49 protein-coding genes and 5 pseudogenes (1 of these 54 only partly in view) are annotated in these 55,848 nt (G+C 73.2%); 19 read left to right on the top strand and 35 right to left on the bottom strand.

The window, feature by feature from the left end:
* Window positions 1-161: 161 nt before the first annotated feature.
* Both QK442_RS15160 and QK442_RS15165 read left to right on the top strand, forming a co-directional pair.
* Window positions 162-281: pseudogene (locus QK442_RS15160) on the top strand (transposase); the annotation flags it as partial.
* A gap of 19 nt (window positions 282-300) precedes the next feature.
* Window positions 301-936, top strand: coding sequence for a hypothetical protein (locus QK442_RS15165; protein WP_282694456.1), 636 nt, complete (start codon window positions 301-303; stop codon window positions 934-936).
* Window positions 937-1,158: 222 nt separating this feature from the next.
* Here QK442_RS15165 and QK442_RS15170 read toward each other — a convergent pair.
* From QK442_RS15170 to QK442_RS15195, 6 genes and pseudogenes are all read right to left on the bottom strand, one after another.
* Window positions 1,159-2,165, bottom strand: a pseudogene (locus QK442_RS15170) (transposase).
* Window positions 2,166-2,243: 78 nt separating this feature from the next.
* On the bottom strand, window positions 2,244-2,759 hold the full coding sequence (locus QK442_RS15175; protein ID WP_282694457.1) for a GNAT family N-acetyltransferase: 516 nt from the start codon (window positions 2,757-2,759) through the stop codon (window positions 2,244-2,246).
* Between the two features lie 869 nt (window positions 2,760-3,628).
* A complete protein-coding gene (locus QK442_RS15180) occupies window positions 3,629-4,426 on the bottom strand; it encodes a VOC family protein (RefSeq protein WP_282694458.1) in 798 nt (265 codons plus the stop codon).
* 52 nt (window positions 4,427-4,478) lie between these two features.
* Window positions 4,479-5,000: an NUDIX domain-containing protein gene (locus QK442_RS15185; protein WP_282694459.1), complete on the bottom strand. Its 522-nt coding sequence runs from the start codon at window positions 4,998-5,000 to the stop codon at window positions 4,479-4,481.
* Between the two features lie 34 nt (window positions 5,001-5,034).
* The gene (locus QK442_RS15190) at window positions 5,035-5,991 is read right to left on the bottom strand and encodes a universal stress protein (RefSeq protein WP_282694460.1); all 957 of its coding nucleotides are present in this window, start codon (window positions 5,989-5,991) and stop codon (window positions 5,035-5,037) included.
* An 80-nt stretch (window positions 5,992-6,071) separates the two neighbouring features.
* A complete protein-coding gene (locus QK442_RS15195; protein ID WP_282694461.1) occupies window positions 6,072-6,482 on the bottom strand; it encodes a DUF5997 family protein in 411 nt (136 codons plus the stop codon).
* Between the two features lie 102 nt (window positions 6,483-6,584).
* Between QK442_RS15195 and QK442_RS15200 the strand changes: the two genes are divergently transcribed.
* Both QK442_RS15200 and QK442_RS15205 read left to right on the top strand, forming a co-directional pair.
* Window positions 6,585-7,394: a LysR family transcriptional regulator substrate-binding protein gene (locus tag QK442_RS15200; protein ID WP_282694462.1), complete on the top strand. Its 810-nt coding sequence runs from the start codon at window positions 6,585-6,587 to the stop codon at window positions 7,392-7,394.
* A gap of 72 nt (window positions 7,395-7,466) precedes the next feature.
* Window positions 7,467-8,045 (top strand): Type-2Aa cytolytic delta-endotoxin, encoded by a 579-nt coding sequence (locus tag QK442_RS15205; RefSeq protein ID WP_282694463.1) that lies wholly within the window; start codon window positions 7,467-7,469, stop codon window positions 8,043-8,045.
* A 42-nt stretch (window positions 8,046-8,087) separates the two neighbouring features.
* Here QK442_RS15205 and QK442_RS15210 read toward each other — a convergent pair whose 3' ends face one another.
* The 7 genes from QK442_RS15210 to QK442_RS15240 form a co-directional block, all read right to left on the bottom strand.
* Window positions 8,088-8,648: a DUF6328 family protein gene (locus QK442_RS15210; protein ID WP_282694464.1), complete on the bottom strand. Its 561-nt coding sequence runs from the start codon at window positions 8,646-8,648 to the stop codon at window positions 8,088-8,090.
* A 93-nt stretch (window positions 8,649-8,741) separates the two neighbouring features.
* A complete protein-coding gene (locus QK442_RS15215) occupies window positions 8,742-10,400 on the bottom strand; it encodes an FAD-dependent oxidoreductase (RefSeq protein ID WP_282694465.1) in 1,659 nt (552 codons plus the stop codon).
* Between the two features lie 29 nt (window positions 10,401-10,429).
* The gene (locus QK442_RS15220; protein ID WP_282694466.1) at window positions 10,430-11,335 is read right to left on the bottom strand and encodes a diiron oxygenase; all 906 of its coding nucleotides are present in this window, start codon (window positions 11,333-11,335) and stop codon (window positions 10,430-10,432) included.
* 208 nt (window positions 11,336-11,543) lie between these two features.
* Window positions 11,544-13,319, bottom strand: a complete 1,776-nt coding sequence (locus QK442_RS15225; RefSeq protein ID WP_282694467.1) for a S8 family serine peptidase — start codon at window positions 13,317-13,319, stop codon at window positions 11,544-11,546.
* A 236-nt stretch (window positions 13,320-13,555) separates the two neighbouring features.
* Complete coding sequence (locus tag QK442_RS15230) at window positions 13,556-16,549, bottom strand: carbohydrate binding domain-containing protein (RefSeq protein ID WP_282694468.1); 2,994 nt, start codon at window positions 16,547-16,549, stop codon at window positions 13,556-13,558.
* A gap of 261 nt (window positions 16,550-16,810) precedes the next feature.
* On the bottom strand, window positions 16,811-17,629 hold the full coding sequence (locus QK442_RS15235) for a VOC family protein (protein ID WP_282694469.1): 819 nt from the start codon (window positions 17,627-17,629) through the stop codon (window positions 16,811-16,813).
* A gap of 107 nt (window positions 17,630-17,736) precedes the next feature.
* The gene (locus QK442_RS15240) at window positions 17,737-18,645 is read right to left on the bottom strand and encodes a MerR family transcriptional regulator (protein ID WP_282694470.1); all 909 of its coding nucleotides are present in this window, start codon (window positions 18,643-18,645) and stop codon (window positions 17,737-17,739) included.
* A 113-nt stretch (window positions 18,646-18,758) separates the two neighbouring features.
* On the opposite strand from QK442_RS15240, the gene QK442_RS15245 reads away from it, so the two are divergent.
* The gene (locus tag QK442_RS15245) at window positions 18,759-20,225 is read left to right on the top strand and encodes an alpha/beta fold hydrolase (protein ID WP_282694471.1); all 1,467 of its coding nucleotides are present in this window, start codon (window positions 18,759-18,761) and stop codon (window positions 20,223-20,225) included.
* Between the two features lie 13 nt (window positions 20,226-20,238).
* Here QK442_RS15245 and QK442_RS15250 read toward each other — a convergent pair whose 3' ends face one another.
* The 5 genes from QK442_RS15250 to QK442_RS15270 all read right to left on the bottom strand — a co-directional run bounded on the left by QK442_RS15250 (window position 20,239) and on the right by QK442_RS15270 (window position 25,618).
* Window positions 20,239-21,051: an ATP-binding cassette domain-containing protein gene (locus QK442_RS15250; protein WP_282694620.1), complete on the bottom strand. Its 813-nt coding sequence runs from the start codon at window positions 21,049-21,051 to the stop codon at window positions 20,239-20,241.
* Between the two features lie 5 nt (window positions 21,052-21,056).
* Complete coding sequence (locus QK442_RS15255) at window positions 21,057-22,064, bottom strand: ABC transporter ATP-binding protein (protein WP_282694621.1); 1,008 nt, start codon at window positions 22,062-22,064, stop codon at window positions 21,057-21,059.
* Between the two features lie 100 nt (window positions 22,065-22,164).
* Window positions 22,165-23,034: an ABC transporter permease gene (locus QK442_RS15260; RefSeq protein WP_282694472.1), complete on the bottom strand. Its 870-nt coding sequence runs from the start codon at window positions 23,032-23,034 to the stop codon at window positions 22,165-22,167.
* Entirely contained in the window at window positions 23,031-23,984 is a 954-nt protein-coding gene (locus tag QK442_RS15265) for an ABC transporter permease (protein WP_282694473.1), read from the bottom strand. Before QK442_RS15265 ends, QK442_RS15260 begins: the two co-directional genes overlap by 4 nt.
* The gene (locus tag QK442_RS15270; RefSeq protein ID WP_282694474.1) at window positions 23,981-25,618 is read right to left on the bottom strand and encodes an ABC transporter substrate-binding protein; all 1,638 of its coding nucleotides are present in this window, start codon (window positions 25,616-25,618) and stop codon (window positions 23,981-23,983) included. The genes QK442_RS15265 and QK442_RS15270 overlap by 4 nt, the downstream gene beginning before the upstream one ends.
* Window positions 25,619-25,759: 141 nt before the next feature.
* Between QK442_RS15270 and QK442_RS15275 the strand changes: the two genes are divergently transcribed.
* A complete protein-coding gene (locus QK442_RS15275; protein ID WP_282694475.1) occupies window positions 25,760-26,854 on the top strand; it encodes a LacI family DNA-binding transcriptional regulator in 1,095 nt (364 codons plus the stop codon).
* A 24-nt stretch (window positions 26,855-26,878) separates the two neighbouring features.
* Here the strand turns inward: QK442_RS15275 and QK442_RS15280 are convergent, their stop codons facing one another.
* Window positions 26,879-28,513 (bottom strand): amidohydrolase, encoded by a 1,635-nt coding sequence (locus tag QK442_RS15280; RefSeq protein ID WP_282694476.1) that lies wholly within the window; start codon window positions 28,511-28,513, stop codon window positions 26,879-26,881.
* A gap of 212 nt (window positions 28,514-28,725) precedes the next feature.
* Here QK442_RS15280 and QK442_RS15285 point away from each other — a divergent pair, with 212 nt between their 5' ends.
* The gene (locus tag QK442_RS15285) at window positions 28,726-29,451 is read left to right on the top strand and encodes a TetR/AcrR family transcriptional regulator (RefSeq protein WP_282694477.1); all 726 of its coding nucleotides are present in this window, start codon (window positions 28,726-28,728) and stop codon (window positions 29,449-29,451) included.
* Between the two features lie 7 nt (window positions 29,452-29,458).
* Here the strand turns inward: QK442_RS15285 and QK442_RS15290 are convergent, their stop codons facing one another.
* The 5 genes from QK442_RS15290 to QK442_RS15310 form a co-directional block, all read right to left on the bottom strand.
* The gene (locus QK442_RS15290) at window positions 29,459-31,027 is read right to left on the bottom strand and encodes an IclR family transcriptional regulator C-terminal domain-containing protein (RefSeq protein ID WP_282694478.1); all 1,569 of its coding nucleotides are present in this window, start codon (window positions 31,025-31,027) and stop codon (window positions 29,459-29,461) included.
* A 122-nt stretch (window positions 31,028-31,149) separates the two neighbouring features.
* Entirely contained in the window at window positions 31,150-31,605 is a 456-nt protein-coding gene (locus QK442_RS15295; protein WP_282694479.1) for a MaoC family dehydratase, read from the bottom strand.
* 9 nt (window positions 31,606-31,614) lie between these two features.
* Entirely contained in the window at window positions 31,615-33,147 is a 1,533-nt protein-coding gene (locus tag QK442_RS15300) for a long-chain fatty acid--CoA ligase (RefSeq protein ID WP_282694480.1), read from the bottom strand.
* A gap of 10 nt (window positions 33,148-33,157) precedes the next feature.
* On the bottom strand, window positions 33,158-34,027 hold the full coding sequence (locus tag QK442_RS15305) for an amidohydrolase family protein (RefSeq protein ID WP_282694622.1): 870 nt from the start codon (window positions 34,025-34,027) through the stop codon (window positions 33,158-33,160).
* Between the two features lie 11 nt (window positions 34,028-34,038).
* Complete coding sequence (locus QK442_RS15310; protein ID WP_282694623.1) at window positions 34,039-34,950, bottom strand: SDR family oxidoreductase; 912 nt, start codon at window positions 34,948-34,950, stop codon at window positions 34,039-34,041.
* 189 nt (window positions 34,951-35,139) lie between these two features.
* Here QK442_RS15310 and QK442_RS15315 point away from each other — a divergent pair, with 189 nt between their 5' ends.
* The 4 genes and pseudogenes from QK442_RS15315 to QK442_RS15330 all read left to right on the top strand — a co-directional run.
* Complete coding sequence (locus QK442_RS15315; RefSeq protein ID WP_282694481.1) at window positions 35,140-36,009, top strand: PaaX family transcriptional regulator C-terminal domain-containing protein; 870 nt, start codon at window positions 35,140-35,142, stop codon at window positions 36,007-36,009.
* A 141-nt stretch (window positions 36,010-36,150) separates the two neighbouring features.
* Window positions 36,151-37,545 carry an FAD-dependent oxidoreductase gene (locus QK442_RS15320; protein WP_282694482.1) on the top strand — a complete coding sequence of 465 codons (1,395 nt, stop codon included), beginning with the start codon at window positions 36,151-36,153 and terminating at the stop codon, window positions 37,543-37,545.
* A gap of 45 nt (window positions 37,546-37,590) precedes the next feature.
* A complete protein-coding gene (locus tag QK442_RS15325) occupies window positions 37,591-38,334 on the top strand; it encodes an HAD-IB family phosphatase (protein WP_282694483.1) in 744 nt (247 codons plus the stop codon).
* A gap of 232 nt (window positions 38,335-38,566) precedes the next feature.
* A pseudogene (locus QK442_RS15330) lies at window positions 38,567-38,704 on the top strand (GNAT family N-acetyltransferase); the annotation flags it as partial.
* A 26-nt stretch (window positions 38,705-38,730) separates the two neighbouring features.
* On the opposite strand, the gene QK442_RS15335 reads toward QK442_RS15330, so the two are convergent.
* Window positions 38,731-39,114, bottom strand: coding sequence for an anti-sigma factor antagonist (locus QK442_RS15335; RefSeq protein WP_282694484.1), 384 nt, complete (start codon window positions 39,112-39,114; stop codon window positions 38,731-38,733).
* Between the two features lie 290 nt (window positions 39,115-39,404).
* Between QK442_RS15335 and QK442_RS15340 the strand changes: the two genes are divergently transcribed.
* Together QK442_RS15340 and QK442_RS15345 are read left to right on the top strand one after the other, a co-directional pair.
* Window positions 39,405-40,190, top strand: a complete 786-nt coding sequence (locus QK442_RS15340) for a DUF6193 family natural product biosynthesis protein (RefSeq protein WP_282694485.1) — start codon at window positions 39,405-39,407, stop codon at window positions 40,188-40,190.
* 67 nt (window positions 40,191-40,257) lie between these two features.
* Window positions 40,258-40,668, top strand: coding sequence for a Rid family hydrolase (locus QK442_RS15345; RefSeq protein WP_282694486.1), 411 nt, complete (start codon window positions 40,258-40,260; stop codon window positions 40,666-40,668).
* A gap of 7 nt (window positions 40,669-40,675) precedes the next feature.
* On the opposite strand, the gene QK442_RS15350 is transcribed toward QK442_RS15345, so the two are convergent.
* From QK442_RS15350 to QK442_RS15360, 3 genes are read right to left on the bottom strand one after another with little or no spacing between them, the layout of a single operon-like run.
* On the bottom strand, window positions 40,676-41,287 hold the full coding sequence (locus QK442_RS15350; RefSeq protein ID WP_282694487.1) for a hypothetical protein: 612 nt from the start codon (window positions 41,285-41,287) through the stop codon (window positions 40,676-40,678).
* A 52-nt stretch (window positions 41,288-41,339) separates the two neighbouring features.
* Window positions 41,340-41,984 carry an L-threonylcarbamoyladenylate synthase gene (locus QK442_RS15355; protein ID WP_282694488.1) on the bottom strand — a complete coding sequence of 215 codons (645 nt, stop codon included), beginning with the start codon at window positions 41,982-41,984 and terminating at the stop codon, window positions 41,340-41,342.
* The gene (locus tag QK442_RS15360) at window positions 41,981-42,616 is read right to left on the bottom strand and encodes a carbonic anhydrase (protein ID WP_282694489.1); all 636 of its coding nucleotides are present in this window, start codon (window positions 42,614-42,616) and stop codon (window positions 41,981-41,983) included. Before QK442_RS15360 ends, QK442_RS15355 begins: the two co-directional genes overlap by 4 nt.
* A gap of 442 nt (window positions 42,617-43,058) precedes the next feature.
* On the opposite strand from QK442_RS15360, the gene QK442_RS15365 reads away from it, so the two are divergent.
* Window positions 43,059-44,600, top strand: coding sequence for a SulP family inorganic anion transporter (locus tag QK442_RS15365; RefSeq protein WP_282694490.1), 1,542 nt, complete (start codon window positions 43,059-43,061; stop codon window positions 44,598-44,600).
* A 7-nt stretch (window positions 44,601-44,607) separates the two neighbouring features.
* Here the strand turns inward: QK442_RS15365 and QK442_RS15370 are convergent, their stop codons facing one another.
* From QK442_RS15370 to QK442_RS15380, 3 genes are all read right to left on the bottom strand, one after another.
* Window positions 44,608-45,336: a hypothetical protein gene (locus QK442_RS15370; protein ID WP_282694491.1), complete on the bottom strand. Its 729-nt coding sequence runs from the start codon at window positions 45,334-45,336 to the stop codon at window positions 44,608-44,610.
* A gap of 371 nt (window positions 45,337-45,707) precedes the next feature.
* Window positions 45,708-46,721, bottom strand: coding sequence for an aminoglycoside phosphotransferase family protein (locus QK442_RS15375; protein ID WP_282694492.1), 1,014 nt, complete (start codon window positions 46,719-46,721; stop codon window positions 45,708-45,710).
* 176 nt (window positions 46,722-46,897) lie between these two features.
* Window positions 46,898-47,320, bottom strand: a complete 423-nt coding sequence (locus tag QK442_RS15380) for a CBS domain-containing protein (RefSeq protein ID WP_282694493.1) — start codon at window positions 47,318-47,320, stop codon at window positions 46,898-46,900.
* A 230-nt stretch (window positions 47,321-47,550) separates the two neighbouring features.
* On the opposite strand from QK442_RS15380, the gene QK442_RS15385 reads away from it, so the two are divergent.
* Entirely contained in the window at window positions 47,551-49,179 is a 1,629-nt protein-coding gene (locus QK442_RS15385; protein ID WP_282694494.1) for an adenosine deaminase, read from the top strand.
* Window positions 49,180-49,246: 67 nt separating this feature from the next.
* On the opposite strand, the gene QK442_RS15390 is transcribed toward QK442_RS15385, so the two are convergent.
* Window positions 49,247-50,785, bottom strand: coding sequence for a pectate lyase (locus tag QK442_RS15390; protein WP_282694495.1), 1,539 nt, complete (start codon window positions 50,783-50,785; stop codon window positions 49,247-49,249).
* Window positions 50,786-51,169: 384 nt separating this feature from the next.
* Between QK442_RS15390 and QK442_RS15395 the strand changes: the two genes are divergently transcribed.
* From QK442_RS15395 to QK442_RS15410, 4 genes and pseudogenes are all read left to right on the top strand, one after another.
* The gene (locus QK442_RS15395) at window positions 51,170-51,565 is read left to right on the top strand and encodes a VOC family protein (protein ID WP_282694496.1); all 396 of its coding nucleotides are present in this window, start codon (window positions 51,170-51,172) and stop codon (window positions 51,563-51,565) included.
* A gap of 59 nt (window positions 51,566-51,624) precedes the next feature.
* Window positions 51,625-51,795: pseudogene (locus tag QK442_RS15400) on the top strand (MazG-like family protein); the annotation flags it as partial.
* A 649-nt stretch (window positions 51,796-52,444) separates the two neighbouring features.
* Window positions 52,445-54,178 (top strand): group II intron reverse transcriptase/maturase, encoded by a 1,734-nt coding sequence (gene ltrA, locus QK442_RS15405; RefSeq protein WP_282694497.1) that lies wholly within the window; start codon window positions 52,445-52,447, stop codon window positions 54,176-54,178.
* A 94-nt stretch (window positions 54,179-54,272) separates the two neighbouring features.
* Window positions 54,273-54,479 (top strand): annotated as a pseudogene (locus QK442_RS15410) (hypothetical protein); the annotation flags it as partial.
* On the opposite strand, the gene QK442_RS15415 reads toward QK442_RS15410, so the two are convergent.
* The 3 genes from QK442_RS15415 to QK442_RS15425 all read right to left on the bottom strand — a co-directional run.
* The gene (locus QK442_RS15415) at window positions 54,451-54,954 is read right to left on the bottom strand and encodes a carboxymuconolactone decarboxylase family protein (protein WP_282694624.1); all 504 of its coding nucleotides are present in this window, start codon (window positions 54,952-54,954) and stop codon (window positions 54,451-54,453) included. The pseudogene QK442_RS15410 and the gene QK442_RS15415 sit on opposite strands and share 29 nt — an antisense overlap.
* Before the next feature lie 155 nt (window positions 54,955-55,109).
* A complete protein-coding gene (locus QK442_RS15420) occupies window positions 55,110-55,265 on the bottom strand; it encodes a hydrophobic protein (protein ID WP_282694498.1) in 156 nt (51 codons plus the stop codon).
* Window positions 55,266-55,313: 48 nt separating this feature from the next.
* Window positions 55,314-55,848, bottom strand: the 3' portion of a protein-coding gene (locus QK442_RS15425; RefSeq protein WP_349239654.1) for an SRPBCC family protein. It continues 53 nt past the right edge of the window; 535 of the gene's 588 nt are visible here — the last part of the coding sequence; its start codon lies beyond the right edge, outside the window; it ends in the stop codon at window positions 55,314-55,316.

Here is a 55,848-nt window from a genome sequence, read left to right on the forward strand (position 1 = left end):
CCTGCGTTACAGACCCTGGAGCACGGGCGTCCTGAGTAGATCAGATCCTCCAAGCCGGCCCACCCGAAAAGACAGACGGCCAGCGCGGCGTGTTCCGTAGGGTCCGGCAGCTCCCACTGATTGCCGTACGAGCGGAACCCGGCCTCCTCGCTCCGCTCGACAAAAAGGGCACCGCGAGCGTCAGGGTGCAACGCCAATACACTGGCGCCTTCGGGCGTATCGAGAACTGCCAGGTGGCTGCCCACCTCCTCTACTCTCCCTCGGCCGGGCACGCTGCCATCGTTGATGTAAGGAGTGCGGATGGGCGTAATGGGGGTCTGGGTGGTCGGAGCGGTAGCGGACGATCGGATTGAGGAAGCGCGTCGCCGATTCCCCGACGCTGCAGGCGTCCACGGCACGTGGCCGATGTCGTCCGCCGACATGAGCCAGTGGTGCGAGCCTCTTGCGCCCGAGGAATTGCTCGACGGGACATCCGAGCAGGCGGCGCGCATTGACGAAATCGTGCGCTTCGCCGACGCGGTCCACAGAGTCCGGAATGACGAGACCGAGGTGGACGAGTTTCAGGACTACCTGCTTCACGCGGTCCCACAGCAGGAGAGCAAGGGCATGTTCTGCTCTGCCGTACCCAGGGGCGACGGCGGGGCGGCGCTCATGTGGGGGCTTGGCCGCGACACGGCACTCCGAATCCCAGGTTGCTGCGGGGAGTTCCTGTTCGATGCCGCCCAAGTAAGTGCCGCGCTCCCCGCGGCCGAGCAAGCGCTCCTCCTTCCCCCGCCGCGTCGGGCCCGTGTGACCGCCCGCATACGGATGTGGCTGGACGAGATGGCGGACGACCCGAACTGCGACATCGACGAGTTGATCGACGGCCCCCTTCGGGTGCTGCGTTACGCGGCGCGCACGGGAGTGGGCGCAGTCGGGCTAACTCTTTGGTACTAACAGGAACTCATGGAGGCCGTGGTCCCTGCTGACAAGATCACGCTCTATAGATGGAGTACTAGCCTCGATCTTTCGTGACGGTCCGTCGGTTTGCCCGGCGGACCGCTTCGGCTGTTCGGGCTGGCGGCGGGCAGGCTGATCACCCGGCTGTCGCGTCGGGCGGGCGCCGGGTTCCACTGCTCCGGGCATGGGCGGCTTGTCGGGATGGGACGTCGCTGCTGGTCAGCCGGGGTTCGGCAGCGTCTGCAGGCGGTCGAAGGCGGCGGTGATGACGTGGGTCCAGGGCCAGTGGCGGGCGATGCGGAGCCAACGGCGGCGTGCGGTCGTGACGAGTTGGGCAGCGGCGGAGAACAGTCGCAGGCGCTTGGGCTCCCGACACCGGACCTCGCTCGTGAGCGCGAGCATCGGCATCCAGGCGAGCAGGTCGAGTGCGAGCTGGACGATCTCCAGCCAGATCCGGTTCTGGGCGGCGTCGTTCCTTGCGGACGATCAGCCGCATGCCAATCGGCCAGCCCTTCAGGACGCCGTCGGCGAGCTCGGCGATCCAGGCGCCGTCGCGCACGTCGCCGTCGGGTTCGACGGCTGGCGTCCAGGCCGAGGCCGGGACCTGCAGGGCGGCCTGGTCGACGGCGTCTGTGATGACCATCCCGACCGAGTAGGACAGCCACCGGCCGCGCCGGGTGAGCCAGTTGAGGAACTCGTGGGTGCCGCCGGTGGAGTCGGTGCGGATCAAGGGCCGCCGCCCGCGCCGGTGCTGCTTCGGGAGCTGGGCCGGCGCCTGCCGGGCGACGGCGATGCGGTCGCTCACGGTGTTGCTGCCCGCGCTCCCGGGCCGCAGCAGGCCCGCGACAGGCTCGCCGGTGCCTTCGCGGTCGTGGTCGATGAATGTGATCAGCGGATGGTGGCCGAAGGTCTTCTTTCAGGTCGCGGCGGTGTCCTGCTTCTCGGAGTGCGCCTGGACCAGCATGCTGTCGATGTCCACGATCACCTCGCCGCCCGCGGCGAGGGTGTCGACCCGCCGGGAAACCGTCAGGTCGGATGCGACCAGTCCGAACACGGCAGGCTCGGCCTGCGGCATCGCCACATCCGACAGGCAGTCGCCGCCGACAACGCGGCGTCAGGCCGATCCGGCGAGCAGCCTCCACCAGCAGCACACCGCCGGCCTGCGAGACCGCCCCCGCACCGTCGCCCCGGACGCGGACACGCGGATACAACCCACTGCAGGGCAGAGGCGCTCTCTCTGTTTCTTTGATCAAGACCCGGACAGTCCCGCGCGTGAAAACCCGAGACCGGTTCCCGCCTGGGAATCAACGACCGTTCAGTGGCGTGGGACAGGTCTGGACGTCCAGAACCATCGTGTCCGAGTTGCCGCTGCGCCCGACTCGGGTGAAGCCGAAGGCGGTGTAGAGGTGCACGGCGGGGTTGCCGTCCTCGACGCTCAGGCTGAGTCGAGCGACCGGGGTCGGTCCCTCAGCGGCGACCTGGATCAGCGCCTCCAGCAGGGCCCGGCCGTGCCCCCGGCCGCGGTGTTCGGGCAACACGCCGAGGGTGAGCTCGGGAATGTCCGGAGCGACGTAGCCGTATCCGGGCTCACTCTCGGGGAGTTGCCGCGCCCAGGCCGCACCGATCGGTTCGCCCGTGTCGGTCTCTGCGATGACCCCGAAGTCGTCCCTGCGGGGCCAGCCGACGAGGTAGCGCGCGGCCTGCGGCTCAGCGGCGAGCTGCTGGGCGGTGAACCGCTGCTCACCGTTCCAGTCGTATGCCTCCAGCAGGATGCGCCAGAGGAAGTCGGCGTCGCCGGCGACGGCGGGGCGGACGGACATCGACAGCCTTCGGGTCGGGGGCGGTGCGGGCCGACCGACGATAGGTCCCCATCTGCAGATCGGCAAGGAGTTTTGCCGCGCGACGCCTGCAGCACCGTTCGGGGCCACCGAAGAAGACCCGGAACCTCCCGGAGCCTGCTCGACCGACGATCACCCGCCACTTGTCTTCACCCCAGGAATGCCCAATCGCACCAGGCCAAAAGCGCTTCGGGACATGCCGGCCATGCTCAGGCGCGCGGGCTCATGAAAGCGCGAGGCCAGCCGACTGCGGGCCTGCCCTGCTGGGCGGGCAGGGCTGCTAGGGGTTCCTACGGGACTCGTCCGGGGCCTTTCGTGGCAGGCGGGAGCGGCTTTCCGCAGGTCACCTGGGCCCTCAGTTCGGCCCCGGTGGTCCCGGTCGGCAGGCACACGTCGGAGGCGTAGTCCTCATCGCAGAACACCAGGTCAAGAAAGGACCCCATGAGTCTTGACCTCTTCGTGGTCCGGTTCGAGAACGGTGAGCCGGCGCCGCTGGACATGAGTGCCGCGCACGAGGTCCTCGGCCCCTATGTGGTGGCGCGGGACCCCGGGATGGACTTCCTGCTGGTACGTACGGCGGAGGAAGAGGAAGCAGGGGGTGTACTTCAGCGGCCCGGCCGGCATCACCTTCAACCGTTGCGAAGGGGGCGGGATCATGGACCTCCTGGCCCTCCTGCTGCATCGGCTGGATGCCGTGCTCGTCGTCCCGGGTGGGCCGACCGTGATCCAGCGGGACGAGGACCGCAGGCTGCTGCCCGACTCCCTCAGGGGCGCGTGGCCTGTCGTCGTGGGCCGTACCGGTGTGGAGATCTGCCGGGCGATCCGGGGGCCTGAACGAACGGGTGAGGGGCTTACTCCATCGTCGGCGGCTCGCCGACGCGGGTTCGGACGTCGATGACCGCGAAGGGGGCGCCCTGGGGGTCGAGGAGGGCGGCGAAGCGGCCGAAAGGGCTGTCCTGCGGGCCGAAGACCTTGCGGCCGCCGGCGCGTTCGGCTGCCGCGACCGCCAGGTCGCAGTTGTCGACGGCGAAGTAGACCTGGATGTAGGACGGGATCTCCGGGGGGAAGTCCTCCGGGGGCATCCGCATCCGGCCCAGGACCGGATCGGCGCCGAGGTCGAAGACCTTGTAGTCCATTCCCTCGCCGACCATCTTCTTGGTGCGGTAGCCGAAGACCTCCGTGAAGAAGGCGTCGGTCTTCTCCGGTTCCCGGGTGAAGATCTCGGCCCACACGAACGAGCCGGACTCCCCTTCGAGTTCGAAGCCCTCGTGGATGCCGGCCTGCCAGAGGCCGAACACCACCCCGGCCGGGTCCCGGGCGATGCACATCGAGCCGAAGTCGCCGACCTTCATCGGCTCCGTCAGGAGCGTGCCGCCCGCCGCCCTGATCTTCTCCGCCGTGGCGGCGACGTCGTCCGAGGCGAGGTAGAGGCACCAGGCCGACTGCGGCGGGGTGTCGCCGCCGGGCATGGGCGGGACGACGGCCGCGACCGCCTTCCCGTTCCTGTACGCCTGGGTGTAGTTGCCGAACTCCGTCGACGCCTCGCCGAAGGTCCAGCCCAGCACGTCGTCGTAGAACGTCTTGGCGCCCTCGGAGTCGGTGAACATCGCGTCGGTCCAGACCGGGGTGCCCTCGGGTCGTGCGGCCATGACGTGACTCTCGCTTCCGATCGATGAGGTTTTACGTGGCTCGTGGCCCACGCTAGCCACGAGCCGCCCGTCCCGCGCGGCGGAGCGCGTACCGGTGGAACGGCGCCTCCGGTACGGCGAGCTCGGGCCGCCACGCCCTGAGGACCTGGGCGGAGGGCAGGAAGAGGGCTGTCGGCAGCTCCTCGGGGGAGGTCCACTCCCAGCGCTCGATCTTCTCCGGTTCGGCCACCGCCGGGGTCCCGGAGAACGCCCGCACCACCGTCGCCGCCGTCATCCGGGTCAGCTCGGAGGAGGTCACGGTGTCCAGGAGCAGTCCGACGACCTCGACGGACCCCGGGTCCGTGACGAGCGTCGTCTCCTCGGCCAGCTCACGCGCCGCCGCCTCCTCGATCGACTCGCCCGGCTCCACCCCGCCGCCCGGCAGCTCCCACACCCCCGACCGGTCGAGGCCGAGCAGCACCCGGCCCCGTCCGTCGAGGACCACGATCCCGGCGCCCAGCGCGGCACTCGGTACGGGCGGGCGGGTGTTGCGCGAGGCGGCGGCGGGATCGGGGGCGTACCTGTCGGTGGTCATGTGCCCTGTCTACCAGCCGCCGCCGACACCGGGGTCAGGCCGTGGCCGCCGGGGGGACCACGGCCACCGGGCAGGTCGCGTGGTGCAGGACCGCGTGGGCCACCGAGCCCACCAGGAGCTCCGCGATCCGGTGCCGGTGGTGCCGGCCCACGACCAGCAGCGCCGCCTCCTCGGAGGCGTCCACCAGCAGGCCCGCCGCGTCCCCCGGCTCCACCGTCCGTACCAGCTCCACCGACGGCCACCGCTCGGCGAAGGGCCGCAGCCGCGTCTCCTGCTCCCGCCGGGCCTCGGCGAGCAGATCCTCGGCGTCGTCCGCGAGCGGCAGCGGCGGAGGCACCTGCAGGGCGGGGGAGGGCGCCGCGGCCAGCGCCGCGGGGTTCGGCGGCAGCCGCAGCACGGTCATCGCCTCCAGGGGTACGCCGCGCTGCCCGGCCGTCTCGAAGGCGAAGTCCACCGCCTCGTCGGGGGTCTCCTCCGGGTGCAGGCCGAGCAGGACCCGCCCGGCCTTCGGGCCGCTGTCCAGGGACGCGGTCCGTGCCTCGTGGGGGACCACCACCAGCGGGCAGGGCGAGCGGGCGGCCAGCGACCGGCCGGTGGAACCGAGCAGCAGACTGGCGAAACCGCCGCGCCCGCGCGAACCCGTCACCAGCAGCCGCGCGCCCCGCGCCACGGCCGGCAACGCTTCGGTGACGGCCCCGTCCAGCGACTCGTACCGCACCGGCACGGCGGGGCCCCGGTCCTCCACCACGGTCCGCACCGCGTTCAGGACGGTGTCCGGCAGCTCCGGGTCGCCGCCCAGCGAGGCGATCCGGGCGGCGCCCAGCTGGAGGGCCTCGGAGCGGACGTGCGCCACGACGACCGGCGCGTCCATCACCTCCGCCGTGCCCAGCGCCCAGGACAGGGCGCGCAGGCTGTGCTCGGAGCCGTCGACGGCGGCGACGACGGGCCGGTCGGCCGTCTTGTGCGTGAGCTCGTGCGTGGGGTCGTTCATGAGGGAATGCCTCCCTCGTCCGGCGCCGCGCCACGCCGATGGGGCCGGGGTTTTGGCCCCTACGGGCTCTTACGGGAGGGTCAGGCGTCCTGCTCGCGGGCGGCCTGCTCGGCCGCGCGCTGGGCGTCGCGCTCCTTGAGGCGCGCGTTCTCCTTGCGGACCTCGGCCTGGATGGCGCGCTCCTTGACCAGCCACTCCGGGGCCTCGGCCTTCAGGGCCTCGATCTGCTCGGTGGTCAGCGCCTCGGTGATCCCGCCGCGGGCGAGACCGGAGATGGAGACGCCGAGCTTGGCCGCGACCACGGGGCGCGGGTGCGGGCCCTTCTGCCGCAGCTCCTTCAGCCAGGCCGGCGGGTTCGCCTGGAGTTCGTTCAGCTCGGAGCGGGAGACCACGCCCTCCCGGAACTCGGCGGGGGTGGCCTCGAGGTACACACCCAGCTTCTTGGCCGCGGTGGCCGGCTTCATCGTCTGGGTGTTCTGGTACGACGTCATGGGGTCCAGGGTATCGAGGACCCGGGCCTCCTCCGACCACGGCCGCCCTCCCACCTGCGCCGACGGGCCGACGGGCGGCCCGCCCGCGGGTAGTCTTGCGGAGTGACAGACTCCCCGCCGCCCCCCGCCCCGGACGCCCCGTCCTTCCGGCTCGCCTACGTGCCCGGCGTGACGCCCTCGAAGTGGGTGCGGATCTGGGGGCAGCGGCTGCCCGACGTCCCCCTCACCCTCGTCCAGGTCACGCCCGGCGAGTCCTTCGGCGCGCTCCGGGACGGGGCCGCGGACGCCGCGCTGCTGCGGCTGCCGGTCGACGGCGAGGACCTGAGCGCGATCCCGCTGTACGAGGAGACGACCGTGGTGGTCGTGCCCAAGGACCACCTCTTCGCCGCCGCCGAGGAGCTGACCCCGGAGGACCTGGCCGAGGAGCTGGTGCTGCACCCGCTCGACGACACCCTCGACTGGGAGGCGCCGCCCGGCCGGCCCGCCTTCCAGCGGCCGGAGACCACCGCCGACGCGATCGAGCTGGTCGCCGCCGGGGTCGGCGTGCTCGTCGTCCCGCAGTCGCTGGCCCGCCTGCACCACCGCAAGGACCTCACCTACCGCACGATCACCGGCGTCCCCCAGTCCCGGGTGGCGCTCTCCTGGCCGAAGGCGGAGGAGGCCCCCGACCTGGTGGAGGAGTTCATCGGGATCGTCCGGGGCCGGACCGTCAACAGCACCCGGGGCCGGCGGGCGGAGGCCCAGAAGGGCCGGAAGACCGCCGGGACGTCCGCGGCACCCGTGAAGAAGACCGCAGGAGCCGCGAAGAAGGCGACGAAGGCCACCGGCGCGAAGCCCGCACGGTCCGCGAAGCCCGCCCGGGGCAAGGGCGGCACCGCCGGGCGCGGCGGGAAGCCCCGCCGCCGCTCCTGAGGGACCCCCTCGGCATACTCCTCCTGTCGATCAAGAGCCCACCCCAGTGGGCTGCGAGAACAGGAGAAGTCTTTGGCCGCCAGTTTCAGGACCGTGATCGAGGTGGCGCCCGCCCACCTCGACGAGGCCCGGTCGATGGACCGGGTCTTCCAGGAGGCGATCGCCCCCGCCACCGTCAACTTCGACTTCGAGGCCATCCGCGAGGCGGCCGCCGCCGTCCCGGACAGCACCGTCGTCCGGATGGTGCGCGGCTGGGGGCTCAAGGAGCACGCGCCGCTGCTCGTCATGGTGCTCTCGCTGAAGGAGGCCGTCCGGCAGGCGCTGCCGGCCGCGTGCGCGGAGGCGGGTTTCTGGGAGACCGTGGAGCGGGAGCTGGTCGCCGCCTTCACCGGCCTCGGTGAGCAGCTCGGACAGCCCGGTCTGTCCTTCTACGAGGAGTCCGGGCAGCGCACCCGCTACTACCGGGACCTCTTCTTCGCCCTCCAGGACGAGGGTGCGGGCGACGCCCTCCACGCGCTCGCGTTCTGCGTGGACGTCACCGTCGACCTGCCGAAGGAACAGGTCCTCGGGCTCGCTCTGACGGACACGGCGCCGTTCGCCGTCGGGCTGAACGCGATCGTGCTGCGCCGCCCGCTGCCCGTCACGGCCTGATCCCGGCCCCACCCCGCCGGCCCGCCGTCCCGGGCCGGACCCTCAGCGCGGCCACGGCCCGTAGCCGTCGACCGACCCGCCGTTCCCGTTCCCGTTCCCGTTCCCGTTTCCGCCGGTGGTGCCTTTGCGCCGGGCGATGAACGGCACCACGAACCAGCAGAGCGCCAGCCACAGCGCCATCACGACGACCAGCCACACCGCGAGACTGTCGCCGAGCACCATCCGCATGATCAGCAGGAACGTCGACACCATCGTCAGGTAGAGCAGCACCACGCCCACCAGCGTCAGGCGCCCCGCCCAGGAGACCGCCTCCGGTTTCAGCCGGCGCCCGGCCACCAGGCGGTGCACGGCCACCGGTGCGACGAGCGCCCCCGTGGTGGCCGCTCCCAGACAGACCGTGACCACGTAGATGATCCGGTCCGTGGTGCCCAGCTCCGCGAAGCGCGGCTGGAAGACGACGGCGACCAGGAAGCCGAAGAGGATCTGGGTGCCGGTCTGGGCGACCCGCAGCTCCTGGAGGAGCTCGCCCCAGCGCCGGTCCGCCCGCTGCGCAGGGCTCTCCCCCCGTCCGTCGTCGTGCCGGACGTTCTCCACGGTGGTCATACGGGGCGGGTGCCCCCGCGCCCGCCCCGTATGCCCCGACCCGGACGCGTCTTCTCCGCCCGACCCCGTCCGCCTTCCGCAATCGGGCTCGCGTCAGCCCCTCGGCCCGCGCAGTCGGCCCCGGCGGGCCGCCGCGACCAGTTCGGGGACCGTCGCGAGCTTGACCCGCGGCCGGCCGGCCGCCGCGCCCCGGGCCCGTTCGGTCCGGTCGATGGCGGCGAGGCCGCGGGCGTCCACCAGTCGGCCGCTGCGGCGGCGGGCGAGCCGCTCGAAGGCCCTCGCGGAGCCGGTGGGCTTCGGCAGGCGTCCCTCGACGGCGTCGGCGAGCAGGCTGCCGACGGTCTCGGCGGCGCAGCCCCGGTTGGCGCCGATGCCGCCGGACGGGCCGCGCTTGATCCAGCCGACCACGTAGGTGCCGGGCATGCCGTCGACGCGGCCCGCGGTGTGCGGGACGGTGCCGGTGGCCTCGTCGAAGGGCAGGCCGGAGAGGGGGACGCCCCGGTAGCCGACGGCCCGGACGAGCAGGCCCGCCGGGATCTCGACGGGGCCGCCGGCGCCGCTGACGCGGACCGCGCGGACGGCATCCGGGCCGACGGCCTCCTCGGGTGCCGAGTGGAGGCGGAGCACGATCCGGCGCCGGCCGGCGGCGGGTCCGCGCGTCCAGTCCACCGTCTCGCGCGCCACGTCCTTCAGGAGGGCGGCCTTGTCGCCGGGGGCGGCGGCGTCGATCGCCTCCGCGATCCGCGGGTCGTGGGTGTCGACGACGAGGTCGACGCCGGGCAGGTGGCCGAGGGCGAGGAGTTCGGAGGCGGTGTACGCGGCGTCCTCGGGGCCTCGTCGGCCGAGCAGCACCACTTCGCGGACCCGGGCGCCGCGCAGGGCGGTGAGGGCGTGGTCGGCGATGTCGGTGCCGGCCAGGGCGGCAGGGTCGGAGACGAGGATCCGGGCCGTGTCGAGGGCGACGTTGCCGTTGCCGACCACGACGACCCGCTCGGCCGCGCCCAGGGCGACCGTCTCGGGCGCCGTCTCCGGATGGGCGTTGTACCAGGAGACGAGGGAGGTCGCGGAGAGGCTGCCGGGCAGCTCCTCGCCGGGGATGCCGAGGCGCCGGTCGGACGGGGCGCCGACCGCGTAGATCACGGCGTCGTGGTGGGCGGCCAGCTCCTCGGGGGTGACGTCCTTGCCGATCTCCACGCCGAGCCGGACGGTCGCCCGGGGGTGGGTGTGGAAGCGGGCGAGGCTGTCGCCGGCGCCCTTGGTGCCCGGATGGTCGGGGGCCACGCCGTAGCGGACGAGCCCGCCGGCCACGGGGAGCCGGTCGATGAGGGTGACCTCGGCGTTGGTGTGCAGCAGCAGGTCCTCGGCGGCGTACATGCCGGCGGGGCCGGTGCCGACGACGGCGACCCGGATGGGGGCGAAGTCGGAGGGCAGCGAGCGGGTGAAGGAGGGCTCGCCCCAGGGGTGGAAGGTGGGGGAGGCGAGGACGGGGACGGGTGCGCGGCCCTCGTAGTGGGCGGCGTTGACCGCCTCGTACCGCTTCAGGGACCCGGTGAGCCGGTCGACCGGGAAGATCGCGTCGACCGGGCAGGCGTCGGCGCAGGCCCCGCAGTCGATGCAGCTCTTCGGGTCGATGTAGAGCATCTCGGTGGTGCCGAAGTCCGGCTCGTCGGGCGTCGGGTGGATGCAGTTGACCGGGCAGACGGCGACGCAGGTGGCGTCGGAGCAGCAGGTCTGGGTGATGGCGTAGGTCATGGCGGCGACTCGGCTCGGCTCGTGCGGGGTCAGAGGAGGTGGGCGCGCTGGTAGAAGAAGACGGCGGGGCGGGTCAGCATGCCGACGTCGCCGAGGAACTCCATGAGTCCTGAGCAGCTGGCGCGCAGCCGGGCCTTGTAGTGCTCGTTGGCGGCGGCCTCGCGGCGGGCGCGCTCGGGGTCGAGGCCGGCCCGGACGTACACGTCGGGGTTCACCAGGCTGGTGATGATGTAGTACGCGGCGATGGCGACGATCAGCGCCTGGAAGTGGCGGCGGGCCCGGCTCGCGCGGGCGAGGTGGCGGCGGGTCTCGTCCCGGGCGAACTTCATGTGCCGGGACTCCTCGACGACGTGGATGTTGTTGATGGTGCGGACGAAGGGGACCACCCGCTCGTCGCGCATCCAGTCGCGCTGCATGACGTCGAGGACCTCCTCGGCGACGAGGATGCCGGCGTAGGCGGCCTCGCCGAAGCCGACGGTCTTCATGACCCTGCCGAGCTCCATGACGGCCCGCCTGGGCCGGTAGGCGGGGGCGCCGAGCTTCTGGGAGCCGCGGGCGAACATGATCGAGTGGCGGCACTCGTCGGCGATCTCGGTGAGCGCCCACTGGAAGCGGGGGTCGGTGTGGTCCGTGAGGTAGACGTCCCGGAGGACCATCTGCTGGAGGATCATCTCGAACCAGATGCCGGTGGAGGCGACGGAGGCGGACTCCTGGCGGGTCAGCTCCTTCCGCTGCTCCTCGGTCATCTCGTTCCAGTAGGCGGTGCCGTAGAGGCTGTTCCACTCGGGGCTCTGGCCGTGGAAGTCCTTGTCGAGCGGGGTGTCCCAGTCGACCTCGACGGCGGGGTCGTAGCTCAGCTTGGCGGCCGACCGGAGAAGCCGCTCGGCGACGTCGTCCTGGTCGTGGTCGTCCGGGCGCACGGTGCTGCTGGCCATCGTTGCGGCTCCTCGGGTCACGCGGTCGGCTCGTGGTCGTCCCCGCTTGTTAGACGGTGCGTCTAGCAAGCTTGTTAGACGGAACGTATAGCAAGGGTGTCGTGTGGGCTACCCCTCGGTACGGACTTTTTCGGCGGGGCCGCGTCCGGGCACGCGAAAGGGGCCGGAGCGTGGTCCGCTCCGGCCCCTTCGGGGTGCTGTCCGACCGTCAGAAGGTCAGGTTCCAGGCGTCGATCTTCCCGGTGTCCGCCCTGGCGTTGTCGTTGACGCGGAGCTTCCAGGTCCCGTTGGCGACCTCGGAGGAGGCGTCGACGGTGTACGTCTGGAGGATGTCGTCGGCGCTGCCGCCGGACCGGTTGTGCAGGGTGTAGACCGAGCCGTCGGGGGCGATCAGGTCGACCTTCAGGTCACCGATGTAGGTGTGCTTGATGTCCACGCCCACCTTGAGGGCGGCCGGGGCGTTGCCGGTGACACCGCTGACGGTGATCGCGCTCTCGACCGTGGTGTTGTCGGAGATCGCCACGTCGGTCAGGTTCTCGAAGTACTTCCCGGGCGGCGGCGGGGTCGAGTCGCCGACGGCCTTCAGCGCGTCCACGCGGCCCTCGCCGAAGAAGCTGTTCTTCGCCGTGGTGCCGGTGCACCGGGCGTCGGACGGGCAGGCCAGGTCGGTGGCCTGCTCGCCGAGCTTGGCCCGGATGTCCGCCGGGGTGTACGCCGGGTTGGCGCTGGCCATCAGCGCGGCGACGCCCGCCACGTGCGGGGAGGCCATCGAAGTGCCGCTCAGCGAGGAGTACTTGCCGCCGGGGACGGTGCTGTAGACGGACTCGCCGGGCGCCGAGACCTCGATGACGTCACGGCCGTAGTTGGAGAACGACGCCTTCGACGTGCCGCTGGTGCCGTTGGCCGCGACCGTGACCACACCCGGCAGCTCGGCCGGGATGTCGAGGCAGTCGTTGGTGATCGTCCGGTTCACCGGCGTCGAGTCGTTGGGGCTCGACGAGTCGGTGGTCTTGTTGGCCAGGTCGTAGTTGGCGTTGCCGGCCGCCGCGACCTGGAGGGAGCCCTTGCTCTCGGCGTACGCCTGGGCGCGGCCCACGCCCTCCAGGATGGCCGCCTGGTCGAGGTTGTTCGGGCAGTTGAACTGCCACGGGTCCGTGTAATAGCTGTTGTTGGTGACCTTGAAGCCGTGGTCACCGGACCACACGAGGCCGCAGATGGTGTTCTCGGCGAAGAACAGGGTGCTGCCGGGCTCGGCGATGCGCACCGAGGAGATCTTCACGCCCGGGGCGACGCCGATGGCGCCCTTGCCGTTCTTGGCGGCGGCGACCGTGCCGGCCACGTGGGTGCCGTGCTTGTCGACGTCGCGCCAGGCGCCGACGCGGGTGTCCGGCTTGCCGTAGGCGCAGGAGACCGAGTCGGCGGCGTTGAAGTTCGGCGCCAGGTCCTGGTGCTGGTCGTCCACGCCGGTGTCCAGGATGCCGACCGTGACCGTGGCGGAGCCCTGGTTGACGGCCCAGGCCTGGTCGGCCTTGATCTGGGTCATGTCCGAGCGGACCGGCTCCGTCGTCGGGGCCGCCGACTGCGCCGGGTTGGCCGGGAGCGCCGGGTTGTACGCGTCGGCCGGGACGTCCGAGGTGCGCGTCGCGCCGACCTTCTGGACGCCGGGGACGCCGCGCATGGTGGAGGCGAAGGAGGCGGAGGTCGAGTGGGCGACGATCACGCCGATGGCGTCGAAGGAGGAGAAGACCGAACCGCCGTTGGCGGCCACCGCGTTGCGGACCGCCGTGGTGTCACCGGGGGTGGTGATCACCAGGTAGGCGCGGGTGCCGGCGGCCCAGGCGGTGGACGCCGCCGGAGCGGCGGCGCGGGCCTCGGACAGGGCGCGGGCCGCGAGCGGCTCGTTGTCCAGCGGAGCGGCCTGGGCGAAGGAGACCGGGCCCGCGAGCGCCAGGCTCGTGCCGAGAAGGGTCGCCGCGATTCTCATCCGGCCGGATATGTGGGAAAACAATGCGTCCTCCGATGGCCCGGTGGCGCGGGTGGCGCCGGCCGGGCCCTGTGATGTGTGGGGTGGACGCAAGATCCCAGACGGGCGGGGCGGAGGGAAGCGTTCTGTCCGAGAAGCCCGTTCATGTAACAGAATCTTGACTTGAGCATGGCGAAAAGGGGGCGATCTTCCTGTGACCGCCCCCTCTTCGCCCGCTGTCGTCCGCAGGTGCACTCCTACTTCAGGTAGGGGCCCGCCGTGCCGATCTTCCCGGGACCGTTCAGGACGTACACCCGCAGATTGCCCTTGCCGGGCGCGCCGACCGAGAGGGTGCCGCCGGTGACGGTCCTCACGTCACCGGTGACGGCGTCGGTGTAGGTGCCGTCGGGGATGCCGGAGTAGGTGGCGCCGCCGGAGACCGTGACGAGCGCGAAGCTGTCCGTGGAGCCGCTGGTGTAGCGGCGCTTGAACGCCATTCCGCCCGAGACGCCCTCGGTGGAGTACTGGCCCGTCTGGAGCGCGGGGATCGCCCGCCGGATCTCGTTGAGTCGCTGGACGTGCCTGACCAGGGGCTGCTGGAGGGTGGTCGCGACCTGGCCGCTCGCCTCGGAGACCCGGGAGAAGCCGGAGGCGGTGACGGTGCCGGCGAGGTGGTCGCCGTAGTAGGCGCGGCCGGTGGTCGCCAGCGGGCAGGAGGGCCCGCAGTCGATCTTCTGCCCCTTCCGGAACTCGATCTCGGAGCCGTAGTAGAGCGTCGGGATGCCTCGGAAGGTCCACATCAGGGACATGTTCTCGGCCCAGGCGTCGGTGCCGCCGGCGTACCGCTCGCTCGACTTGTTCGGCCCGTAGTCGTGGCTGTCGACGTAGACGACGTTGTAGGTGGCGTCGTTGTAACTGTCGTCCGAGTCCTTGCCGTTGGAGAAGGCGTTGTACGCGTCGCCGAAGTTCATGTGCATCCGCATGTCGATGACGTGCATGCCGGAGAAGCGGCTGTGGTCGGGCGCGTGGTAGCTGTTGCCGTCCAGGAAGGCGTTGGTGGAGGTGGGCTGGTTGCCGGTGCCCTGCTGCTGCTCGTAGTCGTACATCTCCAGGGCCGCCCTGGCGTCGTCGGCGTCGTACTCCTTGCGCTCCTTCCAGGTGTAGAACTGCGCGGAGTGGTTGACCGAGCCGCGGTTCCACTTGTCGTTGACGAAGGCCGCGACCTCGCCGAAGACGAAGAAGTTCTTCGCGGCCTCGGCGCCGTGCCGCTGGGCGACCCGGTCGTATATGGCGGGCAGGAAGCGGCGGTTCCAGGTGGTGCGCGGGATGTGCACGGCGGTGTCGACGCGGAAGCCGTCGACGCCCATGTCGATGTACTTGTCGTAGGCGCCGATCAGGTAGTTCTGGACGGTCGCGTTCTCGGTGTTCAGGTCCGCCAGGTCCTCGTGCAGCCAGCAGGAGCGGGAGTCCTCGCCCTCCCAGTTGCCGATCCAGCACCGGTGGTACAGCGACTTCGGGAACATGCCCGAAGTGGGGCTCGGCCACTGGCAGTTGTAGAGGGTGTAGCCCTCCGGACTCTTCCCGCCGGTCGGCTTGCCCCAGTCGACGCAGGTGTTGCCGGTGGGCTCGGCCGTCGACCACAGGTCGCCGTTGTAGTACGACTTGCCGGACTTGGGGTCGACGGTCAGGCCGTCGTACTCGAAGCCGGGCTGCCTCTCGTCGTAGTACCAGCTCCACTGGGAGTCCCGGACGCCGTACACGGTCGGCGTGAACAGGCCCTTGGCGCCCCACCGGGAGGAGTGGTTGTAGACGACGTCCTGGTAGATCTTCATGCCCTTGGCGTGGGCGGCGTCGATCAGGTCCTGGTAGGAGGCGCCGGCCGACTCCAGGCGCGGGTCCACCTTGTAGAAGTCGTAGCCGTGGTAGCCGTGGTAGTCGTAGTCCGAGCGGTTGAGCACGACCGGGGTGACCCAGACGGCGGAGAAGCCGAGGCCCTTGATGTAGTCGAGCTTCTGGATCAGGCCCTTGAAGTCGCCCCGGAACATGGGGTCGTCGTCGGCCGCGTTGCCCGACTTCACGTGCTGGCTGCCGCCCCGGTTGTTCGACGGGTCGCCGTCGTGGAAACGGGCGGTGAGGACGAAGTAGATCGGGTCCTTGCGCGGGTCGGTGCCGAGCGGCTTGCCGTTCGCGGGGGCGGGCGGCCTGTCGCCGGTGGTGGCGGTGGCGGGCGCGGAGGCGGCCGAGACGTTCCCGGCGGCGTCCACCGCCTTCACCGTGTAGGTGTACGTGGTGCGTTCGGCGAGGCCGGTGTCCGAGAAGACCGTCGAGCCGACGTCCGTGACCACCGTGCCGCCGGTGCCGCCGACCCTGGTGACCTGGTACTTCGTCACGCCCCTGTCATCGGTGGCGGGGTCCCAGGAAAGCAGGACGGAGACGCCGTCGGCGGTCGCGGTGACCCGGGCCGGGGCGGTCGGCGCCTGGGTGTCGGGCGGGGTGGCGGCGCAGGGGTCGGTCGCGTTCGCGGTCACCACCCGGTCCCGGACGGTGGAGGTGCCGGTGCCGATCGTGTAGTCGGAGCCACCGTTGTTGTCCCACACGCCGTTGCCGTTGTTGAAGGCGGCCTTGAGGGAGGCCGCGGCGCCGAGGTCGAGCTCCCGCTTCCACCAGCCGGCGCAGACCGCCGTCATGCCGAGGCCGGGCGCGGTTGTCCACGCGCCGCCGGCCGGCTGGTAGTGGACGTTCACCGTCGACCAGCCGAGCGAGGCCGAGGAGTAGTACACGGTCGCCTTGTTCGAGGCGGGCGGCGGGGCGTCGGCGCACGGGTCGGAGTGGGCGACCACCCCGTCCTTCACGGTGATGTTCCCGGTGCCGAGGGCGTAGTTCCGGCCGCCGTTGTTGTCCCAGGTGCCCGTGCCGTTGTTGAAGGTGGCCTGGAGGCCCGTGGCCGAGCCGAGGCTGACGGTCTTCTTCACCCAGTCCGTGCAGGCGGGTTCCATCGCCACGCCGGGGACGGTGGTCCACGCGCCGCCGTCGGGCGCGTAATGCAGGTGGTGGGCCGACCAGTTCTTCGTCTTCGTCCAGTAGTGGACCGTCGCCGTGTTCTCGGCGACGGCCGCCGCCGGGACGGCGGTGACGGCGGTGACGGGGGAGGCGGCGGTGCCGGGCGGCGCGGCCACCAGGCCGGCGAGCCCGGCGGCGGCGCCGAGCAGCGCGAGGGCGCGCCCGCGCGGCCGTATACGGGTGGGGGTCATCCGAATGCTCCAGACGGGGGATGCGCGAACGGGGCGCCGGTGGAGGAACGGGGATCGGCACCCTTGGAAGCGCATGCGGAAAGTTGCGGAAAGTTCTTGCGTCGCGGGGAAGTTACCCCCGTGGGACGCGCGTGTGAAGAGTCCGCGTCGGAGCGTTTCGAATCGCCGGGTGCGCTTCTTCCGGCGGCCGCCACCCGGGAAGCGGTACGGGTACGAAGCCGGCCGGCCTCGTACCCGTACTCGTGCTGATCCCCGTACCGCTCAGTGCGTCCCGTCCGCCTCCAGCGTGAACAGCGCCCCGTCCGGGTCCCGCACCACCACCCGGCGCCCGCCCTCCGTCCCCGGCTCCCGCGCCCCGCCCCACTCGCCGCCCGGCACCACCGAACCGCCGTGCTCCGTCACCGCCGCCGCCGAGGCCGCCAGATCCGGCACCCGGAACCGCACCAGCCAGCGCGGCCGCAGCTGCGGCCGGGGCGACGCGGTCTCCACCGGGCCGCTGTCGAGCCGCGCCACCGGCACCCCGTCCCGGCGCAGCACCACCCGGTCCTCCTCGTACGAGGTCTCGCAGCAGCCCGGCACGTCCTCCGCCCAGCGCAGCACCCCGCCGTAGAACACGGCCGCGTCGAAGGCGTCCCGGGTGTGCAGCTCCACCCAGGCGGGGGCACCCTGCTCGCCCACCTGCCAGCGGGACATCAGCCGCCCCTCCCACACCCCGAACGCGGCCCCGTCCCGGTCCGTCGCCAGCGCCGCCCGCCCCTGCGGCGGGTACGACACCGGCCCCACGCCCACCGTGCCGCCCCGCTCGCGGATCCTGGACACCGCCTCGTCCGCGTCCTCCACCGCGAAGAACACCGTCCACGCCACCGGCAGCGCCAGCTCCGCCGCCAGCTCGGCGATCCCCGCCACCGGCACCCCGTCCCGCTCACCCACCGCGTATGCCGAACCCGCCTCCAGCTCGCCCGGCCGGAACGTCCAGCCCAGCACCGCGCCGTAGAACCGCTCCGCCGCGGCCAGATCCCGCGTCGCCAGACTCAGCCAGCACGGCGCGCCCAGCGCCTGTGCCGTCGTCGGCCCCGTCACCGGACCACCTCCTTGCCGGCGCGCCCGCCGACCGGGCACGCTCCCCGCGCGCCTTCCCGCGCCCGCACCCCGGCACACCCCCCTTCACCCGGCCGGCCCCCAGGACGTCAGGCGGCCCGGGCGGCGGTCAGCGCCTCCGTGAGGTGGTGGTGCAGCAGGCCGAGAGGGGGCCGGTCCGGCGGGAGGAGCGGCGCCGCCAGCTTCCAGTACCGGACCATCACCTCGGTGTCCTCCCGGGCGAGCAGCTCCACGAGCCGGCCGCGGAAGGCGGGGGAGTCAGGCTCCCCAAGGGCCAGCGCGTACGCCCCGGCGAAGCAGTCCAGGACGCCCCGGCCCCCGGGCGGCCGCCCCGCCCGCACCTCCGCGCCCGCCAGGTCGTACGCCTCGGCCAGCCCCTCGTACAGGACTGCGGGCCGGTATCGCTCGCCCCGCAGCGGCGGGCTCGGTACCCGCCCCGGCCGGGGGTCGCGGACCAGCGCGTGGAGCCGGGCGAAGGCCCGCACCTGCCCCGGCGACGGCTCGTTCGGTACCCCCGGCACCACCGCGTCGAGCACTCGCGCCACCAGCGGCCCCGGCAGCCGGACCGGCAGCGCCCGGCGCCAGAAGCGGACCACCGCGTCCGGGTCCGGCGGCAGTGCCGACGCGCCCAACAGGGGCAGCAGCTCGGCCCGTTCCGCGCCCCCGCACTCGGACAGGAGTCGCAGCGACGCCTCCCGCCAGGCCAACGCCGCCCGCTCGCGCGCGACACCCCGCAGCTCCGCCGCGAGCACCGCCTCAAGCGGGTCGTCCCCGTCGAGCGCCCGCGCCACCTCCGGCACCCCGAGGCCCAGGGCGCGCAGCGAACGGATCTCCCGCAGCCGGACCAGCGCCCCGGGCCCGTACCGCCGGTGCCCGCCGCCGCTGCGCCCGGCCTCCGGCAGCAGCCCCCGGTCCGAGTAGTACCGCACGGTCTTCACGGTCACCTCGGCCCGCCCGGCCAGCTCCCCGATGCTCCACGTCCCGTCCGCCCCCGTCACGCGCACCTCCCGCCACCGACCCTAACCCCCGCCGCGCATGGTGGAACCTCCCCCAGGGGGAGTTCCTAACCTGCCGGGGACCGTTGGCGGGACACGAGCACGAGGAGGCGGGAATGACTGCGTTCGTCCTGGTCGGAGGGGCTTTCACCGGAGCGTGGCTGTGGGACGGGGTGGCCGCGCGGCTGCGGGCGGCCGGGGCCGGGGCGCACCCGGTGACGCCGGACACCGACCCCGGCGCCGGACTCGGCACCCACGTGGAGGCGCTGCTCCGGCTCCTCGACCGGATCGAGGACCCCGAGGTGGTGCTCGTCGGGCACGACTACGGCATCCACCCGGTGCTCGCCGCCGCCGACCGGTGGCCGGACCGGGTCGCCCGGGTCGTGTACGTGGCCACGGGGCTGCCCGGCGACGGCGACCCCGCGCTGCTTCTCGGCCGCGACGAGGAGGTACGCGCCCGGCTCGCGCACGACACCGCGCCGGTCCCACCGCCCCGGGGCGCGGAATGGGCCCGCTGGGGCAGCCCCGACGGCCTCGGCGCGGACGCGCTCGCCCGCCTGGACCAGCGCGCGACGCCCCAGCCCGCCCGCACCCTCACCGAACCGCTGCGGCTCGGCGGCGCGGTCCACCGGCTGCCCGCCACCGGCGTGCTGTGCACGGCCGACGGGCCCGGCATCGACACGGTCGAGCTGCTCGTCCGCTCGGGCCCCGCCCACTTCCGCGAGCGGATCGGGCCGGACTTCGGCCTCTTCGAACTCCCCACCGGACACTGGCCGATGCTCTCGGACCCGGACGGACTCGCCGACATCCTGCTGCGGGCCGCCGCCGGCGAGGGGCACCGGATCGAGCCGTCCGAGGACGAACCGCCCTACGAGACGGCCCCGTTCCTCCTCGACCCGCCCGAGGCACCCCGCGAGCGCCACGGCCGCGTCGACCTCCACCTGCCGGACTCCGAGGCCCCCCGGCCCGCCGTCGTCCTCGTCCACGGCGGACCCGTCCAGGCCGGCCGCCGCCCCACCCCGCGCGACACCCCCTTCTACCGCGGCTACGCGCGCCTCGCCGCGAGCCGGGGCGCCGTCGGCGTCACCCTCGACCACCGGCTGCACGCCCTCACGGACTACCCGCGCGCCGCCGGCGACCTCACCGAGGCCCTGGACCTGGTCCGCGCCCATCCCCGGGTCGACCCCAACCGGATCGCGCTCTGGTTCTTCTCCGGCGGGGGGCTCCTCGCCACGGACTGGCTCGCGGTGCCCCCGCCGTGGCTGCGCTGCCTGGCCCTCACCTACCCGGTGCTCGGCACGCCGCCCGGCTGGGAGACGGTCGGCTCCCGCTTCCGGCCCGCCGACGCCCTGGCCGGCACCGGCCGGCTGCCCCTGGTCCTCACCCGCGCGGGCCGCGAACACCCCGGCTTCGCCGCGACGGTACGGGACTTCCTGGCCGCCGCCGGACGGCACGGGACGGACCTCGAACTCGTCGACGTACCGGACGGGCGGCACGGCTTCGAGACCCTCGACCCCACGGACGCCTCCCGCGCCGCCGTGGTCCGGGCGATGGACACCGTCCTCCGCCACCTGACCGCCTGACCGGCCGGGCCCCTCAGGTCCCGGGGGCCCACCCCCGGCGGGGGACGGAGTCCAACAGAAGGCGGGTGTAGGGGTGTTCCGGGGCGCCGAGGACCCGGTCCACCGGGCCCTGCTCCACCACCGCGCCCGACTTGAGGACCAGGACGTCGTCCGCGACGTGCCGGACCACCGCCAGGTCGTGGGTGACGAAGAGGTAGCCGATGCCGGCCTCGCGGCGGATCTCCCGGAGCAGGTCCAGGATCTGCGCCTGGATCGACACGTCGAGCGCGGCGACCGCCTCGTCGAGGACGAGCACCTGGGGTTCGACGGCCAGCGCGCGGGCGATGGCGACGCGCTGGCGCTGGCCGCCGGAGAGCCCGCGCGGCCTCGCGGCGGCCTCGCGGGAGCCGAGCCCCACCCGGTCGAGGAGGTCGGCGACCCGGGCCTCGCGGGCGGCCGCGTCCAGGGAGGTGTGCAGGCGCAGCACCTCGTCCAGGCAGCCGCTGACCGTGATCCGCGGATCCAGCGACAGGTACGGGTCCTGGAAGACCATCTGGATCTCCCGGGCCCGAGCCAGGCGCTCGGCCCGGCCCCGGGCGCGGGCCGAGCGGTCCCGGCCGTCGAGCCGGACCGTGCCGCCGTCGGCGCGCTCCAGGCCCACCAGCATCCGGACCGTGGTCGTCTTGCCGCTTCCGGACTCGCCGACGATCGCCAGCGAACCGCCTGCCGGGAGGGCGAACGACACGCCGTCGACCGCCAGGTGGTCCCCGTACCGCTTCCGCAGTCCCTCGACGACGAGGCCCCTCTCCACGACGAGGTCCCTCTCCACGGCGGGACCCTTCTCCATGGCGGTCACAGCAGGATCCCTTCGTCGGCGCGGAGGCACGCGGCGAAGCCCTCGCCGTGCCGTGCCAGTTCGGGCGTCTCCTCCGTGCAGCGGTCCACCGCGTGCGCGCAGCGCGCGGCGAAGGCGCAGCCGGGCGGAGCCTCGGCGAGTGACACCGGCCGGCCCGGGATCGGCAGCGGCGCGGGCGAGCCGGCCTCGATCCGCGGGGTGCAGGCGAGCAGCCCGGCGGTGTACGGGTGGCGGGGCCGGTCGAAGAGCTCGTCGGTGGACCGGGTCTCCACGATCCGGCCCGCGTACATCACGTACACCCGGTCGCAGATCGCCGAGGCCAGCTCCAGGTCGTGGGTGACGAAGAGCATGCCGGTGCCGCGTTCGGCCCGCAGCCGGGCCAGGATCGCGATGACCTCGGCCTGGGTGGTGACGTCGAGTGCGGTGGTCGGCTCGTCGGCGACGAGGAGCGCCGGTTCGGCGGCGAGCGCGGCGGCGATGACGACCCGCTGGAGCATGCCGCCGGAGAACTGGTGCGGGTGGCGGCGCAGCGCGCCGCGCGGGTCGCGGATGCCGACCGCGTCGAGGAGTTCCTCGGCCCGGGCGGTGGCCCGGGCGGCGGGGGTTCCGGCGGCCCGCAGCCCCTCGGTGAGGAAGTCGCCGACGCGGCGCAGGGGGTTGACGGAGGCGCGCGGGTCCTGGAAGACCATGGCGACCTCGCGGGCTCGCAGCGCGGCCAGCCGCGTCCGGTCCATGGTGAGGACGTCGTCGCCGTTCACCAGGACCCGGCCGCCGGTGCGGGCGCCGCGCGGCAGCAGGCCGAGGACGCTGCGGCAGGCGACGGACTTGCCGGAGCCGGACTCGCCGACGAGGCCGACGGTCTCCCCGGCGCGCACGGTCAGGCTGACGCCGTCGAGGATCGGCCGGGCGGCCCGGCCGTCGGGGAGCCGCAGCTCCAGCCGGTCGATCTCCAGGACCGGAGGTGGTGCCGTGGGGGTCATGGAGTTCGTCTCTCCCCCTGTCATGGAGTTGGTTCCCCGCACCGTCATGAGCCCGTTCCTCCCGCCGTCATGGCGCTCACTTCTCCCGCCGTCATGGAGCCCGTTCCTCCCGCTGTCATGGCGTTCACCTCTCCCGCCGTGCGATGCGGTCGGCGAGGCCCTCGCCGACGATGCCGAAGGCGACCACCGCGAGCACGATGCACGCGGACGGCGCGAGGGCCGGCAGCATCGCGCCCTGGAGGACGGCCCCCTGGCCCTCGTTGATCATGGCGCCCCAGTCGGCGGTCGGCGGCTGGACGCCGAAGCCGAGGAAGGAGAGCGCCGCCAGGTCCATCAGCGCGTAGCCGAAGTTCATCGCGGACTGCGCGAAGACCGTCGGGGCGATGTTGGGCAGCAGGTGGCGGACGCAGACCGTCCAGCCGGACCAGCCCTGCACCACGTACGCCTCGATGTACGGCCGCGCCTTCTCCTGCCGGGCGATGCCGCGCACCAGGCGGCCCACGTACGGGGTGTACGCGACGGCCATGGCGATCACCGGGGCCGTCATACCGGGCCCGGTGACCGCGACCAGCAGGATCGCCAGCATCAGCCCGGGGACGGAGAAGACCAGGTCCATCGCGCGGGACAGGAGCGCGTCGGCCCAGCCGCCGCGCCAGGCCGCCACCACGCCCACCAGGGTGCCGAGCACGGTGGAGACGGCGACGACGAGCAGCGGGCCGAGGAGGCCGGTGCGGGCGCCGTGGAGCAGCCGGGACAGGATGTCGCGCCCGGACTGGTCGGTGCCGAGGAGGTGGTCGCCGGAGGTGCCGACCAGGCTCGCGCCCAGGTCGAGCGCCTCGGGGTCGTACGGGGCGATCAGCGGCGCGAACACGGCGACGAGGACGAGCGCGACGAGGAGCGCGGCCGAGACCGTGAAGAGCGGACCCTGCCCGAGGAGGCGCAGCCTCCGCAGGCCCGGCCTGCGGTACGGCACCGTGGTGAGGGTGGTGGTCATGAGGAGCCTTCCCCGGGGGAGAGACGGGGGTCGATGAGCGGGGCGAGGAGGTCGACCGCGAGGTTGACGAGGACGAAGGCCGCCACGCTGAGCAGGGTGACCGCCTGGACGACCGCGAAGTCCTGGGAGGTGACCGACTGCACGAGCAGCGAGCCGAGGCCGGGGACGTCGAAGGCGGTCTCCACGATCGCGGTGCTGATGAGCAGGCCGGCGAGCATGGTGCCGCCGACGGTGACGACCGGGCCGAGCGCGTTGCGCAGCACGTGCCGGCGGACCACGGCCCGGCCGGCGACGCCCCGGGCGCGGGCCACCTCGACGTGCTCGCGGCCCAGTTCGTCGAGCATCGCGGATCGGGTGACCCGGGCGAGCAGGCCCGCGAAGGTGAGGGCGAGCGCGAGCGCCGGCAGGGTCAGCTGGTGGAGCCGGGCCCCGAGGCCCTCGGCGACCCCGCCGCCCGGCCCCGGGAACCAGCCGAGCTGCACCGAGAAGAGCGAGACGAGCGCGATCGCGGTGACGAAGGACGGGGTGGCGGTGGCCACGCCCGTGCCGATGAGCACGGTCCGGTCGAGGAGGCCGGGGCGGAGCGCGGCGAGGACGCCGGCGCCGACGCCGAGGACGGCGACGAGCAGCGCCGCGTACCCGACGAGCAGGGCGGTGCCGGGGAGCCGGGAGCCGAGGAGCGCGGTGACGTCCTGGTGGTACTGGGCGGAGCGCCCCAGGTCGCCGCCGAGGACGCCCCCGAGCCACTTGCCGTACTGGACCACGAGCGGGTCGTCGAGGTGGTGCTCGGCCCGCAGGGCCGCCACCGTCTCGGGGGTCGCGGGGCGGCCGTGCAGCAGGAAGGTGACCGGGTCGCCGGGGGCGAGGTGGATGGTGCCGAAGACGACGACCGAGGTCACGAACAGCACCGCCACCAGGCCAAGGAGCCGGCCGGCGAGGAAGCGGGTCATGACGCGGCGGCCCCGATCGTCGCGGCCCACGGGTAGTAGAGCTGGGCGATGCCGGTCGGCGCGCCGGTGATCCGCTTGCCGAGGAAGACCGAGTAGGGCGCCTCGTAGACCGGGATGACGGGCAGCTCGCGCAGTGCGATCTCCTGGACCTTCGCGGTGAGTTCGGTGCGCTTGGCGGGGTCGTACTCGGTGTTGGCGCGGTCGAAGGCGAGGTCGTACTCGGCGTCGGACCAGTTGCCGTAGTTGCCGAAGTCCCCGGTGCGCAGGTACTGGTAGAACTCCAGCGGGTCCGGCGTGTTGTCGTAGCCGTTGGTGATGACCAGGTCGAGGCCCTCGCGGGCGGCCGGGTCGACGAAGATGCCGCTGTACGCGTCCGGGGAGACCGGCCGCAGCGTGACGTCCAGGCCGATCTGGCGGCCCGCCGCCTGCACCGCGTTGGCGAGGACGCTGATCTCGGGGGCCATCGAGCTGGTCGCGATGGTGATCTTCCTGCCGGTGGCGCGGGCCTCCTCGACCAGCTTCTTCGCGCCGGCGACGTCGTACACCGGCTCGGGCAGGGTGTCGTAGAGCGAGGCGGTCTTCTCGGGGGCGAGCGCCCAGGCGCCGCGCGCGGCGGGGGCCTTGGCCGGTACGCCGACGCCTCCGGCGGCCGCCTTCACGATGTTCTTCCGGTCGAGGGCCATCGACAGCGCCCTGCGGACCCGGACGTCGCCGAGCGTGCCCTTGAAGTCGAGGACGGCGAGGTTGGCGGCGGCGGTGTTGGGGCCGAAGAGGAGCGAGCCCTTTCCGCTGCCGCGCAGCTGGGAGAAGGAGGCGGAGGGCACCAGGTAGCCGCCGTCGGCGGTCCCGGAGAGGAAGGCGTTGGCGCGGGCGGCGGCGTCCTCGACGAAGGTGAACTTCACGGACTCCGACTTCGGGGTGAGCTTCTCGTCCCAGTAGCCGGCGTGCTTCTTCAGGGTGATGCTGTCGCCCTGCGCCCACTTCTCCAGGGCGTAGGGGCCGGTGCAGTTCAGCTTGCCCTTGGGGGTGCCGTAGTCCTTGCCCTCCTGCTTGAGGGAGGCGGCGGCGACGACGGTGCCGGGGGAGGCGGCGAGGAGCTCGTGGAAGAGGGCGTCGGCCCTGCCGAGCCGGATCGTCACCTCCAGCGGGCCGGTCTTCTCGATCGACTCGACGGTCTTGAAGGCGGAGCCCCACGGGGAGCCGGTGGCCGGGTCCATCTGCCGCTTCAGGGAGGCGACGGCGTCGTCGGCGGTCATGACGGTGCCGTCGTGGAACTTCACGCCGGGACGCAGGGTGTAGACGAGGGTGCGGGGATCGGGCCGGTCCCACTTCACCGCGAGGCCGGGCTCGATCCTCAGGTCCGGGGTGACCCGCAGCAGCTGTTCGCAGACGTTGGCGAGCACGGTGTTCGGCGGGTAGTCGTACGCGAGGGCGTAGTCGAGCGTGTACGGCTCGGCGTACAGCGACCAGGTGAAGGAGGAGAGCGGGCCCTTGGCGGCGGGCGAGGTCGGCGAGACCGTGAAACCGGCCCCGCCGGTGGTGCCGGGCTGCGGCTGGGGGGCGCCGGAGCAGGCGGTGAGGGAGGCCGCGAGGGCGGCGGTACAGGCGAATGCGGCAATTCTGGGCGTGCGCATGCAGACCCACCCCTTTACGGGTGTAGTGACGGGCGCTGGGGGATGGAGCGAGTATTGATGCGGGAACGTTCCCGCACAAGGGTTCCCGCGATGTTTGCGGGAACGGTTTTGCAGAGGTCAGGGGGGTGGCAGGATCGGCGCATGACCGAAGCTTCCGAGCATGGCGGAGCAGCCCCGCGGCGGGGCGCTTCCCCCGCCGCCGGGCGGGGCGGGCCGGTGCTGCCGCCCGCCCCGCGTGTCCGCCTCGTCGACGTGGCCCGCGAGGCGGGCCTGTCCAAGACCACCGTGTCGGCGGCCCTGAACGGCACCGGCCGGCTCTCCCCCGAGGTCCGGGAGAGGGCCCGCGAGACCGCGCGCCGCATGGGCTACCGGCCCAACGCCACCGCGCGCCAGCTGCGCGCCGGACGGGCCCGGCTGATCGGCTACGTCGTCGGCGAGCTGGCCGACACCCCGTGGACCTTCCTGGAGTCGCCGTACTTCGCCCGGCTCACCGGGGCCACCGCCGCCACCGCGCTCGCGCGCGGCTACGCGTTGGTGCTGCTGCCCGCCGGCTCGCTGCAGAGCGAGTGGGCGGCGCTGCCCCTCGACGCCGTGGTCGTCGCCGACCCCGTCGCCGACGACCGGATCGTCGAGGACCTGCTGGCCGCCCGCATCCCGGTCTTCAGCGACCGGTCCGTGGAGGGTCGGCCCGGCGCCCACTGGGTGGACGTCGACGCGGCCGCCGCCGTCGGACAGGCCCTGGACCACCTCCACGCCCAGGGCGCCCGGCGGCCGGTCCTCGTCGTCCCCGACAGCACCACCCGCTTCCACCACGAGGTGACGGCGGCACACCGCGCCTGGTGCGCGGCGCACGGACTGCCGGAGCGGACGGTACGGGTCGCCGAGCCCGGCAACGGGCCGGTGATCCAGGCCGTGGAGACCGCCCTGGGGGCCGCTCCCGACCGCCCCGACGCCCTCCTGGTGGTCGCCGAGGCCAGCCCGCCGCTCGTCCTGGACGCGGCCCGCCGCCACGGCTACGAGGTCCCCGGCGACCTCCTCCTCGTCTGTGTCAGCGAGGACGAGACCGCCGAGTACACCGAACCGCCGGTGACCACCCTGAGCCTGCGCCCCGACGCGGTCGCCGAGGCCGGGATCGCCCACCTCGTCGCCGTACTGGAAGAAGGGCGGCAGGAGACGAGCGGGTCGCTCGTGCCGGTCAGGCTGGACGTGCGGGCGTCCTCGGTGCGGGCGGGGTAGACGACCCGTACGGGAGGCGGCCGGTCAGCACTCGTACACCAGCCGGCCGCCGACGTACGTGCGCTCCACCCTGGCCTCGGCGATCTCCTCGGGCGGCGCGGCCAGGACGTCCCGGTCGAGCACCACGAGGTCGGCCAGGTTCCCCGGGACCAGGCTGCCCGCGTCGTCGTGGCCGTTCACATGGGCCGTGCCGGCCGTGTACGCGGTGAGCGCGGAGACCAGGTCGATGCGCTCCTCGGGGTAGAACACCCGCTCGTCCGTGGAGCCTGGCTCGCGCCGGTTCACCGCGACGTGGACGCCTTCGAGCGGGTTGGGGCTGGAGACCGGCCAGTCGCTGCCCGCCGCCAGGGTCGCCCCGGCCCGCAGCAGCGAACCGAACGGGTACTGCCAGGCCGCCCGCTCCGGACCGAGGAACGGGATCGTCAGCTCGTCCATCTGCGGCTCGTGCGCGGCCCACAGCGGCTGGATGTTGGCGATGGCGCCGAGCGCGGCGAAGCGGCGCACGTCGTCGGGGTGGACGACCTGGAGGTGGGCGAGGTGGTGGCGGTTGCCGCGCCGCCCGTTGGCCGCGATCGCCGCCTCGACCGCGTCCAGCGCCTCCCGCACGGCACGGTCGCCGAGCGCGTGGAAGTGCACCTGGAAGTCGAGGGCGTCGAGCTCGGTCACATGGCCGCGCAGCGCCTCCGGGTCGACGAAGCTGAGCCCGGTGTTGCCGGTCGCGCAGCCGCAGCCGTCGAGGTACGGGGCGGTCAGCGCGGCCGTGAAGTTCTCCGCGATGCCGTCCTGCATGATCTTGACCGACGTCGCCCGGAACCGGCCCGACGTCAACCGTTCGCGACGGTCGACCAGTTCGGGGATCTGCTCGGCGCCGCGCTCCCGGTCCCACCACAGCGCGCCGGTCACCCGGGCGGTCAGCGAACCGTCCTTCGCCGCCGTCAGATAGGCGTCCGACGGGTCGGACATCCCGTTGAAGGCGCCGAGCAGGGCGTCCTGCCAGCCGGTGACGCCCAGCGAGTGCAGCAGCCGCTGCGCCCGCAGCAGACCCGCCAGCCGGTCCTCCGCGGTGCTCGCCGGCACGTGCCGGGAGACAAGCCCGGTCGCGCCCTCCTGGAGCGTGCCGCACGGGGTGCCGTCGGCCTCCCGCTCGATCCGGCCGTCCGCCGGGTCCGGGGTGTCGGCGGTGAGCCCGGCCAGCTCCAGGGCCCGGGTGTTCGCCCAGGCCCCGTGGTGGTCGCGGTTCGACAGCAGGACCGGACGGTCCGGGACGACCGAGTCGAGGAGCTGACGGGTCGGCACACCACCCTCGAAGCTCTCCATCGACCAGCCGCCGCCGGTGATCCACTCCCGGTCCGGGTGCGCCTCGGCGTACGCGCGGATCCGCGCCAGGTACTCCGGGACGTCGACGCTGCCGGTGAGGTCGCACTCGGCGAGCTCGCTGCCGCCGCCCACCGCGTGGATGTGGGCGTCCTGGAAACCGGGCAGCAGCAGCTTCCCGGTCAGGTCCACCACCTCGGTGCCCGGCCCGATCAGCTCGCGCACCTCGTCGTGGCCGACGGCCGTGATCCGCTCGCCGGTCACGGCGAGCGAGGTGGCCCGGCTCCGCGCCGGATCCAGGGTGAGGACGGGGCCTCGGGTGAAGACCAGATCGGCCTGGGGCATACGGCGGCTCCCTTAGCGTGCGGACGCGCCGGACGGGCGCGGGGCGGACGACGGCGGCCGGCGTGCGAGGGGCGCACTGCACGGCAGGCGTCGGACGGAGTCGTACCGGCCACGGCGGCCGGATCGCACCGGCGGCCGCCACACGGACGACGGGCGCCATCGAAGCCCGTGAGCCGTTTACACGTCAATGGCGTTGACGTAAGGTCCCGGTCATGTCCGCACGTGTCGTACCCGAAGGCAGCCGGCAGCGCCGCCGGCCGACCAAGCAGGGCGCCGTCCTCTCCGAACGGCTCATCGTCGACACCGCGCTGCGCCTGGTGGCCCAGCACGGCGCCGACGCCCTGTCCGTACGGAGGCTGGGCGCGGCCCTCGGCGCCGACCCCAGCGCCCTCTACCGCTACTTCCGCAACACCGACGCCCTGCTCCTCGCGCTCGCCGACGAGATCATCGGCCGCGCCCAGGAGGGCTGGGAGGCGACAGGGGAGTGGCGCGAGGACCTCCGCGCGATGGGCCTGCGCATCCACGCCTCGTACCTCGCCCAGCCGCAGGCCGCGATCCTCGCCGCGCACCGCACCACCGGCCGCCCGCACGAGACGCGGGCGGTCGAGACGATCCTCGGCATCCTGCGGGACGGCGGCTTCCCCGACCCGCTGGCGGTCCGCGTCTACCACGCCTTCGTCGACCAGGCCCTCGCCTTCGCCGCCCAGGACGCGGCCGCCGCCGCGCTGCCGCCCGCCGCGGCCGAGGCGGACACCGAGGTCTGGCACGAGGTCTACGGCAGGCTCCCCGCCGCCAGCCACCCGAACATCGCCGCCACCTACCCCCTGCTCGCCGCCGACATGCGCGACAGTGGCTACCCGTTCGCCCTGGAGCTGATGCTGACGGCGGTGGCGGCTCTGCACCCGGACGCGGAAAGGGCCGCGCGAGAAGCGACCTGACGTGGCGTCAGGCGCTCGGCACCGGTGTGTGGCGGCCCACCGCGGCCAGGTCGGCCGAGATCCGGCACGCCGTCTCCCGCAGTTGCGGCAGGAGGGCCGACAGGCTCTCCTCGGGGGTCGAACGGCCCGCGTGCAGGGCGACGTTGAGCGCCGCGACCACCCGGCCGGAACCGTCGCGGAGCGGCACCGCGATCGACCGCAGCCCCTCCTCCAGTTCCTCCTCCACCCAGCCGAACCCCCGCTCGGCGGTCACCGCCACCGCCTCGCGCAGCTCCCCGCCCCCGGTCAGCGTCCGGGGCGTCAGGGCCTCGGGGACGATCCGGCCGAGCCGTTCGTCCCGCTCGGCCTCCGGCAGCGCCCCGAGCAGCACCCGGCCCATCGAGGTCGCGTACGCGGGCAGGCGGGTGCCCACCACGATGTCGATGTGCAGGAGCCGGCTGCCCGCCACCCGCGCCACGTACCGGATGTCGTCCCCGTCGAGCACCGCGACCGACGCCGACTCGCGCACGGTCCGCACCAGCCGGACCAGGTGCGGGGTGGCGATCTCGGGGAGGGTGAGCGCGGAGAGCCGGGCGTGCCCGAGTTCGAGGACCCGGGGGAGGAGGACGAAACCCCCGGCGTCCTCGCGCACGTACCCCAGGTGGCACAGGGTGAGGAGCGAGCGGCGGGCGGTCGCCCGGGGCAGCCCGGCGATCCGGGCGAGGTCGGTGAGCCGGGCCGGTCCGCGTACGGCTCCGAAGGCGCGCAGCACGTCGAGCCCCCGGGCCAGCGACTGGAGGAACCCGGAGCCCAGGTCCTCCTTGAGCGCGACCCCGACGGCCCGGCCGACGGCCTCCGGGGCCTCCGGCGGCGCCGCCCCGTCGGCGAGCGCCGCCTCCATCGCGGCGACCGTGCGCCTGAGCGGCGGCAGGGCCAGCGCCTCCAGGGCCGCGGCGTCGTGCCGACTGGTGTGGCTGACGACGCTCACCGCGCACACGACCGCCCCCGACGGGTCCCGCACCGGCAGCGCGACCGCCACCAGGCCCGGCTCGATCAGCTGGTCGTCGACCGCCACCCCGCGCTCACGGGCGTCCCGCACCCGCGCGAGGAACCCGGCGTCGTCCGCGTACTGCTTTTTGCTGTGGTCGGCGGCGAACAGGGCGCCGGGCGCGCAGCGTTCGAGCGGCAGCAGGTCCCCCGGCCGGAAGGAGATGGCCATGGCCCGGCGCCGGGTCGCCTGCGTCAGGAAACGGACCCCGTCCCCGTCCGGCACGGCCAGCGAGACGGGCGCGTCGAGCAGTTCGGCGAGCGCGGCGGCGTGCGGGCCGAGGAGCTCCGGCAGCCCGCAGAAGTCCAGGTACGCGTTGCCGAGCTCGGCCGCGCCGGGTGCGAGCAGCAGGTCGCGGCCCTCGGCCCGCAGCACCCCGAGCGCGGTGAGCGTGGTGGCGACCCGGTCGACCGTGGCCCGCGCAAGCCCTGTCGTACGGGCGATCTCGCCGAGCCCCCGCCGTCCGCCGTCCCCGGCGACCACGGCCCGCAGCACGGAGAGCCCCCGGTCGAGCGGCCCGACCACCTCACCGGGCTTCGTCGTCGTCATGGTCTCTCCCCTTCGCGGGCACGGGCACGGGCGCGGGCGCGGGAGAACCGTACCCGGCGCCGGGCGCGCCGAGGGGGCGGGCGCCGGCGTGGGCGCCCGCCTCTTCAGGGGTGTGCGGTGGATCAGGCGTAGAAGCGGTAGACCGCCTGGGCCACGCAGGCGGGCTTGTCGGAGCCGTCGATCTCGACGGTGAGGTCGACGACGACCTCGACGCCGCCGCGGACGTCCTCGACCGTGGCGATGCGGCCGTGCGTGCGGATCTTCGACCCGACGCGGACGGGGGAGGGGAAGCGGACCTTGTTCAGGCCGTAGTTGACGGCCATCGAGACGCCCTCGACCTGGAGGAGCTCGCTCCACATGGGGATGAGCAGGGAGAGGGTGAGGTAGCCGTGGGCGATGGTGCCGCCGAAGGGGCCTGTGGCGGCCCGCTCCTCGTCGACGTGGATCCACTGGTGGTCGTCGGTGGCGTCGGCGAAGGTGTTCACCCGGGACTGGGCGATCTCCACCCAGGAGCTGTGGCCGAGGTCGGCGCCGGCCTGGGCGCGGATCTCGTCGATGCCGTGGACGGTGAGAGCCATGGGAGTTCCTTAAGCAGGTCGGTCGGTGCTGCCGTAGCGGGCCCGGATCGGGGCCTTCAGCAGCTTTCCGGTGGCGTTGCGGGGGAGTTCGGGAGCGAGGACGACGCTCCGGGGGATCTTGTAGCGGGCCAGCAGGCCCCCGAGGTGGGCGAGGAGCTCCTCTGCGGTGGGCGAGGTCCCGGCGCGCGGCACGACGACCGCCCGCCCGACCTCGCCCCAGCGCTCGTCGGGGACGCCGATGACGGCCGCTTCGGCGACGTCCGGGTGGAGGAGCAGGGCGTCCTCGACCTCGGCGGGGTAGATGTTCTCCCCACCCGAGATGATCATGTCCTTGAGGCGGTCGACGAGCGTGACGTAGCCGTCGGCGTCGACGGTGGCGACGTCGCCCGACCGGAAGCGCCCCCCGTCGCGGAAGGCCGCGGCGGTCGCCTCCGGCAGGTTCCAGTAGCCGGGGGTCACGTTCGGCCCCGCGACCACGACCTCGCCCTTCTCGCCGGGCGCCGCCTCCGTGCCGTCCTCGCGCTCCACCCGTACGTCGGTGAAGAAGTGCGGCACGCCCGCCGAACCGGCACGGCTCGCCGAGTCGGCCCGGTCCAGGATCAGTGCGCCCGGCGCGGCCTCGGTCATCCCGTACCCCTGGACGAAGGCGAGCCCCCGGTCCAGGTACGCCCGGGCGGTACGGCTCGGCACGGGCGCCCCGCCGCACAACAGCAAGCGCAGACCGGTCAGATCCGCGTCCTGCCAGCCGGGGGCGGCCGCCATCGCGTCGTACATCGTCGGCACGCCGAACAGCGCGGTGACGCCGTGGAGTTCGATCAGGCGCAGGGCCCGCTCCGGGTCGAAGGCCGACTCCAGGACCACCGTGCCGCCCTTGAGGAGGGTCGGCAGACAGCTCATGCCCAGCGCTCCGGCGTGGAAGAGCGGGGCGCTCACGAGGGCGACCTCGTCGGCGGCGATGTCGGTGTCGACGAGGACGTTGAGGCTGTTCCAGACGATGTTGCCGTGGGTGAGGACGGCGCCCTTGGCCCGGCCCGTGGTGCCCGAGGTGTACATGATGAGGCAGGCGTCGTCGTGGCCCACCTTCTCGTCGAGCGGCTCCGCCGGCGCGGCGGCGAGCAGCTCCTCGTACCCCGGGCCCGGACCCTCGCCCTCCACGGGGAGAAGGGTCAAGGACCCGCCGGCCGAGGCCAGTTCGGCGACCTTGCCGTCCGGCTGCCGGGCGTGCACGAGGACCCGGCTGCCGGAGTCGGCCAGCTGGTACGCCAGCTCCGCCGTGGCGAGGCGGGTGTTGAGCGGCACGAAGACCGCCCCGAGGAGCCCGGCCGCGAACAGCGTCTCCAGGTACGCCGGATGGTTCGGGCCAAGGAAGGCCACCCGGTCCCCGCGCGCCACGCCCGCGCCCCGCAGGACGTGGGCGAGGCGGGTGGAGCGCTCGTGGAGCGTCGCGTAGTCGTACGAGCGTCCCTCGTGGACGAGGGCGGTGCGACGGGGACTCTTGCGGTTCCGGCGGACCGGCCAGGACCCGATGCCCTGGTTGCGCATGGGGTCTCCCTCAGGTGGTGGTGAGGCCGAGCAGCCGGGCCGCGTTCTCCTTGAGGATCTTCGGCCGGACCTCGTCCTTGATCGGCAGCCCGGCGAAGTCCGCGAGCCAGCGGTCCGGGGTCAGCAGCGGGTAGTCCGAGCCGAAGAGGACCTTGTCCCTGAGCAGGCTGTTGGCGTAGCGGACGAGCTGCGGCGGGAAGTACTTCGGGGACCAGCCGGACAGGTCGATGTACACGTTCGGCTTGTGCGTGGCCACCGCGAGCGCCTCGTCCTGCCAGGGGAAGGACGGGTGGGCGAGGACGATCCGCATGCCGGGGAAGTCGGCGGCGACGTCGTCCACGTCCATCGGGTTGGAGTACTTGAGCCGGATCCCGCCGCCGCCCGGGGCACCCGCCCCGATGCCGGTCTGCCCGGTGTGGAAGACCGCGATCGCGCCCGCGTCCTCGATGGCCTCGTACAGCGGATAGGCCATCCGGTCGTTCGGGTGGAACGCCTGGATGTTCGGGTGGAACTTGAAGCCCTTGACCCCGAACTCCTCGACGAGCCGCCGGATCTGACGGACCGCCGCCTTCCCCTTGTACGGGTCGACCCCCGCGAACGGGATGATCACGTCCGGGTTCTCGGCGGCCGCCTCGGCGATCTCCTCGTTGGGCACCGGCGGGGTGCCGGTGGCGGACTCCGCGTCCACGGTGAAGACCACGCAGGCCATCGACCGCTCGCGGTAGTACGCGGCGATCTCCGGGAGCGTCGGGTGCCGGTGCTCCGCCTTGAAGTACGCGCCGGCGGCGGCGTCCAGCTCGGCCGAGAGCGAGGCCCCGCCCTTCGCCGACACCTCGGCGTGGGCGTGCATGTCGATGGCGACGAGCGCGTCGAGGTCCAGCACGGCGCCGCTCACAGGACCGGGGCGGGGATGCCGTAGGTCTCCGGGGCGCGGCCGACCGAGACCGGCCAGGCGGCGGCGATCGCGTCCGCGCTCCAGCCGCCGTCCGCGTACGCCACCGCGATCTCCCGCGGGTGCGACCAGAGGGCGAGCTTGTCGCCGCCGATGCCGATGCACTGGCCGGTGACCCCGGCGGAGGCGTCCGAGGCGAGGAAGGTCACCAGGCCCGCCACGTCCTCGGGGGTGCCGAAGCCCTCGCCCTTGCGCAGGCTGTCGGGGAACGGCGTGCCGTCCTGTTCGAGGGCCTCGATGTGCGGGGCGAAGACCGGGACGGTCTTGGTCATGGCGGTGGCGGCGACCGGGATGACGGCGTTGGCGGTGATGCCCGCCCGGCCCAGCTCCATCGCCCAGGTGCGGACCATGGCCGCGATGCCGGCCTTGGCGGCCGCGTAGTTGGTCTGGCCGAAGTTGCCGCGCTGCCCGGCGGGGGAGCCCGCGACCACGATCCGGCCGCCGTCGCCCTGCTCGCGCATGCGCTCCACGGCGGCGCGGACACAGGTGAAGGTGCCGCGCAGGTGCACCTGGACGACGGTGTCGAAGTCGTCATCGGTCATCTTCCACAGCACCCGGTCGCGGAGCACGCCCGCGTTGGTGACCATCGTGTCGATCCGGCCGAAGGCGTCGACGGCCCGGGCGACGAGCGCCTCCGCGGCCTCGGTCGAACCGACCGGCACCACCTCGGCGACGGCCCGGCCGCCCGCCTCGGTGATCTCCTTCACGGCCGCGGCGGCGGCCTCGGCGTCCACGTCGTTGATCACGACGGAGGCGCCGGCGGCGGCGAGCGAGCGGGCGTAGGCGAGGCCGAGGCCGCGGCCGCTGCCGGTGACGACGGCCACCTTGCCGGTGAGATCCACCGGGTTCACCTGGGGAGAAGTCATGGACGGGGTCCTTCCCGTGAGTCGAGGAACGCCGGGGGCGGGGCGCGGGATCCCCGCCTCGCACACGCACCGGCGGCGCCAAAGCTAGGCAATATCTCGCCTGCGGTCAACAAAGTGCCGAATATTCGTCCCGGGGTCCCCGCCCGGGGGATCCGCCCGCCTACGCTGTCCCCCGTGACCCCATCCGCCCCGCAGCGCACCCCGGAAACCGGGCCCGACACCGGCGAACGCGGCTCCGCGCCCCGCCCCCAGTCCCTGATGCTGAGCTTCTTCGGCATCCACGTGCTCGGCACCGGCGCCGCGCTCTCCTCGGCGAGCGTCATCGACGCCCTCGCCCGCGCCGACGTCGGCGAGGACGCCGTCCGCTCCACCCTGACCCGCATGGTCGGCCGGGGACTCCTGGACCGGCACCGGCGCGGCCGCCGCATGTACTTCTCGCTCACCGACCGCGCCGCCGCCGTCCTCGCCGACGGCGAGGAACGCGTCCGGCGCACCGGCGCCGTCAACCACGCCTGGGACGGCACCTGGACCCTGGTCGGCTTCTCGCTCCCCGAGTCCTGGCGCCGGGAGCGCCACGACCTGCGCTCCCGCCTCGTCTGGGCCGGCTTCGGCCCGCTCCAGAGCGGCCTGTGGGCGGCCCCCGGCCGCGTGGACGTCGCCCCCATCGCGGCGGAGCTCGGGCTCGGCGACCGTATCAGGGCCTTCCACGGCCAGGCCGCCGCGCCGACCGAGGCCGGCCCCCTGCTGCGTACCGCCTTCGACCTCGACGCCATCGCCGCCGACTACCGCGCCTTCCTCGCCCGCTGGGCCGACGGAGGACCCGCCTCCGCCGACGCCCGCGACGACCTCGGCCGCCAACTGCTGCTCCACACCGACTGGCTGGAACTGGTCCGCCGCGACCCGTACCTGCCCGCCGAGCACCTCCCCGCCCAGTGGCCGGCCGAGGCCGCCGAACGGCTCTTCCGCACCCTCTCGGAGCGGTACGACCCCGGAGCCCGCCGCATCGCCGAAAGCATCCTCGACCGCTGGGACCCGCAGAGCTGAGCGGCCTCCGACCTGGTCAGGGGCGGTGCGACGGTCCTTACGTCAACACCATTGACCTTGTCGGGCGCGGCCGGGTCTCATGGGCGGCACCTCGGAAGGAGCCCCGCGACCGGGCTCCTCCGCGATCCGGAGGACACCCCCATGGACCACCTGCTCTCGCTGCGGGACGCCGAACCGACCCCGTTCTGGCTCGACGACCCGCGCCGCCCCCGAGCCACCCCCGCCCTCGTCGGCGGCACCACCTGCGACCTCCTGGTCGTCGGCGGCGGCTACGCCGGCCTGTGGACCGCCCTCCTCGCCAAGGAACGCGACCCCTCCACCGACGTCGTCCTCATCGAGGGCGAGGAGATCGGCCACGCCGCCTCGGGACGCAACGGCGGCTTCTGCGAAGCGAGCCTCACCCACGGCCTCGGCAACGGCCTCGACCGCTGGCCCGAGGAGATCGACACTCTCGAACGCCTCGGCCGGGAGAACCTCCAGGCCATGGAGGACGCCGTCGCGCGGTACTCCCTCGACTGCGACTGGGAACGCACCGGGTCCCTCACCATCGCCACCGAACCCCACCAGCTCGCCTGGCTCGCCGAGGAGGCCGAGACCGCCGCCCGCCACGGCGCCACCACCGCCCTCCTCGACGCCGACGCCGTCCGCGCCGAGATCGACTCGCCGACCTTCCTCGGCGGCGTGTGGAACAAGAGCGACACCGCCATGGTCAACCCGGCCCGCCTCGCCTGGGGCCTCAAGCGGGCCTGCCTCGACCTCGGCGTCCGCGTCCACGAACACACCCCCGGCCTCTCCCTCGACGAGCACGGCGCCGTCGTCGCCGTCCGCACCCCCTACGGCCGGATCGCCGCCCGCCGCGTCGCCCTCGCCACCAACGCCTACCCGTCGCTGCTGCGCCGCCACCGCCTCTACACGGTCCCCGTCTACGACTACGCGCTGATGACGGAACCGCTGAACGAGGAGCAGCTCGCCGCCGTCGGCTGGCGGGGCCGCCAGGGCTGGTCCGACCCCGCCAACCACTTCCACTACGTACGGATCTCCGCCGACAACCGGATCCTGTGGGGCGGTTACGACGTCGTCTACCGCTACGCCGGCCGCGTCCGCGCCGAGAACGAACGCCGCCCCGAGACCTTCGCCACCCTGGCCCGCCACTTCTTCCGGACCTTCCCGCAGCTGGAGGGCGTCCGCTTCAGCCACGCCTGGGGCGGCGCCATCGACACCAGCACCCGCTTCTGCGTCTTCTTCGACACCAGCCACCGGGGCAAGGTCGCGTACGCCGCGGGCTTCACCGGCCTCGGCGTAGGCGCCACCCGCTTCGGTGCCGAGGTGATGCTCGACCTGCTGGCCGGCGCCCGCACCGAGCGCACCTCCCTCGACCTCGTACGCCGCAAGCCGCTGCCCTTCCCGCCCGAGCCCGTCCGCTCGATCGGCATCGGCCTCACCCAGCGCTCGCTCACCCGCGCCGACCGCGACGAAGGCCGCCGCGACCTGTGGCTGCGCACCCTCGACCGCCTCGGCCTCGGCTTCGGCAGCTGACCGCCGCCGACGTACGCTGGCCCCCGGAACGACAGGGGGGTGGCGATGGACGGACGGCTGCTGCACGTCTTCGACATGGACGGCACGCTGCTGCGGGACACCTCGGCCAGTCTGGAGATCGCAGCCAGGCTCGGCTGCCTCGACGAACTGCGCGCCCTGGAAGCCGAGTTCGCCGCCGGGGGCATCGACACCCGGGGCTTCGCCGCCGCGCTGTACGGGCTGTGGCGGGAGCTGACCCCCGCCGTCGTCGCCGAGGCGTTCGACGGAGCGCCCTGGATCGGCGGCCTCGCCGACGTCCTCGCGGACATCCGGAGCCGGGGCGACCGGGTCGTCGTCGTCACCATGTCGCCGGACTTCTTCGCCGGCCGGCTGCGCGGCCTCGGCGTCGACGACGTGGTGGCCTCCGGCTTCCCGCCGCCGCCCTTCCGGTCGGCGCCCGACCCCGCCAGGATCCTCGTCCCCGAGGACAAGGTGACCGCCGTCGACCGGCTCCGCACCGCCCTCGGCCTCGACCGGCACTCCTGCGTCGCCTACGGCGACTCGGGCTCCGACGTGCCCCTCTTCTCCGTCCTCCGCCACACCGTCGCCGTCAACGCCTCCCCGACCCTGCGCGCCCTGGCCGGCGCCGGCTACGACGGCGACGACCTGCGGGCCGCGTACGCCCTGGGCAGGGAGCTGCGCGCCCGCGCCGGAGACGGCACGGGCGCGGTCCGGACCAGAACTGGTTCGTGGCGTCGACGCGGGCGACACGTGGAGGACGGGGCCGGGGCGGGGAGTCGGCGGTGGTGAGCTCGACGTGGTCGACGTCGGGCAGCCCGGCGGCGCGACGAGGGTGCCGGCGACGAGACCCGGACCGACGGTGAGGGGGCGCATCGGTGCCTCCTGTGGTGGGGGAGGGCGGCCCGGACGCGGGGAAAGTGCTTTCCGGCGCTGGCGGAGACGCTGAGGCGGGCGCCGGAGGCGCGGCAACATGCTCATGGACGTGAACGCTCCTGGGGCCAGCGGTCATTGGTTTGACCAGTCGGTCTACCTCGGCGGCACCGCCCCCAGCACGCTCGTGTGCGCCGGACACATCCGCGCCCACCACGAGGCCGCGGCCCCTCTCGCCGACGCCCTCTTCCGGACCGAGCGCCCGCCGCACTGCCTCCACTGGTTCTGAGCGAGCCCGGGCGCGGCGCGCGGGCCTCAGGCCTCCCCGGGCCAGGCGTCGCTGCGCCAGGCGCGTTCCTCGACGCCCCGGTCCCGGTGGGCGGCGAGCGCGGAGGCGAGGTCCCCGTGGACCGCGACGGCCACGCGCCCGTCCCCGAGCGGCCCGCCCTCGGGGGCGGCGGCGAGTTCGAGCCCCCGCCCCTCGGCGGCGAGCCGCACCGCCGCCTCCGACACGGCGAGCCTGCCCCCGTCGGACCACCCGCGCAGCCCGGTCAGATCCAGCACCACGGGCCCGGTGCCCCGCGCGAGCGCCCACCCGACGGCCCCCTGGAACCGGCCCACGGCCTCCTGCCCCAGGAACCCGGCCAGCGAGAGCACGCCGAGGCCGGGGTGGATCGTGTAACGCCACTCGATGGTCATCGTCGTCTCTCCTCGCTCCCGGCCACGCCCCGGCCGTCCGCAGCATCCTCACCCGAGAGGCGTCCCCCGTGCACGACGGTCCACGGATCGGTCACCCGTCCTGAGATACGGACACCTCGGGGCGGTACCCGCAAGGGGACACGTCCGTCAGGCCGCCCGGTCCGCGGTGGGTGCTCCGCTCGTGCGGCCGACAGCGCCACCCCCGTACGTGGGGGGCGTCGATCCGGACGGCGGTCCACCGGCTGAACAGGGGGAGCCGGCAGCCTGGGGTCCGGGGCAGAATCGTCGCCATGCCGACGCCTCCCGAACCCGCTGCCCTGTACCCGGATATCGCGGAGGCCGGCAGCCTCGCCGCCGCGCTCCGCACCGTGGCGGCCGGTGCCCTCGACGACGTACCCCTGACCTCCCCGGCGGCCGATCCGCTTTCCGGCGCGCACGTCGAGAGCGTGCTGCCGCACCGGCGGGCGATGAGCATCACGGCGTGGGCCCGCGAGCGGAGGTGGTCGGTCGCGGCCGGCGAACCCCTCCTGGGCCTGGCCCTCGTCGAGGGCGCGACGGACGACCTGGCGCAGGTCGCACGGGCCGCGCGGGCGTGGCACGACGGAGAGCCCGCGGAAGGCGTCCAAGCCGCTGCTCCCTTCGCGCGCCCGACCGGCCGTTCCGAGCTGACCGACCCCGACCCCGCACGCCTGGTGGATTCCGAGTGGCGGTACCTGCGTACGGAAGCGGCCCGGCTGGCGTACCCCTGGCGGGAGCCGTACCGGGCCCTGGTCGAAGCGGCGTACGCGGAACCGGCACTGAGGGCCCTCTACCCGTTCACGAGCCACTGGGCACTGCGCTTCTCCGCCGCGACCCGTCCGCATCTGGACGTCGTGGGGCCGAACCTGGGCCTGGACAGCGACGGTGGGTACGCGGTGGCGCTCCTGATGACGGAGAGGGGGCGCACCTTCGGTACGGCCTGCGAGGCGGTCGCGGAGGCGGTGCGGCTGCTGCCGGACGGGACCGGGGCCGTACGGTACGGGGCTTCGCCACCGGGGACCGCGGGAAAACCGGTCGATACGGTGGAGGAAGGCTGAGAGGGTGCCCTGGTCCAGGGACCGGGGCCGGTGAGGGCCCGGGCCGTCGTCGCCGAGAGGAATCCCCGTGCCCCGTGCCGTCCGTCTCATCCGCTCCGCCACCCTGTCCGACGTCGCCGAGTACGCGTACGCGGCGACCGCGCCCGCCGGCGCCCGGCTGATCTTTCTGGCCGGTTCCTGTCCGCTCGACGCCGACGGCGGGACCGTCGCGGTAGGGGATGTCGCCGGTCAGGCGGCGGCCTGTGTCCAGAACCTGCGGACGGCGCTGAAGGACGCCGGGGCCGGGATCGAGGACGTCATCAGCACCCGCGTGCTCGTCGCGACGACCCGTCGGGACGAGCTGGTGGCCGCCTGGAAGGTCGTCCGGGACGCCTTCGGCGACCATGACGTGCCGAGCACCCTGATGGGCGTCACGGTGCTCGGCTACGACGACCAGCTCGTCGAGATCGAGGCCGTCGCCGCCGTCCTCGACGCCTGACCGCGCCTCAGGCGGGGCGGGACCACAGCGTCAGGTCGCTGGAGGTGGCCACCGCGAGCGTCCGCCCGGAGGGGGAGAAGCCGGCGGCGCGCAGCGTCGACCAGGTGGAGTGGAGGACGTGCCACCAGCCCTCGGTGTGCGGCGGCCGGTGCCAGTTCCCGCCGTTGTCCGAGAGCAGGACCCGGTGGTTCGGCCAGTCGGGGGCCTCGACGTCCACCGTCCAGCCGTCGCCGCTCGTGCGGTGCGGCCCGCCGCCGGACAGCCCCGCGACGCGCACCCGCCGCCCGGCGAGCGGGCCGATCCTGGGGCACGAGAGGTCGGGCGTGCCGTCCGGCCCGTCGTCCTCCGGATCCCGGTCCCGTGCGAGCCGTTCGCCCGTCACCGCGTCGAAGACGCCGTACCCGGCGGAGGACACGGCCATCACCAGGTCGTGGCCGGTGGCGGGGTCCACCCCGAAGCCGATGCCGGTGAGCCCGCCGACGGCGGCGTGGCCGCCGAAGACGTTCCGCCACGGCTCCGGCGCCGGGACGACCGGAGCATCGAGGAGGCGGCGGCGCAGCGCCTCCTGGTACGGGGACAGGGCGGGGGCACCGGTGCCCGGCGCGGTCTTCCTGCGCATGCCCCGATCATGACGGACCGCCCTCCACCCCAGGGGGCGGAGGGCGGAGACCTCAGCGGACGGCCAGGTCCGGTACGACCCTCCGGAGTTCGGCCGCCGGCAGGACGCCGTCGCGGACGAGGACCGGGGTGGCGCCGCTCAGGTCCACGATCGACGAGGAGACCGCGCCGGCGGTGCGACCGCCGTCGAGGTACACCGCCACGGAATCACCCAGCATCGCCTGGGCGGCGTCGCAGTCCTGCGGGGACGGGTGGTCCGTGAGGTTGGCGCTGGAGACGGCCAGCGGGCCCGTCGCCGCGAGGAGGTCGAGCGCGAGCGGATGGTCGGGCATGCGGACGGCCACCGTGCCGCCCGTCTCGCCGAGGTCCCAGTCCAGGGACGAGCGGTGGCGGACCACCAGGGTCAGCCCGCCCGGCCAGAAGGCGTCGACCAACGCCCTCGCCGCGTCGGGGAGTTCGTCCGTCAGCTCGCCGAGGGCGGCGGCCGAGTCGACCAGGACGGGGGAGGGCTTGTGGCGGCCGCGGCCCTTCGCCGCGAGCAGCGCGGCGACCGCCTTCGGGTCGAAGGCGTCCGCCCCGACCCCGTACACGGTGTCGGTCGGCAGGACCACCAGTTCACCGCGCCGCACCGCGGCAGCGGCCTCGCCGAGGCCCGCCGCGCGGGCCGCGGGATCGGAACAGTCGAAGCGGGACGTCACGCCGGAGCGCCCTCCTCCTGTGCCACGACCCCGTGCGTGGTGACCAGGCGGGCCTTGCCCCCGGCCAGCTCGTAGCCGAGCCCGACGACGGCGATCTCCCCTGCCGCCACCTGCTCGGACAGCAGCCGGGAGCGGTCCAGGAGCAGGTCCGCGGTGTGCCGGATGTGCTCGTCGATGATGTCGCTGTCCGCCGTCAGACCGGCGTTCCTGGCCGCCAGGATGCTCGGCGTCACCCGCTCCACCACGTCCCGCACGAAGCCGCCCGCCGCGAAACCGTCCTCCACGGCCGCGCGGGCCGCGGCGACCGCGCCGCAGGAGTCGTGCCCGAGCACGACCACGAGGCGCGCGCCGAGGACGCTCGTCGCGTACTCCACGCTGCCCAGGACCTCGGGACCGAGGACGTGACCGGCGGTGCGGACGACGAACAGGTCACCAAGGCCCCGGTCGAAGATGATCTCGGCCGCGAGCCGGGAGTCGGAACAGCCGAGGATGACGGCGAACGGGTCCTGGCCGGGCGCGAGCTCCGCACGACGGGCGGCGTCCTGGTTCGGGTGCTCGGGCGTGCCGGAGACGAAACGACGGTTGCCTTCGAGGAGGGCGTCAAGGGCAAGAGCCGGAGAAGTTCTGGGCATGACGCCACCCTATGCGCGCCACCCGCCCCCCGCGCCACCCGGTTCAGCCCCGTCCCGCCCCGCTGTGACGGAATCCACCCCTCCCAGGGAGCACCGTGCGACGGCTGCGCCCGCTCCCGCTCCGATGCGCCCCTCCCGTGTCCGCGTGAGCGGCGCCCGCGTCCGACGCGCCCTGCGTGTCGGAGCGCCCCCGCGCCGCTCCGACGGCGGTTCACGTCACGTACCGCTCGCTTCCGGCCGGAAACCGGCCGCAGCCACCGACGGCGCCGCTCCCTCTCCCCCGCCACCACTATCCTGCGGCCAACGCCCCGCTGCCCGCCGCCCGATCCCGGGCCCTCCCCGCGGCTCCGGCGCCCGGCCCCGCCACCACGCCCGGACGCCCCGCACACCGGCTCCAGCGCACCCCGCCCGATCACCTCCCACCCGTGAGGGGTCATCCCGCATGCCGCTTTTCCCTTCCGCCTCCTCCTTCCCCCACCTCCGGCAGGACCTCGCCGCCTCCCTCGTCGTCTTCCTCGTCGCCCTGCCGCTCTGCGTCGGCGTCGCCGTCGCCTCCGGCGTCCCCGCCGAACTCGGCCTGATCACCGGCATCGTCGGCGGACTGGTCACCGGCCTGATGCGCGGCAGCAGCCTCCAGGTCTCCGGCCCCGCCGCCGGCCTCACCGTCCTCGTCCTGGAGGCCGTGCGGAGCTTCGGTCTCGCCGCCCTCGGCGTGATCGTCCTCCTCGCGGGGCTGCTCCAGATCGGCCTGGGCCTGCTGCGCTGGGGACGCTGGTTCCGGGCCATCTCGCTCTCGGTCGTCGAGGGCATGCTCGCCGGGATCGGGCTCGTGATCGTCGCGGGGCAGCTGTACGCGGCCGCCGGCGTCACCGCCCCGGACGGCGGCTTCGCCCGGCTGGCCGGGCTGCCCGGGGCCCTCGTCGGCGCGCTCTCCGAGCCGGGGGCCGTCGCCTCCGTGGCCGTCGCCGCCGGGACGGTCCTGGTGATCGTCGTCTGGCCGCGGGTGCCGGGGCGGGCCGGCCGGCTCCCGGGGGCGCTCGTCGCCGTCCTCCTCGCGGGGCTCCTGACCGCCTTGTGCGGGCTGCCCGTCGAGACGGTCCGGGTCGACGGCGTCCTGGCCGCGATCAGCCCGCCCGACGCCGGCGCCTTCGCCATGCTCGCCGAGCCCGCCCTCCTCGGCACCGTCCTGGCCTTCGCGCTCATCGCCTCCGCCGAGTCGCTGTTCAGCGCGGCGGCCGTCGACCGCCTGCACGACGGGCCGCCCACCGCGTACGACCGCGAACTGGTCGCCCAGGGCGTCGGCAACACGGTGTGCGGTCTCCTCGGCGCCCTGCCGCTGACCGCCGTGATCGTCCGCAGCGCGGCCAACGTCCGGGCCGGCGCCCGGACCCGCGCCTCCCGGGTGCTGCACGGTGCCTGGCTGCTGGTCTTCGCGGCGCTGCTGCCGGGGGCGCTCGCGTACGTGCCGCTGCCCGCGCTCGCCGGGATCCTCGTGCACGCCGGCTGGAGGCTCATACCCTTCCGGGGGCTCGTCGCCCTCTGGCGCGGTCACCGGGGCGAGGCGGCGATCCTCGCCGTGACGGCGGCGGCGATCGTCGCGGTCGGCATGCTCGAAGGGGTGCTCGTCGGGCTCGGTCTCGCTGTCGCCATGGCCGCCTGGGAGGCGTCCCACCTCCGCGTGGACCACCACACCGACGAACCCTCCGCCGCGGGCGTGCTCCGCGTGCGGCTCAGCGGCGGCGCCACCTTCCTCCGGCTGCCGAAGCTCCTCGACACCCTCGAAGCGCTGCCGCGCGACCGGCCCGTCGAGGTGGACCTGTCCGGCCTGCACCACCTCGACCACGCCTGCCGCGCCGCGGTGACCGCCTGGGCCGAACGGCACACGGCCGCCGGAGCCCACCCCGTACGCCTCCACCCCTTCCCCGGCCGGCGACCGGGCACGGGACCGGACCCGGAACCGGCCCCCACGCACGCCGGACCGTGAGACGGCGTCAGACCGTCGCCTCCCACGCCCGCGTCAGCCCGTCCAGCCAGGCGGGTGGCAGCTCGGCCGCGTCCCACTCCTCCCGCAGTTCCTCCGGGGACGCGGCGAGCCGCTCCAGGACGGCGAGGCTCGTGGGGGAGTGGACCAGGGTGTAGCGGCCGTGGATGGCGATGGCGCTGCCCGGCCCGTACGTGGCGTACAGCCGCTCCAGATGGGCCCGGTGGTCGGCGGCGAACCGCGTGAGCCTGCCCGGATAGGCGGCCCGCTGCCGGGCCCCCATCGTCGCGAGCAGGGCCGCGAGCACCTGCTCGGTGACCTCGGGGTCGAGGTCGGACTCCGCCGAGAAGGAGAGGTGGAGCGGTACGACCGCGACCTTGGCCCGCTCGACCTCCATCCGGCCGACCGGCGGCCGGGCGTCCTGCTCCTCGCCGGCGTCCGCCGCGACGGCCGCGCTCAGCGCCCGGTCGGCGAGACCGGCGAGCCCTTCGGTGACGGCCCGTGAGCCGTCGCGCCAGCCCGCGGCGTACGGCTCGCCGCTCCCCGGCGGCGCCTCCCGGCCCGTGCCGGTCAGCTCCTCGTGCGCGACGGCGAGCGCGCCCGCCTCGACGAGGCCGATCAGTTCCTCGGCGTCACCGGAGAACACCCCTGCCCGCGCGAGAAGCTGAAGCAGCGTCGTCCTCGCGTTGTCGACGCTCGCGGCGTCGAGCGGCAGCCGTTCTTCCCGGGCGGCGGTCATCGGTGGTCCTCCTCCTCGCGGTACCGGCGCGTACGGGTGCGGCGGACGCGCCTTCGGGGACGCGACGATCACGGGCCCGCGCCACGCTCCCCTCGCGGCGGCGCACGTACGGGACCGGTGATCGGGTCCTCGAACGCCGAGGTTTCCAGCTCGCCGGGCCCTCCGTCCAGCCGACGTCCCGGCCTCCCTCCCAGCAGGCACGCGGTGCCACCCGGCACTCCGACAGTGACGGAACGCGACGGCCCCGAACCCTCAGGGGTCCCGATACCCCTGCCAGGTATAGAGGTAAGAGAGGCCGGGGCGATCATCCGCCGGCGCGGAGACACGAAGTGCCAGGCAGGAGGCCGGGGCCTCCGCGGCCGGGGGCGGTGTCACCACGCGTCGTCGGCGGCGAACAGCTCCCGGATCCAGGAGGCGCTCGCCTCCTCGCTGTCGCCCGTCGGGGTGCCGGGGAAGAGCCGGAACCAGGAGCCGGCGCGGCCCAGCGCCGCCAGCCGCACCGCCAGGCCCGCGGCCCGCCGCAGCTCCGCCGCCGACGGGCCGAGGCCGCCCCACTGCTCCAGGTACGCGTCCACCATCGGGGCCACGTGCTCGGGGCCGTACCGCTCCCGCACCGCGCGGACCGGGACCAGGAGGCTGCCGAAGGGGTGTGCGACACAGGCGTCGCCCCAGTCGAAGAAGGTGAAGCGGCCGGGGGCCGGGGCGAGGATCTGGCCGTCGTGCAGGTCGCAGTGGTCGAGCGAGTCGGGCAGGCCGTACGCGTCGAGCTCCGCGCACCAGTCGACGAGCCGCGGCCGCTGCCGCAGCAGCGCGGCCCGCTCTCCGGCGTCGAAGAGGGGGTTGCCGGCGACGAGCGCGTCGAAGACGCCCGGCAGCTCCCGCGTCCGGGCACCCGGCACGCCCAGGGCGGTGATCCGGTCCGCGTACGGGACGAGCCGCCGCTGCATCCCCGCGTACCGGCCCAGCGCCGTCACCCATGCCTCCGGGCCTGCCGCACCCGCGTCGAGGACCCCGCGGAAGAGCGGCCCGCCGTCGGGCAGCAGCGCACAGCCCCGTCCGGCGTCCACCGCCAGCGGGGTCATCACGTCCTCCGGCACCCACGCGGCGAGCGCCTCCGCGAGCCCGGCCTCGAAGGCGTTGGCCGGGGCGCCCGCCTTCAGCCACACCGCGTCCCGCCCGCCGTCGCCGGTACGGAACCGCACCAGGACCGACCAGGGGCGCACCCGCACCTCCCGGGCGCCCGTCTCCGAGAGCCCGTGCCCGGCCAGGACCCGCCCGGCCCAGCCGAGCACCTCCCGCCGCCACTCCTCGTCGTCCCAGGGGGTCACCGCGTCCGGGAACCGCCCCCGGTCCACCACCGTCGTCCGCTCGTCACTCGTGCGCATCCGGCGATTCCACCACCGCCCCGCCCCTGGGCGCACCGGAATAAGGCCGGGCCCCACCGCACCTGACGCCGGGCCACGGCACCCTCGCCCAGGATCGGCACCGTGGCCGCCGGCGGTCACCGGCCCTCGCCGGCCCGCCCGTGGAGGGAGCCCCTCCGCGGCCTCTGCCGCCGGGGTCAGGCCGCCGGCTGGGAGACGTCCGTGACCAGGTCGCCGACGGTGCTGTCAGGCAGGCGGCGGGCCACGTCCGCCTGGGAGATGATCCCCACCAGAACGTGCCCGTCGATCACGGGCACCCGGCGGATCTTCCGGTCGGCCATCAGCTCCAGGACCCGGTCGAGCGAGTCGTCGGCGCCGACCGTCACGATCTCGCCCTGGGCCAGCTCACCGGCCGTGCACGCGGACGGGTCCCGGCCCTCGGCGACCACCCGCACCACGATGTCGCGGTCGGTGAGCATCCCCTTCAGGCGTTCGTCGGGCCCGCAGATCGGCAGCGCGCCGACATCGAGCTCGACCATCTTCCGCGCGGCCTCGACCACGCTCTCCTCGCTCCGGACACAGGTCACGTCCGGAGTCATGATGTCGCGTGCCTTGGACATGGCGACCCCCTGCCGCTGTTCGTGGCGTCGTGGACTCTCCTACGGCGGCGGCTGCCCCGTCCGCGCGGAGGCATTCGCCTGCGACGGCACGACCCGCACCCCTGAGGTACTCGAACGTGATCGCCAAGATCACTCGTTCGAGGAAGGTCCGGTCCCTCGGTCGGGTGATCGGCCCCGTCGGCGCGTTTCGCCGGGCCCGAGCGCCGCCCGGACCTCACGATCATGCTCGGGTGACTACGCCCCACCGATCCGCCACGCGCCGCCGGCTCCTCCCGGCCGCCGTGGCCGCGCTCGGCCTGCTGCCGCTGAGCGCCGCCCTGCCCGCCTCCGCCCACCCCGCGACCGCCGCCCCGGCCCTCCCCGCCGCCGGGCCCGCCGCCACGCCCCGGGTGCCGACCCCCGGCGAGGCCCGTACCGACGCCTACCTGGCGGCCGTACGCGAACGGCCCGCCCGGCTCGGCGAGTTCTTCCGGTCGCTGCCCAAGGGCGGGGAGCTCCACAACCACCTCTCCGGAGCCGTCTCCACCGAGTACCTGATCACCCTCGCCGCCGAGGACGGCCTCTGCGTCGACACCGCCACCATGACCGCGGTCGTCCCGCCGTGCGGCCCCGGCACCCGCCCCGCCGCCGACGCCCGGACCGACCGCGCCTTCCACGACGCGCTCGTCCGCGCCTGGTCCATGCAGGACTTCCCGCCGGACGGCAACGGCCACGACCACTTCTTCGACACCTTCGGCAAGTTCGGCGAGGTGACCTGGCGCCACCGCGGCAAGCTCCTCGCCTCCTTCGCCGACGAGGTCGTCGCGCAGAACCAGTCGTACCTGGAGACCATGGTCAGCCCGGCCTCCGTGGGCGCCAAGAAGCTCGCCGACGACGTCGGCTGGGACCCCGACCTCGCCGCCCTCCACCAGAAGCTCACCGCCGGCGGCCGGCTCGACGCCCTCGTCGAGGAGGCGATCGAGGAGACCGACGACGGCGACGCCGAGTTCCGGGAGGCGGCCGGCTGCGGGACCGGGCGCGAGCGGCCCGCCTGCGGGCTCACCGTCCGCTGGATCGCCCAGGTCTCGCGCGGCGGTTCGCCCGAGCGGGTCTACACCCAGATGGCGCTCGGCATGCGGCTGGCGGAGCGGGACGACCGTTTCGTCGCCGTCAACCTGGTCCAGCCGGAGGACTGGGACAGCTCGTTGAAGAACTACCGCCTCCAGATGCGGATGCTCGCCCACCTGCGGGGCGTCTACCCGAAGGCGCACGTGACCCTGCACGCCGGCGAGCTGTGGCCCGGCCTGGTCAAGCCCGAGGACCTCGCCTTCCACATCGCCGAGGCCGTCGGCGTGGCCCGCACCGAGCGCGTCGGGCACGGCGTGGACCTCCGCCACGAGGACGACTGGCAGGCCACGGCCCGCACCATGGCCGCCCGCGAGGTCGCCGTCGAGGTGCCCTTCACCAGCAACGCCCAGATCCTCGGCGTCCGCGGCGCCGACCACCCCTTCGAGACGTACCGTGCGTACGGCGTGCCGGTGGTGCTCGCCACCGACGACCCCGGCGTGTCCCGGATCGACATCAGCCACGAGTACCAGTACGCGGCCCGCACCTACGGCCTGTCGTACCCGGAGCTGAAGGACCTCGCCCGCGCCTCCCTGGAGTACGCCTTCCTGCCGGGCGAGAGCCTGTGGCGCGGCAACCCGACCGCCGAGGGCTACCGGACCGTCCCCGCCTGCCGCGGTGAGCACCCGGGCACCCCGATCCGCTCCACGGCCTGCCGCCGTCTCGTCGAGGGCAGTCCGAAGGCCTCCCTCGAATGGCGCCAGGAGGCCGCCTTCGCGGCCTTCGAGGCCGCCCACGCGGCCCCGGTCCGCTGATCCGGGTGGAAACCCTGAGGAGCCCGGCCCCGCACACGGGGGCCGGGCTCCTCTCGTACGCCTGCGATCAGGCGTACGTCTCGAACTCGGCGACCCTCGGGGTGCCGGTCGCGGCCGTGATCTCGAAGGTGACCTTGCTCAGCGTGGTCGCGGGGAAGGTGATCGTGCCGGCCGTGCCGCCGGTGGCGAGTACGGCCCCGGTGTCGGCGTTCAGGAGCCGCCAGCCGGTGACGGTGCCCGCCCCGGCGGCCTCGCGGATGCGCACCGACGAGATCCTCGTCGGGGAGCCCCACTTGACCGAGACCGAGCCGGTGGTGCCGACGGGGGACCAGTAGGTGCCGAGATCGCCGTCCCGGACGTTGCCGTAGCTCGTTCCCTCGGCCTTGCCGGAGCCGTCCGAGCCCGCGCCGATGCTGAGGTTGGTGCCGGACGGCGGGGCGGTGGTCGCCGTGGCCGTCGGGGTCGGGGTGGGTGTCGGGCTCGGGGACTGCGGGGCGCAGGAGCCGTCCGAGACCAGCAGGCCCTTGTTCGCGCCGGCCGTGCGCGCCACCACGCCCGGGACGCAGGAAGCGTCGTCCAGGGTGTACGCGTACGGGATCGACACGGTCGTGTTGGAGGTCGGGTTCGGGCCCGCCGGGCGGTAGTCGCCGGAGGCCGGGGACCAGGTCACGTTGTCGAAGACGTTCCCGGCGACCTGCCAGTAGCCGACGGTGGTCGTGTAGAAGGTGCCGAGGACGTCCTTGGAGTTCTGGAAGTAGTTGTTCTCCACCTTCGCGTGGGCACCGGCACGGGAGTTGATGCCCGAGGAGTTCAGCTGCCGGTAGTGGTTGTCGTACATGTGGGCGGTGCCGCCGCGCAGCAGCGGGGCGCGCGAGTCGATGTTCTCGTACAGGTTGTGGTGGTAGGTGATGAAGCTGTTGCTCAGCTCGGTCTCGCTGGAGCCCACGAGGCCGCCGCGGCCGGAGTTGCGCAGCACGCTGTAGGAGAGCGTCACGTACTGCGTGTTGTCCTTCATGTCGAAGAGCCCGTCGTAGCCCTCGGACTCGCCTCCGGAGGCCTCCAGGGTGACGTGGTCGACCCAGACGTTGCGGACGTCGCGCTCCATGCCGATGGCGTCGCCGCCGTTGGAGGTGGGGGAACCGGACTTCTTGACGTTCCTGACCGTCACGTTCTGGATGATGATGTTGCTCGACTCGCGGATGTGGATGCCGAGTTGGTCGAAGACGGCACCGGAGCCGACACCGACGAGCGTCACGTTGCTGATCTGCTTGAGCTCGATGACGCCGTCGGCGGTGTCGCAGCTGCTGCCGGAGACCTTGGCGGTGTTGGCGTGGTTGATGGTGCCCTCGACCTGGATGGTGATCGGGGTGCTGCTGGAGGCGCGGCCGCAGAGGGCCGCGTGGATCTGCGTACCGGTGGTGGCCCGTACGGTCTGTCCTCCGGCGCCGCCGGTGGTGCCGCCGTTCCGGCTCGCGTAGCCGGTGGCGCCGGCGGCCGCGGCGGAGGCCGGGGTCTCCGGGACGGTCAGGATCACGCCGGTGGCGGCCGCGACCGCCGAGGCGGCCAGGGCCGCCTGGAGTCGCGTGGACGCGGTTCGTCGTCCCATTCTCGCCTGCCCTTTCGTCGTCGTCCGCGCCGGTTCCCGCCGTCGCGGAACGTTGTCGTCGTGAGTCCCGTCCCTGGGTCGAAAGCAGCTAGAAAGCGCTTTCTGGCGGGTGACGATAGGGGTGGTGCCGAGCACCTGACAAGACGTCGGACACGGCGGGAATCGGAGGGCCCCGGAACCGGGCCTTCGCTTCGGAGACGTTTCCGGCGGAGGAACCCCGGTGGGGAGGAGGGGAGTTGTCGCCGGGCCGGGCCGGACGGCTCCGCCCTCCCTGTGATAGGCACTATCCGCACGGGGGAGGTGCGGAGCGGGCGCGGTCGCGCGCCGCGACGGCGATCGCCCCCGTCCGGACAGCACCACCGAACGGAAAACGGGAGACACCGCATGCGCGTGAAAGCCTTCGACCACCTCGTCCTCAACGTCACCGACGTCGAGCGGTCCCTCGCCTTCTACACCGGCCCCCTCGGCCTCGCGCCGGAGCGGGTCGAGGAATGGCGGGCCGGCAAGGTGCCGTTCCCGTCGGTCCGGATCGACGAGGGCACCGTCATCGACCTGTTCTCCCGCCCGCGGGGCGAGTCCAACGTCGACCACATCTGCCTCGTCGTCGACCCGCTCGACTGGCAGGAGGTCATCGGTTCCGGCACCTTCGACGTCGTCGAAGGCCCCGTCCCGCGCTGGGGCGCCCGCGGTTCGGCCCAGTCCGTCTACGTGAAGGACCCGGACGGCAACACCGTCGAGCTCCGCTGGTACCCGCAGGACCTCCCGGCCGAGGAGGAGTGACGGCGGCCTCGGGTGCCGCGCGCCCGCGGCCGTACCGGGAGACCTGACAGGCTGCGGGCATGACCGACGACACCTGGACCACCGTCACCCGCCTCCACGACTGGCTCACGGCCCATCAAAACCTCCCGCCCGGACAGGAGATCCTGCTGCGCGTCCTCAAGCTGTCCGAGGAGGTCGGGGAGGCGGCGCAGGCGGTGATCGGGGCCACCGGCCAGAACCCCCGCAAGGGGTGCGACACGAAGTCGCTGTCGAACAGTTGTTCAATCAGGAGAGAGGAGCGGTTGAACTCCAGCTAGTGATCAATGGCTGGTCCCCAGCCTCGGGTGCGTCGATGGCAACGTCGGGGTGCTGAGCCGAGGTGGTCAAGCCCAAGGGAATCCCAGGCCGTTGGGAACCACAGGCGAAGGGGAAGACCGGACGGATGAGCAAACGCGAACCCTTGTAAAGCGTCGTTAGAGGGAACCCGCAACGGTAAGTAGTCGGCGGGTATAAACCCCCCGGGCTGAAAGGCCCGGCACGCAAAGGCCCTATCCTTTGGGGTCCTTGAGATCACCGTGGGGGTCGGCGCACGAGAGGGCATCCTCGCCGGTCGCATCTGTCGACAGCGGAACGTGGAAACCCTGTACAGGTCCGGGAAACCGGTAGGCCGGAGGCAACGAAGGCGGAAACCCTGTGCAGGAAAGGATGTTCGAGAAGCGAATGCTGCTAGAGCGAAAGCTCAGGGGAAAACTGGGATGGTGAGACTCTCTCTCCCTGGCATAACCCGGCAGATACCGGCTGTGCCGGACACGAAAGTGGGCTGACGCGAACAGGTAGGCCATGTAGTACCAATGCTCAAGCACCTGCACCGCGGTACAAGTTAGACGGAAGGAGGGCGGAATGCCCGACAGCAAGACCGCTCATCGACCGAACGGACCCACGGGGGGTGCCGCCCTCTGGCACAGCATCGACTGGAAGCTGGAGGAGGCATCAGTAAGGCGTCTGCGGCAGCGGATCTACAGGGCCACAAGAGCAGGTGACATGAAGCAGGTGCGTAACCTGCAAAAGCTGATGCTGCGCTCTCGGGCCAATACACTGGTCAGCGTCAAGAGGGTTACACAGCGAAGCGCTGGAAGAAAAACCGCTGGCGTAGACGGGAAGACTGCATTGACTCCCGCCGCGAGGGGTGGCCTGACCAAGGAAGTTCTTGAACGGCCAGCAATCCCCCCGAAGCCGGTAAAGCGTGTATTCATCCCTAAATCCAACGGAAAGCGAAGGCCGCTCGGAATCCCGGTGATCCGGGACCGCGTTAACCAGGCACGGGTCAAGAATGCTCTTGAACCAGAATGGGAAGCCCGATTCGAGCCGAGAAGCTACGGCTTCCGACCCGGTCGCAGTACGCATGACGCGATCGGGAGGATCTTCGTCACCGTGGGGAAGAAGAACGCGAAGAGGCTGTGGGTATTGGACGCAGACCTCTCGGCTGCATTCGACAGGATCAGCCATGAGCATCTGATGAATCAACTCGGCCTGTTCCCAGGTCGAGAGCAGATCAGAGGGTGGCTCACGGCCGGAGTCCTGGAGGACGGCCGGTTCAGCTATACGCCGGAAGGGACTCCTCAAGGAGGGGTCATCAGCCCGCTACTGCTGAACGTCGCGCTTCATGGGATGGGGGAGGTTGTCAAGAGGCCAGGGAAACGGCCCAGGGATCGCGACGACCCCTCCCCAATCCTCGTTCGGTACGCCGACGACTTTGTCGTGATGTGCGAGACGAAGGAAGAGGCAGAGGAGTGTAAGAACCGGCTCGCTGAATGGCTGGCGCCAAGGGGGCTGTCCTTCAACGAGGAAAAGACGCGAGTCTGTCACCTCGAAGATGGGTACGACTTCCTTGGCTTCAACGTGCGGCGATACGGGATAAAGCTTCTCATCAAGCCGAGCAAGGCTGCGGTGCAGCGTGCCAAGGACAGAATCAGAGAAATAGTCAGGTCATGCCGGGGTCAACCTGCCAGCGTCCTGATTAACCAACTGAATCCGTTCATCCGAGGGTGGTCCACTTACTACCGGCACGTTGTCTCCAAGGACATCTTCGACAAGCTCGATGACAGGACCTACATTGCACTTCGTAGGTGGGCCCTTCGTAGTCATGGAAACAAGACTCACGGATGGGTGATGCGAAGGTACTGGGGGCGGCGCAATCCAGAACGCGCGGATAACTGGGTGTTCGGTGCAGATGGTCGATATCTCAGGAAATTCCGGTGGACGGCGATTGTGCGGCACGTAATGGTCAAGGGGGGATCATCCCCCGACGACCCAGAGCTGGAGAAGTACTGGAGATCCAGGACTCAGAAGAGGCTGCCGGAGACTGAATCTAAACAGATTTTGCGACTGGCTTACCGTCAGAAGGGTCTATGCACCAAATGCGGTACAGACCTTATCGAAGGTGCCGGGTTCGACCCGGATGACGTCAACGATTGGGCGAGATGGTTCACAGCCTCAATGAGGGCAATCCATGTGCATCATCTCGTGTATCGCAGTAAAGGCGGATCGGACCGCCTGAGCAACCTGGAGGTAATTCACGCGGAATGTCACCGGCAGCACCACGCCGGGGACCGATCCAGAAATGCAACTGCTTGAGAGGCCAGAGGCCCGCCCGAGCCGGATGCGATGAGAGTCGCACGTCCGGTTCCACGGGGGGAGGGATGCAGCAATGCATCCCTCCTACCCAACAACCAGCCACAGCTGGCGGGACGTCGAGGCGGAGCTGTGCGACGTCGTCATCACCGCCATGGTCGCCCTGCGCACCCTGACCCCGGACGCCGCCGAGGTCTTCGCGGGCCACCTGCGGCGGGTGGCGGAACGCTCCCTGCCTCCCGCGCGGGGTGGCCTGGACGAGGGCGGCGCGGCGGTCAGTCCTGCCGAACCGGGTGCTTGCTGAGGACCGACACCCGGTTGAAGGCGTTGATGGTGATGGCCGCCCAGGCGACGGCCGAGAGCTCGGCGTCGTCCAGGACCTCGCGGGCCTCGGCGTAGGCCCGTTCCTCGGCGTCCGCGTCGGCCGGGTGGGTGGTGGCCTCGGCGAGGGCGAGGGCCGCCCGCTCGCGCGGGGTGAAGAGCTCGGTGTCCCGCCAGGCGGCGAGCACGCCGAGCCGGCGGGGGGTCTCGCCGGCGCGGAGGGCGGCGCGGGTGTGCACGTCGAGGCAGTAGGCGCAGCCGTTGAGCTGGGACACGCGCAGGTTGACCAGCTCGACGAGGATCCGGTCGAGCCCGGCGGCCTCGCCCGCGGCCCGGACCGCCTTGGCCGCCTGGACGAAGGCCCTGTAGGCGTCGGGGGTCTGCTTGTCCAGGTGGATCCGCTGCCCGGCCGCGGCCTTGACCGATGCCCCGGTCTCCGCTCCGGTCGGTGCCGCCACGGCGTCGCTCACTGTCCGCTCCCTCGGGGTCGCCCGCGCGTGCCGCGGGCCGTGGGCCCATCATCCCCCGAGATGTAGTTGAAAGTAAAACAAAACATGGGGGAGCCCCTCACCCCCGGGGGTGAGGGGCTCCCGGGCCGCGGTGGTGCGGCGGCTCACCAGCGGTACCACCGCGCACCGCTGCCGTGGAGCAGGAAACCGAGCACCCACAGGACGAGCACCGCCAGCGCGATGTACCAGAGCGCCTCGACGGCGAAGCCCGTGCCGAAGAGCACCAGGATCAGGAGGAGGACGAGAAGGAGGGGGACCATGACGAAACCTTTCGGATGTCTCGGGTCGGACAGGGGGATGAGGACGGCTCAGCGGGGCGGCATGGGCTGCTGCCCGGGAGGCGCGTCCAGTGACGGCGGGGCCGTGCCGGCGGACGGTACGGGACCGGCCCCCGGCTCCTGTGCCGCCGCCGTCGCGTCGGCCGGGCCCGTCGCGTCGCCCGGCCGGAGCCGGCCGCGCCAGGCTCCGGTCGCCGCGTGACGGTCCTCGACGAAGTGCTTGAAGCGCTGGAGGTCGCCGGAGACCCGGGCGGACACGACGCCCAGCGCCGCGGCCGCCTTCTCCGCCAGCCCCTCGGGCTCCACGTCCATCGCCAGCCGCACGCGCGTGTGCGTGGCGTCGATCGGCTGGAAGGTGACGACGCCCCGCTGATGGGGCTCGCCGCCCACGGTCCGCCAGGCGATCCGCTCGTCCGGCAGCTGGTCGACGATCTCGGTGTCGAACTCCCGCCGGATCCCGGCGATGTTCGTCCGCCAGTGCAGATGCCGCTCGTCGGTCCGTTCCACCGCCACCACGCCGTGCATGAAGCGGGGGAACTCCTCGAACTGCGTCCACTGGTCGTAC

The sequence above is a fragment of the Streptomyces sp. CC208A genome (assembly GCF_030010625.1).
GTDB lineage: Bacteria > Actinomycetota > Actinomycetes > Streptomycetales > Streptomycetaceae > Streptomyces.

Excerpts from the sequence above, each read along its gene's own strand:
- QK442_RS15165 (WP_282694456.1), top strand. The coding sequence starts at position 301 with ATGGGCGTAATGGGGGTCTGGGTGGTCGGAGCGGTAGCGGACGATCGG.
- QK442_RS15175 (WP_282694457.1), bottom strand. The coding sequence starts at position 2,759 with ATGTCCGTCCGCCCCGCCGTCGCCGGCGACGCCGACTTCCTCTGGCGC.
- QK442_RS15180 (WP_282694458.1), bottom strand. The coding sequence starts at position 4,426 with ATGGCCGCACGACCCGAGGGCACCCCGGTCTGGACCGACGCGATGTTC.
- QK442_RS15185 (WP_282694459.1), bottom strand. The coding sequence starts at position 5,000 with ATGACCACCGACAGGTACGCCCCCGATCCCGCCGCCGCCTCGCGCAAC.
- QK442_RS15190 (WP_282694460.1), bottom strand. The coding sequence starts at position 5,991 with ATGAACGACCCCACGCACGAGCTCACGCACAAGACGGCCGACCGGCCC.
- QK442_RS15195 (WP_282694461.1), bottom strand. The coding sequence starts at position 6,482 with ATGACGTCGTACCAGAACACCCAGACGATGAAGCCGGCCACCGCGGCC.
- QK442_RS15210 (WP_282694464.1), bottom strand. The coding sequence starts at position 8,648 with ATGACCACCGTGGAGAACGTCCGGCACGACGACGGACGGGGGGAGAGC.
- QK442_RS15215 (WP_282694465.1), bottom strand. The coding sequence starts at position 10,400 with ATGACCTACGCCATCACCCAGACCTGCTGCTCCGACGCCACCTGCGTC.
- QK442_RS15220 (WP_282694466.1), bottom strand. The coding sequence starts at position 11,335 with ATGGCCAGCAGCACCGTGCGCCCGGACGACCACGACCAGGACGACGTC.
- QK442_RS15225 (WP_282694467.1), bottom strand. The coding sequence starts at position 13,319 with ATGAGAATCGCGGCGACCCTTCTCGGCACGAGCCTGGCGCTCGCGGGC.
- QK442_RS15230 (WP_282694468.1), bottom strand. The coding sequence starts at position 16,549 with ATGACCCCCACCCGTATACGGCCGCGCGGGCGCGCCCTCGCGCTGCTC.
- QK442_RS15245 (WP_282694471.1), top strand. The coding sequence starts at position 18,759 with ATGACTGCGTTCGTCCTGGTCGGAGGGGCTTTCACCGGAGCGTGGCTG.
- QK442_RS15250 (WP_282694620.1), bottom strand. The coding sequence starts at position 21,051 with ATGGAGAAGGGTCCCGCCGTGGAGAGGGACCTCGTCGTGGAGAGGGGC.
- QK442_RS15255 (WP_282694621.1), bottom strand. The coding sequence starts at position 22,064 with ATGACAGGGGGAGAGACGAACTCCATGACCCCCACGGCACCACCTCCG.
- QK442_RS15260 (WP_282694472.1), bottom strand. The coding sequence starts at position 23,034 with ATGACCACCACCCTCACCACGGTGCCGTACCGCAGGCCGGGCCTGCGG.
- QK442_RS15265 (WP_282694473.1), bottom strand. The coding sequence starts at position 23,984 with ATGACCCGCTTCCTCGCCGGCCGGCTCCTTGGCCTGGTGGCGGTGCTG.
- QK442_RS15270 (WP_282694474.1), bottom strand. The coding sequence starts at position 25,618 with ATGCGCACGCCCAGAATTGCCGCATTCGCCTGTACCGCCGCCCTCGCG.
- QK442_RS15275 (WP_282694475.1), top strand. The coding sequence starts at position 25,760 with ATGACCGAAGCTTCCGAGCATGGCGGAGCAGCCCCGCGGCGGGGCGCT.
- QK442_RS15280 (WP_282694476.1), bottom strand. The coding sequence starts at position 28,513 with ATGCCCCAGGCCGATCTGGTCTTCACCCGAGGCCCCGTCCTCACCCTG.
- QK442_RS15285 (WP_282694477.1), top strand. The coding sequence starts at position 28,726 with ATGTCCGCACGTGTCGTACCCGAAGGCAGCCGGCAGCGCCGCCGGCCG.
- QK442_RS15290 (WP_282694478.1), bottom strand. The coding sequence starts at position 31,027 with ATGACGACGACGAAGCCCGGTGAGGTGGTCGGGCCGCTCGACCGGGGG.
- QK442_RS15295 (WP_282694479.1), bottom strand. The coding sequence starts at position 31,605 with ATGGCTCTCACCGTCCACGGCATCGACGAGATCCGCGCCCAGGCCGGC.
- QK442_RS15300 (WP_282694480.1), bottom strand. The coding sequence starts at position 33,147 with ATGCGCAACCAGGGCATCGGGTCCTGGCCGGTCCGCCGGAACCGCAAG.
- QK442_RS15320 (WP_282694482.1), top strand. The coding sequence starts at position 36,151 with ATGGACCACCTGCTCTCGCTGCGGGACGCCGAACCGACCCCGTTCTGG.
- QK442_RS15325 (WP_282694483.1), top strand. The coding sequence starts at position 37,591 with ATGGACGGACGGCTGCTGCACGTCTTCGACATGGACGGCACGCTGCTG.
- QK442_RS15335 (WP_282694484.1), bottom strand. The coding sequence starts at position 39,114 with ATGACCATCGAGTGGCGTTACACGATCCACCCCGGCCTCGGCGTGCTC.
- QK442_RS15340 (WP_282694485.1), top strand. The coding sequence starts at position 39,405 with ATGCCGACGCCTCCCGAACCCGCTGCCCTGTACCCGGATATCGCGGAG.
- QK442_RS15350 (WP_282694487.1), bottom strand. The coding sequence starts at position 41,287 with ATGCGCAGGAAGACCGCGCCGGGCACCGGTGCCCCCGCCCTGTCCCCG.
- QK442_RS15360 (WP_282694489.1), bottom strand. The coding sequence starts at position 42,616 with ATGCCCAGAACTTCTCCGGCTCTTGCCCTTGACGCCCTCCTCGAAGGC.
- QK442_RS15365 (WP_282694490.1), top strand. The coding sequence starts at position 43,059 with ATGCCGCTTTTCCCTTCCGCCTCCTCCTTCCCCCACCTCCGGCAGGAC.
- QK442_RS15370 (WP_282694491.1), bottom strand. The coding sequence starts at position 45,336 with ATGACCGCCGCCCGGGAAGAACGGCTGCCGCTCGACGCCGCGAGCGTC.
- QK442_RS15375 (WP_282694492.1), bottom strand. The coding sequence starts at position 46,721 with ATGCGCACGAGTGACGAGCGGACGACGGTGGTGGACCGGGGGCGGTTC.
- QK442_RS15380 (WP_282694493.1), bottom strand. The coding sequence starts at position 47,320 with ATGTCCAAGGCACGCGACATCATGACTCCGGACGTGACCTGTGTCCGG.
- QK442_RS15390 (WP_282694495.1), bottom strand. The coding sequence starts at position 50,785 with ATGGGACGACGAACCGCGTCCACGCGACTCCAGGCGGCCCTGGCCGCC.
- QK442_RS15395 (WP_282694496.1), top strand. The coding sequence starts at position 51,170 with ATGCGCGTGAAAGCCTTCGACCACCTCGTCCTCAACGTCACCGACGTC.
- ltrA (WP_282694497.1), top strand. The coding sequence starts at position 52,445 with ATGCCCGACAGCAAGACCGCTCATCGACCGAACGGACCCACGGGGGGT.
- QK442_RS15420 (WP_282694498.1), bottom strand. The coding sequence starts at position 55,265 with ATGGTCCCCCTCCTTCTCGTCCTCCTCCTGATCCTGGTGCTCTTCGGC.